The organism is Dactylosporangium salmoneum (genome assembly GCF_039532525.1).
Taxonomy (GTDB): Bacteria; Actinomycetota; Actinomycetes; order Mycobacteriales; family Micromonosporaceae; genus Dactylosporangium; species Dactylosporangium salmoneum.
In genome coordinates this window covers 1-57,671 of the sequence record NZ_BAAARV010000075.1, presented here as the reverse complement: position 1 = coordinate 57,671, position 57,671 = coordinate 1, and the positions used below count along the sequence as shown (strand labels likewise).

Here is a 57,671-nt window from a genome sequence, read left to right as displayed (position 1 = left end):
CGGGGGTTCAGGTTTGCCACGTGGGCGGGCGGGTAGCCGACAGGGTCTGGACGGCACGTGCACGAGAGGCAACGGTGGGGTGGCGGACGATCAGGCGAGTCCGGACGCAGCGTCACCAGGCCGCCAGCCGGCTAGGCCGCCGGGACCGTTGCGTCGCGAATTCTGGCGTAGCCCGATCCGCGGTCCCTGGCTGACGTCGGTGTTCGGCGTGGTACTGCTGGCCGGGGTCACAATACTGTTCGTGACCGGCCTGTTGTCCTACGCCGCCTACAACCCGGACCTGGGCAACGACACCACCCCCGACAAGGGGCTGCTGGGCTTCTACCTGTTCGACTGGCCGACGCACCCGGCCTGGCTGTACCGGCTCACCCAAGGCCTGCACGTCACGCTCGGTGTCGTGCTCATTCCGGTACTGCTGGCCAAGCTGTGGTCGGTCATCCCGAAGCTGTTCGACTGGCCGCCCGTTCGCAGCCCCGCACAGGCCCTGGAACGGCTGTCGCTGCTGCTGCTGGTCGGCGGGGCGATCTTCGAGTTTGTCACGGGCCTGCTCAACATCCAGCTGTTCTACGTCTTCCCCGGCTCCTTCTACAGCCTGCACTTCTACGGCGCCTGGGTCTTCGTCGCCGCGTTCGCCGCCCACGTCGCCCTGAAACTCGGCAAGATGACGCGGGCCCTGCGTTCGCGCCGGCTCCGCGACGAGCTACGCACCGACCTGGCGCACACCCGGCCCGAGCCCGCCGACCCGGACGGCCTCGTGTCGCCCGCACCGGCCGCGCCGACGATCTCGCGGCGCGGCGCGGTAGGGCTGGTCGGTGCCGGCTCCCTGCTGCTGCTCGCGGTGACGGTCGGGCAGAGCCTCGGCGGCTGGGCGCGGTACACAGCGCTGTTGGCCCCCCGTAACCGCAACCCCGGCGACGGACCCAACGGCTTCCAGATCAACAAGACGGCCTCGTCCGTCGGCATCACCGCGACCGAGGTCGGTGATGCGTGGCGACTCGTCGTGCGGGGTGGCGACCGTGAGCTCACCCTGACCCGGGAGCAACTCCTCAAGCTGCCGCAGCACGCCGCCGCACTGCCGATCGCCTGCGTCGAAGGGTGGTCCACTGAGGATCAACACTGGAGCGGGGTGCGCCTCGCCGACCTCGCCGACCTCGTCGGCCTGTCCGCCGCGGCGAACGTCCTGGTGGAATCCGTGCAGCGGACCGGGTCCTTCCGGTCCGTCGTCCTGCGCGACAACCAGATCCGCGACCCGCGGTCGCTGCTCGCCCTGCGGGTCAACGGCGCGGACCTCTCGCTCGACCACGGCTATCCCGCTCGTGTGATCGTGCCGGCCAACCCGGGTGTGAACAACACCAAGTGGGTGGGCGCACTGACCTTCCGGATGTGATCGTGGCCCGCTTCATCCGCTGGTACGGCGCGAACCCGTTGCACCTGCTCGCCCTCATCTGCGCGTTCGCGGTGGCCGGCTATGCCGCCGTGCGACTGTTCGCGGTCCAGCCTATCGGCGTGGCCGTGTGGCTGGTCGGCGCGGCGATCGCGCACGACCTGATCCTGTTCCCGTTGTACGCGGTCGCCGACCGATCGGCCCGGTCGGTGCTGCACCGCCGCGCCGCCGATCTGCACACGATCCCGTGGATCAACTACCTGCGCGTACCGGCAGTCCTCTCCGGCCTACTGCTGCTGGTGTGGTTCCCGCTGGTCTTCAGGATGGTGCCCGGCTTCGAAGCCGCCACCGCGCTGTCGCAAGACGTCTACCTCGGCCGCTGGTTAGCGATCACCGCGGTGCTGTACGGCGGGGCAGCCCTCGCCTTCGCCCTGTCAGCACGCCGGACCCGCGCGGCCGGCGGCGGATAGTCCAGTAGCGCAAGCGACATGGCGCCGACAACGCCAAGCCGGGGGTGCAAGGGCGACCCGACCCGGCCGCGCCTGCTCGAGTTTCCTGCTGTACGCCGAGCTCACCGTTGTCGAATGCGTCGACCACATCGGCCTGGCCCAGAGCCGGGTCTCGACCCACCTGGGTTGTCTGGCCGACTGCGGCCACGTCCGGGTCCGCCGCGCCGGCCGATACGCCTGCTACCGGGTCGCTGACCCCCGCGTCGCCGAACTTGTGGCGCTCGCCCCCGCCATCGCCGCCGACAACCACACGGCGCTATGCCGGTGCCACCGCATCACCGAACCCGACTTCCCGCCACCCCCGGCCGTCCGTGCGATCGTCATTGCCTTGCCGAGCCACGTGGAGATCGTCGACAACAGCCGGCATGGGCGTGTGCGGCGAATGAGGTCGCTGGGCGATTCGGAGTTCGGCTGGATGACGGGATCGCGGCAGGGTAGCCCGTAGTGGTCGGGCAAACAGCTACTCCGAGTCGGTGCGGCGAATCCTGGTCAACTGCTGCCTTACCGGGAGCCGACGCTGGGAGCGTCAGGTTAGGAGACTGAAGTGACCAAGGTACTCATCACGGGATGCGGCACTGGCTTTGGACATGAGGTGGCGATGCGGCTGGCGAAGAAAGGCTTCGATGTCATCGCCGCCGTGGAAATCTGGGCTCAGGTGCAGACCTTGAAGCAGCAAGCCGCGCAGCGCGGAGTGAAGTTGCAGGTGGAGAAGCTCGATGTCACTGACGACGGGGATCGCCGGAAGGCTTTGACCTGGGACGTCGAAGTACTGGTGAACAACGCCGGCGTCGGCGAGGGCGGCTCGACGCTCGACATCCCGGCCGTCAACATCCGCCGGGAATTCGAGGTGAACGTCATCGGGCCGCTGCTGTTGACCCAGGGCATCGCCAAGCAGATGGTCAAGCGCGGAAAGGGACGTATCGTGTGGGTCTCCTCGCGAGAGGGGCTCAACGTCAATCCCTTCACCGGCATCTACTCGGCGTCCAAGCACGCGGTGGAAGCCATCGCCGAGACCATGGCCCTGGAGTTGCAGGAGTTCGGCGTCGAGGTCGCGACCGTCAACCCCGGACCGTTCCTGACCGGCTTCAACGACCGAATGTTCCAGACCTGGCAAGGTTGGGAGGACGACCCGTCCGAGCGGCTCTTCGACTACTCGAAACTCGCTTTTCCTCGTGCTCAATTCGATCCCGAGCCGGTGTACGCCACGATGACGGCCGTCGCCGCCGGCGAAGTAGACACCTATCGCAACCTGGAACCCAAGTCGATGATCGACGAGACCAAGAGCCTTCAGCAGGTGCCGTGGGATCGGAAGACGAAGGACGGCCTGGGAACCCGACCCGGGCAACTGCAAGCCTCCTACGACATGGAGCCCGAAACCCCGATCACTGTGTAGTGAACACGCACCCAAGGCGCATCCGGCCACCCCTGATGCGTGGCAGGACCGCGCTCGGGATGCGGTTCGAAGTGCGCTGAGCCCACCGGGCCCAAGATCCCGCAGGCTCGCCGGAGCTCTTCCCGGTTCAGGGTGCATCCGGGGGTAAATCAGCTCCGGGTTGACTCGAACGCGAGACACTCTCGTACGGACTTTCTCCTGACCTGATGGCCTCGCCCGCAGAGTCGTCGATCCGGCCGGCGTCGTCGGCTTGGGGAAGATAGGAGTCCCGGCAAATCCATGAACTGGTATCTGGCTATCCGCCGCATGACCGAGCGGTCAGCTTCGTGGCGTGATCTGCTGCCCGCTCACCTGGCCTGGCTGAAAGACAGGCACGACACGGGCACCATCATCATGTCCGGGCCGGGCACCGAACCTAACCTAGGGATCTACATCATGCGGGCGCCCGGCATCGCGGAAGCCACCCGCATCGCGCAAGCGGATCCGCTTTTGCAGAGTCCAGGAAGCACCGTTGAAGTGATCGAGTGGCAGCTGCACCAGATCATGGGCATCGGGGCGTTCGACCCCGGAGTCCTTTAGCTGCTGCTTCGGCCTGAGACAGGCAGGTGGCCGAGACTGACTGCAGCCGGTCGCCGATGCCGAAGCCGCCGCCAGATCGTCGCGGGTCGGCTGGCCAGGGCGGCGACCTTCTCAGCGCACGTAGTGATGCTCGGTGCTCAAGCCCAGATCAGGCCGAGAGGGCCGACGGCGGCAAGGACGACACCATTGCGGAGTCCCGGGCCGGGTTCACAGCAGCCCTCCGTCGACAGTCAGGGTAGACCCGGTGATGTAAGAAGCATCCGGCGAAATGAGGAAGGCAACCGCGGCGGCGATCTCCTCTGGTTCGGCCAGGCGCCCGAGCGCGCTGATCAGCCGCGGCAGCATTTCCGGCTGCAGGCCCGGCAGATCGTGCAGTGCAGGGTTGGCGTACTTCATCCCGTACTCGGCGGACATGCGCGTTCGTGTGCCGCCCGGCGCGATGGCGTTGATCGCGATACCGCGCTGGGCCAGCTCGGGAGCCAGGTTGAGCACCAGCGCGGAGACTGCCGCCTTGCTGGCGGCGTACAAGCTGTGCTCGAACACGGCGATCCGGGCGCTGACTGATGAGGTGAGAACGATTCGCCCGCCCTCGCCCATCACCGCGGCGGCGGCCTGGGTAATGAACAGCTGGGCGGCCACGTTGGTGGCGAACACTCGCTCAAAGTCCGCCGGTGTGATTGACGCCAGCGCGCCGAAGTGCTCCACCCCGGCGTTGCTGACCAGCACGTCCAACCCGCCGAGCGCGTCCACGGCGCGCTCGACCAACGATGGGCAGGTAGCCGGGTCGCTGACATCGGCCTGCAGCGCGACCGCTCGGCGGCCCTCGTCGGTCAGCTCGGCAACCAGGTCCTCGGCGTCGGAGGCACTGGAGCGGTAGTTGACAGCTACCGCCGCGCCGTCAGTGGCCAGGCGCCGCGCCACCGCGGCTCCGATACCCCGCCCCGCCCCGGTCACCAGCGCCCGCTTGCCGGTCAAAATGTCCATGCCTGGCCCTATCCGCCCTGGCCCAACGTGAGCAGCACGCCTCCGTCTTCCCGGCATGCCCTCCCGCAAACCTGGGGCACTGCCAGCCACCGCCATCTCATTCAGCCTCAAGCATCAGGGGCAATGGTGTTGCGACGACCATGTGAAATCGGTCAATACACGTCCCGGGCCTTCGCCACCGCCTGCCGGGCCGCCGGCGTGCGCCAATCGATGAGCCCGATCGGCAGCTCCGCCGCCGCCGCCGAGTCGTTCGACGCCGCCTGAAACGCGAGACCCCGCAAGGCCTTCGCACGTTCACCGACGAACGCGAGAGGGAGTTGCCCCTGATCCAAGATCAGGGGGCAGGCCCCGGCTTCGTCGGCGCGGCCGAGCAGGCCCAGCATGTCGCCGATGCAGCCAACCACGTTCGGCAGGCTCAGCTCTCGGCGATCGCCGGATTCATGCCGGACGCTGGATCCTCGACCGGTACCCGTCGATAGTTGGCCGGCGCCTCGACCGGATCGCCGAGCCGCCGAGCGATGTGGCCGCGCACGGTCCACGTCTGGCATCCGGCATCGATGTCGCCGGCCTGCTCAAACATGTCCGCCGCTGTGTCTGCGGCGACCATAGCGGCCGCCGGATCGTCCAGGTGCGAGTGGGCGATGGCGGCGTACTGCAGCGCCCACGCCTCCTGCATCCGGTCGCCGACCGTACGCGCAAAGGACAGCGCCCGCTGGGCGTATCCTGCGGCAGCTGCCGGTCGCGCACGCCCAGCGCGCGGCACGCGCGCCAGCATCTCGCCGCTGGCGACCGGACGCCCGTTCATGCCCAGCGCGTCCACGAAATGCACCCCGCGAGGGGAACCGGTCACGCAGTCCCTGCACCACGCGTACAACGAGGGTGGTCTTGCCGAGGCCGGCGCCGCCGGAGATGACCGCGGCGCGTGCCGGCGTCGTCGAGAATGCCGACGGTGCGGAAGATCCAGGCGAGCTCGGCGGGCCGGCCGGTGAAGTCGCCGCCGACGGGAGTATTCGGCACCCACATGCTCGCGATGATGACCGGCTTGATCGTTCTGTAACCCGCTCGCCATTGCAGACCCTTGACACAGGACTGTGCCCGAAGAGATATTGGGCACAACCAAGCGCTTGTTAGGTTCCGAGAACTCCTCGTCAGGCGCCGCATGCAGGAACGACGTGGCGGTAGCGACGTAACAGTTGAGCCCATTTTCACTTTGTCCCAGTAAGGCAGGGGGTAGACGTGGCCATATCCAGGAGATCGGCGGCGCTTGCCGGCGCGCTGATCGCCGCGTTGGTGGCGCTCGCGGGCTGTAGCAAGAGTGGCTCTGACGCACCGAGCACCGGCACGGCGACCGGTGATCCCATCATCATCGGCCTGGACCAGGACAGCACCGGTCCTGGCGCTTCGTACAGCAACATCTCCGGCAAGACGATCCGACTGGCCATTCAGGACATCAACGACAAGGGCGGCGTGTTGGGCCGTCCGCTCCAGCTTGTGGTGGGCAACGACGAGAGTGACCCGACCAAGTCGCCGGCCGTGGTGCAGAAGTTGGTCAGCCAGGGCGCCAAGCTGGTGCTGATGCAGACGGGTGGCGCGGCATCGGCGCAGGCCAAGCCGACCCTCACCCAGCTCGGTGTCCCGGCCATCGCCCCCACCAGTGTGACCCAGACGCTGGTCGACGCGCCGAACAACGAGTTCATCTACATGCTCGCCAACTCGACCGGCGACTGGGCCGAGGTGTACTGCGGAGCGTTCCAGAAGGCCAACATCAAGAAGATCGGCGTGCTGACCGATGACTCGTCGACCATCGCGGCGGTGAACAAGTCGCTGCTCGGCGCGATGCCCTGTGTGCAGGTCGCGGCGACAGAGAAGGGCGCCACCGCGGCGTCCGACCTGTCCGCACAGGTGGCCCGACTCAAGGACGCGAACGTCGACGCGGTGATGGTGACCAGCCTCGGTGGCGCGTTCGAGGTGCTCGCGCAGAACACGCTCGCCAGCCAGATGGCCGCGAAGCCGCGGTTCTCGCTCGCGTCGATCGGGAATCAGCCGGAGTCCTGGAAGCTGGCCAACGCGGGTGCCCTCAACGGTTTGGTGTTCATGGGTTCCATCAACAACCAGAACCCTCGTACCCAGGAGCTGACCAAGTTCCTGAAGGACAAGAACGGCGCCGACTACGAGGTCACGGCCTATGACGCCCAAGCCTGGGACACCGTGCACATCGTCAAGCTCGCGATCGAGAAGGCCGGCGGCGCGGACGACGCGAAGAAGCTGAACGAAGCGATCCAGAGCGTCTCGAAATATCCGGCCTCGTTCGGCCAGGCGAGCTTCACTCTGTCCTACTCCGCCACCAAGCACCTCGGTGCGGATGGCCTCTGTGGCCTGTCCCTGATCGAGTTCGGCGCGGACAACAAGCCGAAGGGGCCGTGGGCGACCTACCAGCCGCCCTGCTAGACCGAAAGTCGGCCGTGGGGCGGACATCCTCCGCCCCACGGTTCGATGATCGTGTCCTGCCTGACTGCTTGACAGCCCCGACGGCCCGAAACAGATTGGCACAACCAAGCGCTTGTTAGGCGGGCGGGATGTGTCGCGGCTCTTCGGCTCCAACGAAACCGGTGCGCCGTCCCCGGACCCGTACCACCGACTCGGCCGATCTGCGTCTGCGTACCGCCGGGGCCGTCATCGGATCCACTGTGGACCTCGACGAACTGCGCGAGCGCCTCAGGGTGCGCGGCGTCGCGACCGAGACCTGGCCGGAGCGGCTGGAACTCGCGGACGAGCTGCCTCGCGGCTCGGGCGGCAAGGTCGCCACGGCGGAGCTTCGCGCCGACCTTCGTCGCAGGATGTCCCTGACCCGTAGCCAGCTTCATCGAGGGAGCCCGCGCCATGCCGATTCGGATCGCCGTCCTTGACGATTATCAGTGCGTCGCCCGGTCGAGTGCCGACTGGACGCCCCTCGACGGCCGGGCCGACGTCACATTCTTCCACGACCATGTTGCCGACCCGGCTGACCTGGTGCGCCGGCTGGAGCCGTTCGAAGTGGTCGTGGCGATGCGCGAGCGGACGGCGTTCCCGTCGGCGATCCTCGACAGGCTGCCCAATCTGGCCCTCCTGGTCACCACCGGTCCGTTCAACGCGGCGATCGACGTCGCGGCCGGACATGCCCGCGGGATCGTGGTCTGCGGAACTGACGGCGTGCCGCACACCACGGCCGAGCTGACCTGGGCCCTCATCATGGCAGTCACCCGCAGAGTGCCGGCGGAGGATGCCGCGCTGCGGGCAGGGCATTGGCAAACCACGATCGGTCCTGAACTGGCAGGATCGACCCTCGGCATCATCGGGCTGGGCAAGATCGGCTCGAGGATCGCCCGCTACGCACGGGCCTTCGATATGGACGTCGTCGCCTGGAGCCAGAATCTCACCAACGAGCGGGCGGAGTCGGTGGGCGTGAAACTCGTCGGCAAGCGCGAGTTGTTCGAGCGTGCCGACGTAGCTACCGTCCACCTCAAGCTGAGTGAACGTACGAGGAACCTGATCGGTCGACCCGAGCTGGAACTGCTCGGCCCGCGCGGTTACCTCGTCAACACCTCGCGCGGGCCGATCGTGGACGAGAATGCCCTCGCCGAGGCCCTGTCGGACGCCGTCATCGCCGGCGCGGCGCTGGACGTGTTCTCCGTCGAGCCGTTGCCAGCAGACCACCCGCTGCGCGACGCGCCGAACACTGTTCTGACGCCACATATCGGCTATGTCTCGGTACCGATGTATGAGCGGTTCTTCTCGCACGTGGTGGAAGACGTCGTGTCATGGCTGCAGGGCACCCCGGTTCGGGTAATCCCGGCCGATTCGTAAGCGCCGAAAAGGTCAGGGACGAGTACCACAGAACAGCCTTGACTCGATCCACGAAATAGCAGCGCACGGGCCCTGAAGCTAGATTTGGCGCAGTACAGGGTCAGGCGAGAGCAATGAGGGGGTCAGGGCGCGTCGACATTGACACGAGCGTCCGATCATCGAACACGGCCGCCTTGACGCAGCACAGCATCGACAGACTCGAGGAAGTGGGTGACCAATGCCGCGGGAAGACCAGGTCGAGCAATCACGGGTCGATGTGACCATGGCCGTTACTGATTGCCTGTACCGGTATGCGAGGGCGGTCGATCGATGTGACTGGGACTCGGTGCGTGCGTGCTACCACGACAATGCCTTCGATCACCACGGTGCGTACCAAGGCGGGGTCGACGGGCTGATTGAGGACATGAAAATTCGCCACGCACAACTGGACTCTTCAGTCCATCTCATCACCAACGTCCTCGTTGACCTGCCCGATCCGTATGTTGCATTGGTCGAGTCCTACTGCCTGTGCTATCTAAGGCGCCGCAGGCAAGAAGTCTCTGGCGCACAGCAAGTGACGACCGTGAAATGTCGATACCTGGACAAGTTCACGCCGGATGCTCGTGGTCGGTGGCGTATCGCATCCCGCATGGTTGTGTTTGATGAGCTGTGTGTCGGGGAGGTTCACGACAGTCGGCCACAGGCAGGCGCTCGATCAGAGAGGGATCAAAAGGACCCATTGTGGACCTTTCTTGATCGCGGAGCGGACTGGAACTCAGAAGATTATGCCTCTGGGGTCGGGGCATGAACGGGAGCGCGGCAGCGCTGTAGGGCACCCCGCTCCAGGGCGAGCGAGGATCGCAACGCTGCGCCCGGGCTCCGGTTCGTTGAGGATCGCAATGTGAAGGCGGCCTTCGATGCGGTGCTGGAACTCGGGGTGGGGTTGTGCGGCGGCGACTACGCCGGCTTGCCCGATGCTGGTAGGAGTAGCGCAATTCAGGAGACGGGGGAATGAACGGGTCGGGAGGCCGCCGCCGGCGACTTCGCGAGCATGGACAGCGGCATGAGCGTCGACGCTCACGTAATTAGGTGATCGTCCACACGGCCACCGTGACCGCTTCGGCGCTGGGCGGGCGCAGCCCGTACTGGCAGTCGTGGACGTACGACGCCATGGGCAACCGCAAGACCCAGGTGGACCGCGGCTGTCGCGACATTGCCGCACCGCCGATGCGATGGTGCCAATGCCCGTCACGGCATCCCACGTCCAGATCTGCCCGGTATCCCCGCAGTCGGCTCCCCGACCCGTCGAGCCGCACCGGCTCGGCGACGAGCGGCAGCCGGATCGGCCGGACGGTGCCGTCGATCTCGGCGGTGCCCCACAGTCATGCCCGGCCGCGACGCAGGATGCGCTCCTACCGGTGCAGCGAGTCGAGCGCCGCGAGCCGCTGGCCGGCGTTGCCGGCCGGGACGCGGTCGGGATCGGCGAGCCACAGCGGGGCGGGCGCGCCCTTGGCCACGTCGCGCACGCGGTCCCGCCCTGCCGGCGCGAGGTCGGCGAGGGCGGCGCGGACGCGGCCGGGCTCCATAGGCGCCCAGTGCTGTCACCGCCATGCTTCGCCGGCTCGCCACACGGACGATTGACTATTTCGGGTACTGGCGAAATAGTGAGGTCATGGATGTCGACGAGCTGCTGCGGGCCGTCGCGCATCCGGCGCGGCGCGAGATCCTGCGGCTGTGCGGCCCCGGCCGCCAAGCGGCGGGGACGCTCGCCGACGCCCTGGGCCTGGCGCCCGCGAGCACGTCCGAGCACCTCAAGGTGCTGCGCAAGGCCGGCCTCGTCGAGCTGGAGAAGCAGGGAACGTTCCGGTGGTACCGCACAAACCCGGCCCTGCTGCGCCGGCTCGCCCGCTACTTGACCGATTTTTCGGATATTGGAGGAATATCGCAATGAGCAGCCCGATTGTGCACATCGACATCCACGGCGGCGACGAGGCCGCCCAGCACCGCTTCTACGCCGAGCTGTTCGGCTGGCAGGTCGACGCGAAGGGCCCCGGCTACGCCCTGGTCCGCACGCCACCGGGCGGCCCCGACGGCGCCCTGGTCGAGTCCGAGGACGCGCCCGGCGTGGTGTTCGGCGTCGCGGTCGACGACCTCGACGCGGCGGTCGAGCGGGCCGCCGCCCTCGGCGGCACCGTGGTCATGCCGCCGACCGACAACGGCTGGGTGGTCAAGGCCCAGGTCACCGACCCGGCCGGCAACCGCGTGACACTCGTCCGATCGACACCGACGAATGTTGGATACACTGCGGCTGGGTAAACGGGACGGGAGCAGGCGGCCGGACGTGCCGGCGCGTGGCTGGTTGCCCCAGTCCCGCCCGGCCGGCGTAAGCACTGTGCTGGCCGTGATCGCGGCGACGAGCGCGATGCCGAGCGGCAGCGCCAGGTGCAAATCCGTCCGGAGCGAGCGGGGTGGCGGCCGAGGAGACGACCCGCCGTCGGTGTGGGAGCCCCGGTCCTCTACCAGCTGTTCGGTGACAAGAAGGGGCTGCTCAGCGCGGTGGTCGACTACGGGTTCGACCGCTATCTCGCGTCGAAACGTGCCGCACCGGCCTCCGACGACCCGGTGCAGGATCTCCGCACCGACTGGGATACCTGTGTCGCGTTCGCCTTCGCTCATCCGCCGGTGTACCGGCTGATGTATTCGCCCGGCTTCGACGCCGTGCCCAGCGCCGCCCAGGAGGCGCTCCGGCTGCTGCGCGCGAGGTGCTGGTGCGCTGCGCGGCCGACGGCCGGCGGCGGGTCGACCCCGACCTGGCGTCGCCGACGATCATGTCGGCCAACGTCGGCGTCGCGCTGAGCCTGGTCACCCAGCCGAACACAGCACCTCAGCTCGCGGCGCTGCTGCGCGCCTTCCGAGCGTCCTCGGCGGCCCGAAGACCGCCCTGCTGGTGCACTGGCTCGACACCCTGGCCACACAGGGCGGCAGCCCAGTCGGTACTCCGCCCGGCGGGTGAGTCCGCCGGGCGATCAGCCCGGTCCGTCCGGCCCGGTCTCGCCAAGAGGCCACGGGGATGCCCCGCCGCTTGGAACACTGGGCCGCGACATCGCGCCGCGAGGCCTCCGCCCGGCATTCGCTGCGGTCGAACCGCATTCCTGGACGACACCACATGTGTACACGTGCGGTGTCGACCGCGGTTCGCGCCTCATCGATACCGACGGGAGAGCCGAACGTTGGACACCCGGGCAGACGAATCCGCGTCAGCGTCGAGCGTGTCCGGGCGGCAATGGGTCGGCCTGGCCGTCCTCGCGGTCTGCGTCGCCCTGTTCGTCGCCGCCTCGGCGCGCTGGCAGCACCAGTTTGACCTGCAGATCTACCACGGCGCGGTCCGTTCCTGGGCGCACGGCGGTGACCTGTACGCCTACCGCCAACCGAAGACCGTACGGGTATTCGGCTTCACCTATCCACCGTTCGCCGCGATCGCCATGCTGCCCATGACGATCGTGGCGTGGCCGGTCGCCGCCGTTGCCCTCGCGATCACGTCGGTGTCGGGGACCCTGCTGCTGCTCTGGCGACGGTTTCACCGGTGGGCACCGACGCTCGCCGGCGGGATTCTGCTCGCCGCGGCCGAACCCTGGCGGGACACCCTCAGTCTCGGCCAGATCAACCTGGTGCTGCTCACGCTCGTCGGGGTCGACCTGCTGTACCTGGTCGGACGGCATCCCGGCGCCGGTATTCTCATCGGTGTCGCCGCCGGCATCAAGCTCACCCCGGCGGTGTTCATCGCATACCTGCTGCTCGCCAGGCGTTATCGGGCAGGGTTCATTGCCGCCGGTACGGCGTTGGCGACCGTCGGCCTCGGATGGCTGATCGCCCCCGGGGCATCCCGCGCGTACTGGACGTCGCTGGTCTGGCGGACCGGCCGGGTCGGCGAAATCTTCTCCGTGCCGAACCAGTCCCTCGACGGCGCATTGACCAGGATGCACGCGCCCGCGGCGGTGTGGCCCGCGCTCGTCGTGGTCATCCTGGCGGTCTGGGCCTACCGGGTGCGGCGGGCCGCCGCCGCCGACGACGCCTGGGCCGGCTTGGCGCTGACCGGTGTCGCGGTGTGCCTGATCAGCCCGATCAGCTGGGTGCACCACCTGGTCTGGCAGATTCCGGCGCTGCTCGTCCTCGTCGACCGGCGGGCCGATCGGCGCCACCGGTACTGGTACCTGCTGCTCGGCGCCGGCATCTACGGGTTGATGGCCACCAGGGTCCTCTGGCTGTTCAAGGACCCCGCCAACCCGCTCTACCTGCCGGGCGCGAACATGCACGTCATCACCGGCCTGGTGCTGCTGCTCACGGTACCGGTCAAATCGGCGCCGCGCCCCACCACGGTGCTGCCGGCCCCGGCCACGCGGCCGTCGCTTGCCGAGACCGCGTAGCCCGCCACCCTCGCAACAGCCACCCGTCGAGGGTGGCGTCGCGGCACACTGATCGCCGGGCAAAGGGTACAGGCTTGGCGATATCCCGCACCGGGCAAGGAAGGAACCCCGACCCTGCGGGTACTGCGCCGGGCGGCCGACGAGGGCCTGCCCGTGTACCTCTACGGCTCGACCGCGCAGACCGTGGAACGGCTGGCGGCGTCGCTGACCGCAACCGTGCCCGCGCTGCGGATCGCCGGCGCGGAGTCGCGATCGATCAACTGGACCGGGCCATGGCGACCGGCGCAATCGACAAGACCATCGCCAATCAGCTGGCCACCAGCGCACCGTCAGTACCCCGCTGGTGGGTGTCCTTCTCGTCCTCGGTACCCAGCTCCTGGTAGACCGGCGCCACGTAGTGCCGACCGCGGCGTCGCAGCGCAGTCCGGCACGCAGGAGCGCGCCGACGAAACGGTGGCTGCCAACAACGTGAACCCCTGCGGTGTGCGGCACGCGAGGGCGGGTAGGGCAGGAGAGATGAGTCGGGAGCACCGCCCGACGCGGCGCGAGCATGACGGGGGACACACGATGGGTGACGAGATCGGCCGGCCGGTGCGGTACGGGGACCAGGCGGTCCGGCAGGGACACGGCGGCGAGACGCACCAGGTGGCGGGCGACGGCCGGCCGAGCCTCACCACCCAGCAAGGCACGATCGTCGGCGACGACCAGAACAGCCTGCGGATCGGCGAACGGGGACCGACAGCGCTGGAGGACTTTCACTTCCGGGAGAAGATCTTCCACTTCGACCATGAGCGCATCCCCGAGCGCGTCGTGCACGCCCGCGGCTATGGCGCGCACGGGTTCTTCGAGACGTACGCACCGCTCACGGAGCTGACCAAGGCGGACCTGTTCCAGCGGGAGGGCGAGCGGACCCCGGCGTTCGTGCGGTTCTCCACCGTGGCGGGGAGCAAAGGTTCCACCGACCTGGCGAGGGACGTGCGCGGGTTCGCCGTCAAGCTCTACACGCGGGAGGGCAACTGGGACCTGGTCGGCAACAACATTCCGGTGTTCTTCATCCAGGACGCGATCAAGTTCCCGGACGTCATCCATGCGGTGAAGGAGGAGCCGGACCGCGGTTTCCCGCAGGCGCAGTCCGCGCACGACAACTTCTGGGACTTTGCCTCGCTGATGCCGGAATCCACCCACATGCTCATGTGGATCATGTCGGATCGGGCGATCCCGCGGTCGTTCCGGTTCATGGAGGGCTTCGGCGTGCACACCTTCCGCATGGTCAACGCGCAGGGCCGCTCGACGTTCGTGAAGTTCCACTGGAAGCCGAAGCTGGGCCTGCAGTCGGTGGTCTGGAACGAGGCGGTGAAGATCAGCGGCGCGGATCCGGACTTTCATCGGCGTGACCTGTGGGACGCCATCCAGCAGGGCAACTACCCCGAGTGGGAGCTCTGCCTTCAGGTCTTCGACGACGAGTTCGCCGACCGGTTCCGCTTCGACGTCCTCGACCCGACGAAGATCATCCCGGAGGAGGAGCTGCCGGTCCGGCGGGTGGGCCGGCTGGTGCTGGACCGGATGGTAGACAACTTCTTTGCCGAGACGGAGCAGGTCGCGTTCTGCACGCAGAACATTGTGCCGGGCATCGACTTCACCAACGACCCGCTGCTGCAGGGGCGCAACTTCTCGTACCTGGACACCCAGCTCAAGCGGCTGGGCAGCCCGAACTTCACGCACCTGCCGATCAACGCGCCGAAATGCCCCGTCGCGTCCTTCCAGCAGGACGCGCACATGACGACGGTCAACCCGACCACCCGCGCGAACTACGAGCCCAATTCATGGGAACCGGAGATCGGCGGCCCGCGCGAGGATCCCGAGCGCGGGTTCCACAGCTACCCGGCCGAGGAGGCCGGCGCGAAGCGCCGGCTGCGGCCGGAGAGCTTCGCCGACCACTACAGTCAGGCGCGACAGTTCTACGTGAGCCAGACCCCGGTCGAACGCCAGCACATCGCCGACGCATTCGTGTTCGAGCTGAGCAAGTGCGACCGCGTCGACATCCGCAGCCGCATGGTCGCCGGACTACGCAACGTCGACGACGAGCTGGCGGTGGCGGTCGCCGCCGGGCTCGGGCTGCCGGAGCTGCCCGACCCACTGCCGGCCGCCCGCGAGCCGATCCGGGACCTCCCGCCGTCACGCGCGTTGTCCATCCTGGCCAACGGCCCGGACACCTTCGCCGGCCGCAAGCTCGGCGTCCTGATCACCGACGGTGCGGACGCCGCGCTCCTGGCCGGGCTACGTGAGGCCGCCACGCGGGAGAAGACGAACGTGGAACTCGTTGCGCCGATCGTCGGCGGCATCCAGGCCAGCGACGGCACGCACATCGCCGCCGACCAGAAGCTCGACGGCGGACCTTCCGTACTCTACGACGCCGTCGCCATCCTCACCACGAAGGACGGCGCCGCCGAACTCGCCGCTCAGCCGGCCGCCCGCGACTTCATCACCGACGCCTACGCGCACGCCAAGTTCGTCGGCTACACCGACGACGCCACCCCGCTGTTCGCCGCCACCGGCATGCACAACATGATCGACGACGGGTTCGTGCGGCTCGGTGCCAACGCCGACAACGCCGGCGACTTCCTGGCCCGCTGCCGGCAGCTGCGGTTCTGGCAGCGGCAGTATCCGGCCTTTGCCGCTCGGTGACCCGGGTAGCGCTCGGCGACCGGGGTAGCCGCTGCGCATGGACGTCGCGGTGATGCGGTCCGGGCCGGGGCGCACCACCGACCTGTCACCTTGCACACAGCACGCGCGCGGTGGAGATCCTCTCCGCGTCGGGGATCGATGTCGTGGCATCTGCCGTACGGTCGGGCGGCCGCGGCGCGAGCCGGACGCCTCGAGACATGCCAACCAAACGGGCATCCGCCACGATGGACCGATCGGGTAAGGAGTTCGATCCGCCGGCTCACCGGCGCTGGGCTCTCGGGGGCACGTCAACCCATCAGCTGTTGCCTCTCCTCACGACCAGCGGACGCACGGTCTGCCGCAAGACCTCACGAGGGCAGATCCGAAGAGTGCTGACCCAGCGGCCGCTCCAGAGTCATCCTGCATCCGCAGACTGACAAGGGTCTATGAGATTCGGATGCCGCAGCACATCATGGTTGAGCGCCCCGCAGCGCCCGCCCTGACGGCTGGTGAGCGGGGCCTCTACCCGTGACCCGTACGAGCCAGCACGTCGCATGTCAAACTCCGGCATGACGATTCGCCGTGCCGTACCCGATATCACAACCGCCGATCCGGCCGCGAGCAGCGGGTTCTACCAGCTTTTGGGCTTCCGCGAGGAGATGAACCTGGGCTGGGTGGTCAACCTGGTTTCACCGTCCAACCCCACCGCCCAGGTCATCCTCATGACTAGAGATGCTGCAGCCTCCGTAAACCCGGACCTCAGCGTGGAGGTCGATGACGTCGATGCCGCCTACGAGGCGGTACGCGCGACGGGCGCAGAGATCGTGCACCCGATTACCGACGAGCAGTGGGGCGTCCGGCGCTTCTTCGTCCGCGATCCGAACGGCAAGGTGGTCAACGTCGTCAGTCACCGCTGACCGGCAGAGGGGTCGCGGGTCGCGGCCTTGGGCGGCATGTACGGCGGAGGTCCACCACTGTGCGACAGCGATCGGTGGCGGGCGGTGCTGGAGCGCGGCATGCGCGCCCCGGCGCCGCGTTTGCGGGTTGCGCCTACCGCCACCCGGCTGTGGCCCATGCGTCGCTGGACCAGGTCCGGCCGGACCACGCGCCGCTCGACCATGTCCGGCCGGACCAGGTACGGCCGGACCATGCCGGGTCGGACCAGGTCGTACTCGAGGACCAGGACGGGGCGGCCCAGTTCGCGGCAGCCCACGTTCTGGACGCCCAGGAACTGCCGGACCAATCGTCGCCGGCGACGCGGAATCCCATCCAGGTGCCGCCCGACCACGAGGTCTGTGCCGCCGACTTCGGTGCCCATTGCGCGGTGGCCATCGCCCCCCACACGGTTCGTTCGCCGGTGAGGGCGGTGTTGTCGAGCATGACGTGGCTGGTGCCGCGAGCGGCTTCGAGGCTTCCGGTGCCGTTGGAGGGATTCCAGGTCGGCTTCTGCACGACGCTGCCGGTCCGGGCGAGTGCCCCGTTGACGTTGAGTTCGAGCAGGCCCATCGTGGCGGCCTTGCCGTTGGGCAGGAAGGTGCCGCCCTTGATCAGCCAGTCCTTGACCTGGTCGGGAGTGGCTGACGGCTTGGCCTGGAACAGGAGGGCGGCCGCGGCTGAGGCCACCGCGGTGGCCTGCGAGGTGCCACTGCCCTTGAACAGCGTGTTGCCCACGCGAGCCGTCGGGTAGGCGACGTCGATGTTGGAGCCCGGATCGCGCAGCGACGCGATCGAAGTGCCGGGTGCGAGCAAGTCGACCTGGTTGCCGCCGTTGGACAGGTTCGTGAACGTGGCCAGTGAGTCGTCGGCGGTGCTGACGGTGCCATTGGTGGCAGCCGCACCGACCGCGAGGATCCATTCGTCGGCTGCCGGATTGGTGAGCTTGCCGGCCGCGTTGCCGTTGTTCCCGGCCGCGGCGATCACCATGACGCCGGCCTGCCAGGCCCTCTCGACGGCGTACTGCAGCGGGTCGGTCCAGTTCGGGGGATTGCCGCCCGATCCGTACGAGAGGTTGATCACCCTGATCGGGCTGCCCGGATCATCGTTGCGGTGCTTCACGACCCAGTCGATCGCGGCGATCATCTGGGATACGTCGACGGCACCGTTCGAAGTTCCGATCTTGACAGAGGTCAGTTTGGCACCCGGGGCGACGCCCTTCGCACCCGACTCCTTGTCGTCACCGACGATGATGCCGGCCAGATGCGTGCCGTGGCCGTACGTGTCGAGGTATCGCAGGCCGGCTGCCTGCGACTCGAAGGACAGGTCAGGACCGTTGACCACACTGGTCACCGGCAGACCCGGAACCGGTGCGACGCCGGTATCGATGAGCGCGACGCCGACGCCTTTGCCGGTCAACGCCGCCGCCGGACCTGTGTCAGCGCCGATGATGCTGCGCACCGCGGCGAGTGAGGTCTGTGGCGATGCGCTGTCCGTCGTGCCGGCCCAGGCTGGGCTGGACGCAGGGGGATCCGCCGCCCAAGACACCGATGTGACGGCGACACACAGCACGGTCGGCAGCGTCATCATTGCCGCTGCGACCGCCGTGCGGCGCCGCCGGCCCGAGTCCATCCGTGTACGGCCCACTCTGCTCTCCTTCGCTGCAACGGCGACGTGCCGCGGCCTCAACGATCGCCGGATGCACCAGCGAAGTCACCGACACACCATGGAGAAAGACCGGCTGTACGACACATGCTGACCGCTCGCTGTACGCCGAGTCGACGAATCCGCACCGAACCGCTCAGACTCGGCCGGCAACTGCCGATGCAGTCACGTGGTCAACTGGCTACGTCCCCTACCCGCAACGCATGGAACCCGACGACCAGGCGAGCGTGGTGGTCTGCCGCCTCATCTGCTACCGCAAACTGGCAAAACACCCCAGATGAGACACGGTCTAAGGTCGCCACCGCCGAGCCGCCCGCGGACCTGGGCGAGGGCATGTGGACGTCCTGGCTCACCGACCCCGACGGCTACCGCATCGAACTCGTCCAGTGGCCCCCGGCCACCCCGCCGGCATGACGGCGGCCGACTTCGCCTGAGCGGGAGCAGGCCGTCATCGTGGTGCTCACGGGAGTCGAGCATTCCCGCCGCTCACGCCCCCTGTCCACCGCCCGCGGCGGGGAAGTTCGGCAGCGTGGGCAGCCGGTTGCGGCGGGAGTGGGTGTCCTCGCGGTACACCCGCAGGAGCAGCTCCGGCGGGGCCTGCGGGTGGTAGTGGGCGAGCAGCGCCCGCACCTCCGGGTCGGGGTCGGCGGCGAGGGCGGCGACCAGGTCGACCGGCAGGCGCGGGTCGTGCGCGGCGAGGCGGCGCAGCAGCGGGTTGACCGAGGTCGCCTGGCGTATCGAGTCGGCGAGGTCCGGCAGTGGCGGTGGCGGCGGCGTGTACGGGTGGATCTCGTCCCAGACGTGCGGATAGTGGCCGTCCCACGGGGCGTGCGCGACGTCGATGTCGATGGCCGCGCGCTGCTCCTCGGTGAGCGCGGGGTGCACAGAGACGGTGGTGCGCACCGCGACGTCGGGGTCGGCGGCCAGGTCGGCGAGCTGCTCGGCGCTAAGGTCGGCCCGTGTGGCGAGGGCGCGCCGGACCTCCGGGGACGGGTGCCCGAACAGTCGGGCGACCACGTCCGGCGGCAGGTGCGGGTTCGGCGCGATGAGGTCGAGGTCGCGGTGCGCGGCGAGCAGGTGGTCGATGGTCGCGCGGGACAGCCGGCGGGTGGCCAGGTCCGCGCGGTAGATGTACCCGTTCCGCGGCAGATCTTCGGGCTCCAGCTCCCGGGCGAGCTCGGCATGGTGGCGCGCGACGGCGGCGCGGACCTCAGGGGCCTCGTCGTCGCGCACGAGCTCGAGGACCTCCCCGGCGGGGCCGGAGCCGAGCAGGATCAGCGCGTCGACCAGGCCGGCGCGGATCAGCGGGTCGGGGTGCCGGGCCGCCACCGGGATGCGGCGCCGGTGCCGGGCGACCTGCTCGACGATCTCGCCGGTGAACTCCACGTCGTTCATCAGCCCGCGCCGGTAATGCCGCAGGATCATGTCCAGCTCCTGCCGCAGCGGATCCTCGCGCACGCGGCCGAGCCTACGCGGAAACCCGATGGCCCCGCCGCCCCGCGGCGTTTGATGAGCTTAAACCGCCGGTCGTGGCGGGGGTGTCGGGTGAGTTGGTCATCGAGGCTCCCGGATGGTGCGGACTGTTGGGGTGAGCCGGCGCCGGCTGTTCCTCCACGGTCGGGCACCCGGTCAGGTCGGACCTGTGTTCCGATGAGCGACGATGACGGCAGCAGGCTGGCCTGGTAGGCGATGCTGGGGGTCGATGAGTGCCGCTGCGGGCCGACCGGGGTCGTCCGGGCGGAAGCTGATCACCAGGGTGGAGTTGCCGCCGGGGCCGGCGGCAGCGTTCCGTGACGTGGATGAGCCGTACCTGCGGTCGGGGCCACTGAACCTGGACGAGATCGTGCGCCGTATCGATACCGCCGACGCCGAGGACTCTGATGTACTCGGCGTGCCGCGCCGGGACGTGCCCCAGGCGCACGACATGCGGCTGGCCGCGGCCGTCGCAGCCGGGAAAAGCCGGTTGGTCGTACAGGTCGGTGGATCTTCGACCGGGAAGACCCGGGCATGCTGGGAGGCGGTGCAGGCGCTGCCGGAGCGGTGGCGTTGTGGCACCCGATCGCCCCGACCCGGCCCAAGGCCGCTGCGGCGGCGCTGACGCAGGTCGGCGCGGAGACGGTGGTGTGGCTCAACGAGGCCCAGCACTACCTGTTCCTGCCCCACGATCACCGGCTGGGCGAACAGATCGCCGCCGGACTGCGCGTCCTGCTGCACGACCTGCACCCGCCGCCCGGGGCTCGTGCTGGCCACCATGTGGCCGCCGTATTGGGATACCCTCACCAGCGCTCCGGCGCTCGGTCGGCCTGACCCGTACGAGCAGGCCCGACATCTGGTGGCCGGCACCGGCGTGCGCGTCCCGGAGGAGTTCACCAACGCCGACCTGCAGACCCTCCGCGATACCGCCGGCGACGACCCCCGGCTGAACTTCGCCGTGGCGCACGCCCAGCGCGGGCAGGTGACCCAGCCGACTGGCCGGGGTGCCGGCCCTGCTTGAGCGATACGAACAGGCCGGAGCAGCAGCTCGGGCGGTAATCAACGTAGCCATCGACGCCCGCCGCCTCGGCCACCCCCCATCGATCCCGCTCACCCTGCTCGAGCAGGCCGCCCCCGGCTATCTCGACGACCACACCTGGCAACAAGCCGGCGATGACTGCCCGGACATGGATTTCGGCACCCGCGGGGTGCTTCGACCTGGCGTACGGCAACGCGGGTCCTGGTCCGCGGCAACGTCCAGGTCACGAGGGTGGCGTGCCCGAACCCTCGCCCGGCACGAGGCCACCGAGCCTCACGCCAGCCTTTCCACTCTTCACGTGCAGGTTTGCGGCGGATCCTCAAGATCTTGCAGTCACGAATTCAAGTATTGCAGGAATGTGTCGATGACTGGAAGTATGACGGCCACGTTAACGAGAGGGGAGTGACCACATGGCGATCTCACGCCGGAAGTTCGTCGCCTCGGTCGTGTCCGGTACCGCCCTCGCCGCGGTCTCCACCGGCGAGCTGGTGTCCGCGTGGACCACGACCGCGTTCGCGGCGAGCCCGCCCGGCGATGTCGTCGGCAAGATCACGGTCGGCTATCAGGGCTGGTTCGCCTGTATCGGCGACGGCGCACCCATCAACGCCTGGTGGCACTGGAGCAACAACTGGAGCCAGCCTCCGTCGCCCAGTAACAACGGCACATTGCGCGCGTGGCCCGATATGCGCGAGTACACGCACGGGTATCAGACGGCGTACGCCAACCTCGGCAGCGGTCAGCCCGCGACGCTGTTCTCCTCCTACGACCAGCAGACGGTCGACACCCACTTCCTGTGGATGCAGCAGAACAACATCGACACCGCCGCGCTGCAGCGGTTCAACCCGAACGGCGGCGAGGGTGCGACCCGCGACGCCATGGCCGCCAAGGTACGCAGCGCAGCCGAGTCCAACGGCCGCAAGTTCTACATCATGTACGACGTCACCAACTGGACGAACATGCAGCCGGAGATCAAGGCTGACTGGACGAACAAGATGTCGGCGCACACGACCTCCAGCGCGTACGCGCGGCAGAACGGCAAACCGGTGGTCTGCATCTGGGGCTTCGGCTTCAACGACAACAATCACCCGTGGGATGCGGCCACCTGCCTCGATGTGATCAACTGGTTCAAGAGTCAGGGCTGCTATGTCATCGGCGGCGTACCGCGGGAATGGCGAATCGGCATCAACGGCTCCCGGCCCGGCTTCCTCGGCACCTACCACGCATTCAACATGATCTCGCCGTGGATGGTGGGCGCGATCAGCAGCGCCGCCGACTCCGACAACATCTACAACCAGCTCAACGTCGGCGACCAGGCCGACTGCAACGCCAACGGCATCGACTATCAGCCCTGCGTCCTGCCCGGCGACGTTTCGGCACGCCAGCGTGCGCACGGCGATTTCATGTGGCGGCAGTTCTACAACATGGTGCGCGTCGGCGCCCAGGGCATCTACATCTCCATGTACGACGAGTTCAACGAGGGCAACCAGATCTGCAAGACCGCGGCGACCCTGGCGGATGTGCCCACCAACTCGGGGCTGCTCGCGCTCGACGAGGACGGGACCGCCTGCTCGTCCGACTATTACCTGCGCCTGACCGGCGACGGCGGCCGGATGCTCAAGGGCCAGATCGCCCTTACCCCCGTCCGGCCCACCCAGCCCAACGGCGGCACGCCGCCGCCACCCCCGACCGGGAACCTCGCGCTGTCCAAGCCCACGCAGGAAAGCAGCCACAACCAGTCGTACGCGTCGGCCAACACCACCGACGGCGTTCAGGACAGCTACTGGGAGTCGACGAACAACGCCTTCCCCCAGTGGGTGCAGGTCGATCTCGGGTCGGCGCTCGCGGTGAACAAGGTGGTGCTGAAGCTGCCGGCATCGTGGGGCTCGCGCACGCAGACGCTGTCGGTGCAGACCAGCCTCGACGGCAGCGGGTTCACCACCGTGGTGAACTCCGGAGGCGTCGCCTTCAACTCCGGCAGCGCCAACACGGCCACCCTCACCTTCGCGCAGGCCAACGCCCGCTACGTCCGGATCAACGTCACCGCCAACACCGGCTGGCCCGCCGCGCAACTTTCGGAGCTCGAGGTCTATGGCCCGGCGGCCGGCGGCGACACCCAGCCGCCGACCACGCCCGCCAACCTCGCCTCGACCGGGAAGACCTCCAGCAGCGTCTCGCTGTCCTGGACGGCCTCCACCGACAACGTCGGCGTCACCGGGTACCAGATTCGCCAGGGCAACGCCGTCATCGGGACGACCGCCGCCACGTCGTTCACCGTCACCGGGCTGAACCCGTCAACGTCGTACACCTTCACCGTCACCGCTCAGGACGCCGCAGGCAACACCTCGGCCGCCTCGAACGGCGTCACCGTCACGACCGACCCGGCACCCAACACCAACCTGGCGCGCGGGAAGTCCACGTCGGAGAGCAGCCACACGCAGGGCTACGGCTCCGGCAACGCCGTCGACGGCAACCAGGACACCTACTGGGAGTCGGCGAACAACGCCTTCCCGCAGTGGCTGCAGGTCGACCTCGGCTCGGCGACCTCGGTCGGACGCATCGTGCTGAAGTTGCCGGCGTCGTGGGGTGCGCGTACCCAGACCCTCTCGGTGGCAGGCAGCACAGACGGCACGAACTTCACCACCCTCAAGGCGTCCGCGGACTACACGTTCAGCCCGAGCGCCAACACCACCAGCATCACATTCACTGCTACCGCCACCCGCTACGTCCGGCTCACCTTCACCGCCAACACCGGCTGGCCCGCCGGCCAGGTCTCCGAGTTCGAGGTGTACGCCTCCTGACACCAGCGATCAGCCACCGCATCAACGCACCGATGCCCACCGGCAGGCACCCGGGCTGTCGTCCTGGACCTGCCGGTATGGCGGGGCGCATGTGGACGCCCGCGAACGTTGATCCGAGCTACCGCGCCGGTGTGAGCACCGCACCGACCACGTTTGCCGGGTGAGCGGTCAGATCGCGGTCATCACGGGAGCCGGAAGCGAGACCAGGATCGGCTTCGCCTCGGCCCGGCCGCTCGGCAGCCTCGGTGCGCACGTCATTGTCGGCCGCGACAACCGAGCGCATTGAGCAACGCATAGCCGGGTTGCGCGCCGCCGGGCTGGATCGCGACCGGCTCGGGAACCGAGCGGGAGCCTGCGATGGGAAGAGCTACGCCGGTCGGCAGACTCCGCACCCTGGACGACGTGGCGGCGGTCGTGGCGTTCGTCGCCGTGCCCGAGGCATCGTACGTCAGCGGACAGACGCTGATCGTGGACGGTGCCAACCCCTGCAGGAGGAGAAGGGTCGCTGACGTCTTTGTTCTCAGCGTCCTCAAGGGCGTTGAGGCAGTGGTGCCGACGGGATCCGCACAAATGGCAAGGTCTCTTTACAGTTAGGCAAGTTTGCGATATGAAAAAAGTCCGCCAATTCGATCAGGGTCCATCTCCCACACCCCAGGAGTACCTCATGGACAGACGGCGTTCGGCGTATTTGCGCCGGATCTTCGTCGCGGCCGCCACCGCCGTGCTCGGCACCGTCCTCCTCGTCCCGGGCGTCGCCGCCGCCGCGGGCACGGGCACGATCACCGGATACGGCGGCAAGTGTGTCGATGTCGCGGGCGCCAACACCGCGAACGGCACCCAGGTTCAGCTGTGGACGTGCAACGGTACCAACGCGCAGAGCTGGACCGTGGGCACCGACGGCACGATCCGGGCCCTCGGCAAGTGCCTTGACGTCTCCGGCGGCTCAACGGCCGACGGGGCCAAGGTGCAGCTCTGGGACTGCAACGGCACCGGCGCCCAGCAGTGGGTCGCCAACGCGGCCCACGACATCGTCAACCCCCAGGCCAACAAGTGCCTCGACGCGACCGGTTGGGGCTCGAGCGACGGCACGCCGCTGCAGCTCTGGACCTGCAGCGGTGGCGCCAACCAGAAGTGGACGGTCCCGGGCGGTGGCGGAGGTGGCGGCGGCTTCGTCGTTAGCGAAGCCCAGTTCAACCAGATGTTCCCGAGCCGGAACTCGTTCTACACCTACGCCGGCCTGACCGACGCCATGAAGAAGTACCCCGCGTTCGCCACGACGGGCAGTGACACGGTCAAGCGGCAGGAGGCCGCGGCGTTCCTGGCCAACGTGAGCCACGAGACCGGCGGGCTGGTGTACATCAACGAGATCAACACCGCGAACTGGCCGACGTACTGCGACTGGAGCCAGCCGTACGGGTGCCCGGCCGGCCAGTCGGCGTACCACGGCCGTGGCCCGCTTCAGCTGAGCTGGAACTTCAACTATAAGGCGGCAGGTGACGCGCTTGGGGTCGACCTGTTGAACAACCCGGACCTGGTGGCGACGAACTCGTCGATCTCGTGGCAGACCGGCCTGTGGTACTGGATGACCGGTACCGGCGGCGCGGGCACGACGTCGCACAACGCGATGGTGAACGGCCAGGGCTTCGGCACCACGATCCGGGCGATCAACAGCATCGAGTGCAACGGCGGGAACCCCGCGCAGGTGCAGAGCCGGGTGAACCTCTACAACCAGTTCGTCGCCACTCTGGGCGTGCCCGCGGGTGGCAACCTGTACTGCTGACGCGGACGAGCACTGTCATCGATGGACCGGTCGCGCCCGCGGTGCGACCGGTCCATCGCAACTGTGACGCAGCGGGCGCGGCGCGCGTCTGGTCGGAGCAGTCCACGCTGGCCGGTGAACCGTTCCGAGTCTGGTCGAGAACCTCATCGCGGGCACGGGCGGCAGCAGCCCTAACTTGACTTATAACGTGTTGGGCTTCGGTATCGACCCTGGCTGATTGCCGCCGTCCGATGCGCGGTTTTCCGGACCGACCGGACCGCGCAGACGATCATCGCCGGACACGCGTTCATCCGACCGGGCGCTCGAACCTCGCTTCTCGGCGGTTTGCCCGCACTGTAGATCTTGGTGGGCCTCACCCGCCCGCCGCACTGCCATCGACGCCTCGTCTCCCGACAAGATCAGATGCACGCTCATCGGCTGAGTGTGCGTAGTCGTTGCCGGCGTCACGAGAGTCATGCCCGCCAGCCATGAGGGCGTCCCGATCGGTGCGCACCGCTGACACCCTGCCGCACCATGATCAGCAGACGTCGATCGCCCCGCTACCGCCGTCTCTGCGCGAGAGCCGAGACCCCACCGGGGCGCGCTCGGCATCGTGACCGTTGGCGCGCTGCTTCATGTGAGACCAGGCAGACGCGGCTCATCTGTTGTCCGATCTCGGCCGGTGCTCCCGCTTCGTGCTAGTTGTACCGGTGGGCTCGGCGTCGACAACATCGTGATCTTGTGAGGCGTTTTGCGGAACGGTCACACGTCGTGGCCATCCCTGGTGTGCGGTGTGGCGGAGCACCAACACTCGTCTGACACGGTGCGCACGCGATCGGGGAGGCCAATGGCTATCAGCAACGTGTTGGACCGGAACACCGGCCCGTCGGTCGTGGGCGAACCACCGACCAACCTCGTACCGGCGATGCTTGTCGAGCATCTCGGTACCGCGGTCCTCGCCCTGGGCGGGCAACAGGTGCCGATGCCGGGACTATTGAGGCTTCGCCCTTTCCTGCGTCGTTACCTCGGCCGGCCGGTTGTCGTCGGGATCCGGCCTGAACACCTGCAGGATGCGGTGGTCGGGCGTCCCGCCGCAGCGGGACCGGCAGTCCTGGTGTTGCACGGTGTGGTGCGGCGAATCGAGCCGGTCGGCCCGGACCAGTTCGTCCATCTTGAGCTGGCCGATGCTGACGGTGACCGGTCGCCCGCACCGACCGTGGTGGCAAGGGTGAGCGGTCGATCGCGAGCCGGCGTGGACGCGCCGATCATGCTTGCGGTCGACATGCGGCACCTCATGGTGTTCGACGTCGACAGCGGTCGCGGTCTGTGGTGAGGCCGCAGGTGGTGGGATCGCTGCGCTGCGCGGCCGGCGCCTGCTGTGGTGTGCGGTGCTGACGCGCCCGGCTGCGGTGCAACCAGCGCGGTCGTGTCGATGGCGGTACCGCTGCCGGTCTTCGTCGTGTTCCAACGGTTCTTCCTGAACAGCACACCCGCCGGCTCGGTCCGGCAACCCGCCGCCCACCCGCCGCCGCGGCCGCCTGTCGACGACGACCGGCTGGCTGCGAGGCGGCCCCGCCATCGCCTCAGACGGGACGTCTCGATGACCCACTACCCCAATGCGCAACCCCCGGCAACGGCAGCGTTCAGCCGGGCCCGACTGGTCGATCGGGACTGGTACAAGCGCGCAGTGTTCTATGAGGTCCTCACGCAGGCCGGCTTCGACGCCAACAACGACGGCGTCGGCGATCTGCTGGGACTGGTGTCCAAACTGGACTATCTGGCCTGGCTCGGCATCGATTGCATCTGGCTGCCGCCGTTCTACGACTCGCCCCGCCGCGACGGCGGCTACGACATCCGCGACTACTACGCGATCTGTCCGGAGTACGGCACGATCGAGGACTTCGTGACCCTGCTGGACGAGGCGCACGCCCGCGGCATCCGGGTCATCACCGACCTCGTGCTCAACCACACGTCCGACACCCACCACTGGTTCCAGGAGTCGCGGAGCGACCCGAACGGGCCGTACGGCGACTTCTACGTGTGGCGCGACACGGACACCGAATACCCCGACGCCCGGATCATCTTCGCCGACACCGAGCCGTCGAACTGGACGTTCGACCCGGTCCGGCAGCAGTTCTACTGGCACCGGTTCTTCCATCACCAGCCCGATCTCAACTACGACAATCCCGCCGTCGCCGAGGCGATGCTCGACGTGGTGCGGTTCTGGCTCGACCTCGGCATCGACGGGTTCCGGCTCGACGCGGTGCCGTACCTGTTCGAGCGCGAAGGCACCGAATGCGCCGGTCTGCCGGAGACGCACGCCTACCTCAAACGCGTTCGGAAGGTCGTCGACGACGAGTACCCCGGTACTGTGCTGCTTGCCGAGGCGAACATGTGGCCGACCGATCTCGTGGAGTATTTCGGCGATCCCACGCTTGGCGGCGACGAGTGCCACATGGCGTTCCACTTCCCGCTGATGCCCCGCATCTTCATGGCGGTGCGCCGGGAGTCACGCGTGCCGATCTCGGAGATCCTCGCGCAGACGCCGAAGATTCCCGATGGCTGCCAATGGGGCACGTTCCTGCGTAACCACGACGAGCTCACCCTGGAGATGGTCACCGACGAGGAACGTGACTACCTCTACAGCGAGTACGCCCGCGATCCGCGCATGCGGCTCAACCTCGGCATCCGGCGCCGGCTCGCCCCGATGGTCGGCAACGACCGCAACCAGATCGAGCTGTTCACCTCGTTACTGCTGTCCCTACCCGGCTCACCGGTCATCTACTACGGCGACGAGATCGGTATGGGCGACAACGTGTACCTCGGCGACCGTGACGGGGTCCGCACCCCGATGCAGTGGAACGTCGACCGCAACGGCGGCTTCTCGCGCTGCGACCCCAGCCAGCTGTACCTGCCGATGAACAGCGGCTGGGTGTACGGCTACCAATCCGTCAACGTCGAACGGCAGTTGGAGGAGTCGGCGTCGCTGCTGCACTGGACCCGCAAGATGCTCGCCATCCGCAAGCGGCACGTCGCGTTCGCCTTGGGCGATCTGACCGACCTGGGCGGCTCCAACGGCGCGGTGCTGGCGTTCCTGCGCGAGTACCACGACGAGAACATCGATGAGGTGCTGCTGTGCGTGCACAACCTGTCCCGGCATCCGCAACCGGTGCAGCTGCCACTCGGCTCACGGTTCCACGGTCACACGCCGGTCGAGCTGACCGGCGACACCCGGTTCCCCAACATTGGTCTGCGGCCGTATCTGCTGACCCTGCCGGGTCACGGTTCGTACTGGTTCCGCATCCTGCCCCCGAACCGGCGCCGAGGGAGCGTCGATGTTCGATGAGTGGGATGCGGATCGCTTCGAGGCGAGCCTGATGCTGCTGGCTGGCACGCCACGGTTGCACTTCCGACCGGGTGCTGTGCGCGGCCGGGACGGGTGGGCGGCGGTCCATGCCCGCGCGGACGGCTCCTTACGGGTCGAGTTCGAGATGGAGCAGGCGCAGTCCCGGTTCACCGATGTGATGCGGAGCGTGCCCGACGCTACGTGCTGGACGGGCCGGCGGGTGGCCGGCATCCGCCGGCGGTACGAGACGTTCGTGGTCGACGTCGACGGCGCCGACCCGTCGAGCGTGGTCGGCCGGCTGCGCGGCGAGTGGACGCGGACCGTCGGGCTCCTGTTCGGCGACGGCGCGGCAGACGGAATGACGCTGCGGACCGGAGCCGCCGCGGTGTGGCGCTCGGCGCTGCTGACCGGGGCGCCGAGGGTGTCACGGGCCGGTCTTCGGCTGCGCGCGCGGGACCGGTCGTCGGTGGGCCTGCTGCTGCAGGCCGCGCGGGTGCTCGGGGTCGCCTGCCAGGCCCGCACCGGTCAGGGCGTCCACATGGTCCATGCCGAGGGGCCCGGCTTGATCACGCTCCTGGCCACGGTCCGGCCGACATCCGACGAGGCCGGCGCGTGAGGCACGTCGTGCAGGGCGTGCCGGCAGATTCGGTGAAGTAGTCAAGTGTCCGCCGGTCCGGCCGAGGCGGCCGGGCCGGCGGGTCCCAAAGGATCCGTCAGAAGATGCGACCTGAAGTGACCCGCCGTCGTCCATTATCCGTATAGGGTGCGTGACTCTGAAACGGGTGCAGACCACCAGCGTGAACGAGGCCGCGCGGCTGTCGACGCTCCTGGCCGGATTCACCATCGCCGTGATCGGTCACCGTCGCCGGCACCGCCTTGCCGACCTGCTCGAGCGACACGGCGCACGGATCGTCTCGGTACAAGGCGTTCGGGCGGTGCCGCAACCGGAACCGGACGCCATACGCGGGACCGTTGCCGCGTTGCTCGACGGGCCCGTGGACGACATCGTCGCCGCATCCGCGGGTGGTGTGCGGGCCTGGTTGCGGACGGTGCCGGACCCTGAGCGGCTGGTGGAGGTGTTCCGCTCGGCCCGCCTCCTGGCGGCCGACGCCCGCACCGCCGACGCCCTGCGGGTGTACGGCCTTCGCGACATTCTCTCCACTGCGGCCGGGTCGGCCGACGAGCTGTACCGGTATCTGCTGACCCACGAACCGGCCGGGCGGCGGATCGTTGCGCAACTCGACGCGCCGGTGCAGGCCGAGGCATGCGAGTCGCTCCGGATCGGCGGCGCCGACGTGGTCGAGGTGCCCACGTTCGTCACCGAACCACCGAACGACGTCGTCGGGGTGCGCCGGGTTGTCGAGCTGATGAGCCGCCGCCAACTCGACGCGGTCGCCTGGCTCGACCCGATCGCGACCGGTCATGTGCTGCGTTTCGCCGCCGACCATGGGCGGCTACCGGCCGTGAGCTCGCAGCTCGGCTCGCGGCACCGGCTGCAGGTCCCGGCCGTGTGCCGCGGCCCGCTGGCCGCCGCCGTGCTGCGCCGGCACGGCGTGGACCCACTCGTGCCGCCCCTGCCGTTCGACGAAGAGGTCGCGGCGCAGCTGGCGCGCGCGGTGCTCGACCGAGCCCTGCACGCAGCGGTCGCAGGCCGAGCGCTCGAGGTGCGGGGGCACGCCGTACTGCTCGACGGCCAGGTCTATCCGATCCAGCAAGGCCCCATCGACGTCCTGCGGGCGCTCACCCTGGAACCGGGAAGGGTCTTGTCCAGCGCGGACCTCCGGCGTCTGGTGCCCGGTCTGACGGACGTCGACGACCATGCGATCGAGATGGCAGTGTCCAGGCTGCGTCGTTCCTTACCGGACGCCGACATGGTGCAGACGGTGATCAGGCACGGGTATCGTCTCGCCCGCTGAGTCGGCTCAACGCTGCACCGCAGCCGCAGGTGGTGATGACCGGCACACTGAGTATGGTCATCCCGGCCGGACCGGCGGCTTTCGTCGCCGGAGAGCTGAGGCGCTCGTCGGTCTGGGCAGCGCCGCCCGGCTCGATGCACCGGATCAGGAAGCGAGCCGGTAGCCGCGGCGTATGACCGTGTGGATCAGCTGCGTGCCGTTGAGGGCCCGGCGCAGCCGGGATATTGCCATCTCGATGGCGTGGTCGTCGACGGCGGCGCCGGCCGGCATGTTGCGGCGGATGTCGGCGCACGACATCACGCGGCCCGGACTGCGGGCCAGCGATCGCAGCACCGCGATCGGGACCGGCTGGACCGGGATCAGCTGGTCGTCGACGACGACCGCCTGTCCGCGGATCTCGACCTGGTGCGGGCCCAGCTCTACCCGCACGGCGTTGGCCGGCAGCATGGCGATCAGCGTCGCGACGAGGTCGTCGGTGTAGCCGGCCGGCCCGATCAGGGGTCGTACGCCTTGGGCGACCAGTGGGGCCGCGGTCAGCGGTCCGAGGCAGACGGCGGTCACGTCGTCGCACAGGGCGTTGAGCAGGTTGGGCAGCCGCCGGTCGTGCTCGGCCTGCTCGAGCAGGTTCTCGGTCGCCTCGGGGCTGGTCAGTGCGATCGCGTCGATCTGCCGGCGGATCAGCTGGTCGGCCAGCCGCCGTAGGTGCTCGGAGTGGTTCGGTGGGTGGGCACGGTAGGTCGGCACCTCCACCACGTCGGCGCCCTGCCGGCGCAGCGCCCGGCACAGCTCACGCAGCGACGGCGTGTCGACCTGCACGACGATGCGCCGGCCCGCGACCGGATGCGCGAGCAGGTACCGCAGCAGCTCCTCGGTCGAGGCGGCGGCGGTCGACCAGATCTCGCGCGGGCCGAGCTCGCGCAGGCTGTCGGCCGCGGCGCCGTCACGGGCCAGTAGCCGGGCGCGGCCGAATGCGGTTGTCAGCCGGTCGGCGAGATGCCACCGCTGCGCCGACGCGAGCCAGGCGCGGAAGCCAAACGGCGAGGTGACGATGAGGTCCTCGATCGGCGCGGCCAGGCACTGCTCGGTGGCCGCGCGCAGCTCGTCCTCGCCGGGCTGGGCGACGGTCCGCAGGGCCTGCACGGCGAGGACCTTCGCACCGGCCTCCTGCAGCGGAACGGCGAGCGCCGGCCGTCGGTGCTCTGTTGCCAGCGCCACCGTGTAGCCCGTCAGCGGTGCGATGACCGGGCTGCCCGATTCGCCGGATCCGCCCGCGGCGTATCCGCCGGCTGCTCGCCGCGGGTTGGTTAGCGGTGGCGCCACGGGCGTACTCCTCTCAACCCCGGTGGACTGGCGGCAGGCACATCCGGCGTCATCGACGGTGGCAGAACGGTGGGCGAAGGTGCGGGACGGCCCGAGGATCGGGGGGCGGTATCCGCGGCCACGGGCGGTCGTGGCCGAGCGGGTCCCGATGATCGGCCCTTCGCGATGGGTTGTCGTCTACCGTGCCAGGAAATGCACGAGAGGATAGTCACGATATGGTAAACCTCTGCTCACTGATTTCTACCGCAGCCCGGGTGCTGCAAAAATGAATGCGTCGCCAGAACGGCGACCGGTTGGTTGCGCCTCAATTCACGACAAAGAGCGGCGACAATCACGGCGAAGCGGACATCTGCGGCGCGTCATCCCCGGATCCAGATTGTGATCTTGTGAGGAAGGCAGCGTTTTCTGTTGCGGATCGTTACGCGGTCTGGTCATCGCCTCATCAACGCGGCAACACTCGCCACACCATTTGATTCGGAGGCCGTCGCGGCCTATCTGTGAACGCGTGGCGGCCATCAGCCGAATCCAGACGAACCCAGCAGATCGGGAGTGGTCCGTGGCGGAGGTCAGGCTCGACGAGGTGAGCAAGGTGTACGCCGACGGGACACGGGCCGTCGACGGGCTGAGCCTGGACATCGCCGACGGCGAGCTGCTCGTGCTCGTCGGTCCATCCGGTTGTGGCAAGACCACGGCGCTGCGCATGGTGGCCGGGCTCGAGGACATCAGCGAGGGTGTCCTCAGCATCGGCGGCCGTGTGGTCAATCGGGTACCGGCCCGCGACCGTGACATCGCGATGGTGTTCCAGAGCTATGCGCTGTACCCGCACCTCGACGTCTACGACAACATCGCCTTCGGCCTGAAGTTGCGCAAGGTGCCCCGCGCCGAGATCGAGCGCCGGGTCGCCGCGACCGGAGCGGCGCTGGGGCTGAAGGATCACCTGCGCCGCCGGCCGCGGGCGCTCTCGGGCGGGCAGCGCCAGCGGGTCGCGATGGGGCGCGCGATCGTCCGCGAGCCGCAGGCGTTCCTCATGGACGAGCCACTGTCCAACCTGGACGCCAAGTTGCGGGTGCAGATGCGTGCCGAGATCGCGCGCATCACCCGGCAGCTCGGCGTCACGACCATCTACGTCACCCACGACCAGACCGAGGCGATGACGCTCGGCGACCGCGTGGCGGTCATGAAGAAGGGTGTGCTGCAGCAGGTGGCCTCCCCGCAGGAGCTCTACGACCAGCCGGTCAACGTGTTCGTCGCCGGCTTCATCGGCTCGCCCGCGATGAACCTGGTCACCGGCGTCTTCACAACGTCGGCGGAACAGGTGGTGCTGCGAATCGGCGACCAGTGCCTGCGGGTCGACCCGGCGCTGTTGCAGGCGCGGCCGGGTGTGCGGGCGTACTTCGACCGGCCGGTCGCCGTGGGTATCCGGCCTGAGGACATGCAGGACATGAGCCTGGTGCCACGCGACAGCGCGATGCTCTACGCCACCGTCGACCTCGTCGAGGCGCTCGGCTCCGACCTGCTCGTGCACCTGCGGATTGCGGCGGACGGTGTCGTCACCGACGACACCCGCGAACTTGCCCGCGACGCCGGCCTGGACCCGGCCGCCCCGGCCGGCTCGGGCGTGCCGCTGACCGAGTTCGTCGCCAGGTTCAGCCCGCGCTCGCGGATCCGCAAAGACGAACTCGTCGAGGTCGCCGTCGACACCGCTCGCCTGCACGTATTCGACTTGGACACCGGCCGGTCGATCCTTTGATCCGCGTGACCCGCGGCGCGGTCGACCGCCAACGCCCCCGCTGGGCCCGGCGTGGGACGACCTGACACCCCTGACACGAAGGAGATCTTTCATGGCACGTATGGCACCGCTGGCCGCGGCGCTGGCCGCGGTCGCGCTCGCTGCCGGCTGCGGGGGCACCACGTCCGACCCGTCCGGCACACCGGGCCTCACCGGCACCGTCGAGGTCGTGGCGAAATGGTCGGGCGTCGAGCAGGCCAACTTCAAGAAGGTCCTGGAGCGCTTCGAGAAGAAGACCGGCGTCAAGACGATCTACACCTCCGCCGGCGACGACGTTGCATCGTTTCTCAACCAGAAGATCTCCGGCGGCACGCCGCCGTCCATCGCGCTGATCCCGCAGCCCGGCACCGTCGCCGAACTGGCGAAGAAGGGCAACCTCAAGACGCTGAGCGGCGAGGCGCTCGACGCGGTCACGGCGAACTACAGCGCCGCGTGGAAGGACCTCGGCACGGTCGACGGCAAGGTGTACGGCTTCTATCTGAAGGCCGCCCAGAAGTCGATCTGCTGGTACCGTACCGACGCGTTCGCCACGGCCGGCGTGAAGGAGCCGAAGACCTGGGAGGAGTTCGTCGCCGCGGCCAAGACGCTCGCCGACGCCGGCATCACGCCGTTCGCGGTGCCGGGCGGGTCGGCCTGGTCACTGACCGACGTCTTCGAGAACGTGTACATCCAGGTCGGCGGGCCGGACAACTACGACAAGCTCGCCAAGCACCAGATTCCGTGGACCGACCCGACCGTGGTGGAGACCCTGAAGATCATCGGGCAGCTGTGGTCGACGCCGCGGATGATCGATGGCGGCAACGCCGGTGCGTTGAAGATCGACTTTTCGCAGTCCGTCGCCGAAGTGTTCGGCGAGAAGCCCAAGGCGGCGATCCTGTGCGAGGGCGACTTCGTCGGCTCGGAGATCACCAAGGCGGGCAAGTACAAGGTGGGCGACACGGCCAAGTACCTGCCGTTCCCGTCGATCAAGGGCGCCAAGCCCTCCGTGGTGGTCGGCGGCGACCAGGCAGTGGCACTCAAGGACGACAAGGCGACCATGGCGCTCATGGCGTACCTCGCCTCGAAGGAGTCGGCCGAGATCTTCGCCGGCGGCGGCGGGTTCATCACCCCGAACAAGACCGTCGATCCGACGGCGTACCCGGATGATACGGTGCGCGGACTGGCCAACCTGGTCGTCAACGCCGACGTGATCAAGTTCGACATGTCGGACCTGGCCCCGGCGTCCTTCGGCGGCGGCACCAACGCCGACGAGTGGAAGCTGCTCCAGGAGTTCCTGGGCAACCCGACGATGGATGTGAACGCCTTGGCCGGCAGGCTCGAAGACGCCGCCAAGAAGGACTTCGGGAGCAATTGATGGTGCGCGCGTCCGAGCCGGCAGGGACATTCAGGGCTGCACCGGCAGCGAGGAACAAGGATTGGGCGTTCGCCCAACCGGTCCGGGGCGACACGCTCGCCCGCCGGCCGGACGCGCCGAACGGCAAGCCCTGGCAACGGGGGCGGGGAGGGCGCCGCTGGGAAGTCCCCGGCCTCATCACGGCGCTCTTCCTCGGCCCGGCGCTGCTCATCCTGGCCGCCGTCGTGGCGTACCCGATCGTCGCGACGGTCTGGTACAGCTTCTTCAACGCCGACGGCACCCGCTTCGTCGGTTGGGCCAACTACGTCGAGATGTTCACCGGGCCGGCGACCCGCCACGCCATCCTCAACAACGTCATCTGGGTCGTCGTGGCCCCGACGATGGTCACCGCGCTCGGGCTGGTCTTCGCCGTGCTCAGCGAGCGGATCCGGCTGGCCACCGCCTTCAAGACCGTCCTGTTCATGCCGATGGCCATCTCGTTCCTCGCGGCCGGCGTCACGTTCACCCTGGTGTACCAGGCCGACAAGGACCGCGGCGCGCTCAACGCCGCCATCGTGTCGATTCACGACGCGTTCAGGCCACCGTCGAAGTATTACGGGACCAGCCCACGCGAGGAGGCCGGCCTGGTGACCGTGGACGGCGCCGTGCAGACCGAGCAGCCGGCCGCCCCGACCGCGCCGGTGCTGCTGCCGATGGTCGGACTCCCGCCCGACCGGCTCCCGGCCGAGGCGGTCGACGCAGCGCCCGACGTCCGCGGGACCGGCCTGCGGGGCGTGGTCTGGCTCGACTTCACCCCCGGCGGCGGTGGCCGGCCCGGCGCCGTCGACGCGGGCGAGAAGGGACTGCCCGGCATGGTCGTCGAGGCGGTACGCGACGGCAAGGTGCTCGCCACGACCCGGACCGGCCCCGCGGGCAGCTTCGTCTTCCCGGAACTGAGCGGTGACGGGTATACGGTCCGGCTGGCCGCGTCGAACTTTGCGGCTCCGTTCGAGGGGGTCACCTGGCTCGGTGGCAGCGTCGTCACGCCCGCGATCATCGCTGCCTACATCTGGATCTGGGCCGGCTTTGCGATGGTGCTGATCTCGGCGGGCCTGTCCGCCATCCCGCGTGACGCGCTGGAGGCCGCCCGGGTCGACGGCGCCACCGAGTGGCAGGTGTTCCGGCGGGTGACCATCCCGCTGGTCCGCCCGGTGCTGGTGGTCGTGCTGGTCACGCTGGTCATCAACGTGCTGAAGATCTTCGACCTGGTGTACATCCTCGCGCCGGACCCGGTGACCCAGGACCACGCCAACGTCGTGGCGCTGCAGATGTACCAGACCGCCTTCGCCCGCCAGAACACCGGCCTGGGCAGCGCGCTGGCCGTGCTGCTCTTCGCGCTCGTGGTGCCCGCCATGCTGTACAACGTCCGCCGGCTGCGAGGAGACAGGGACCGATGAGCTTCGTATCCACAGCCAGAGTGCCGACGCTCGAACCGGCCGGCACTGCCGTGACGGGCCCGCCGAGGCGCAGCATCGTGTCCAGGATCGCCACCCGGGTCGGCGGCGGGCTGATGTACACCGTCGTCGTGCTCATCGCACTGATCTGGCTGCTGCCCACGACCGGCCTGCTGGTCGCCAGCCTGCGCCCGGCTTCCGCCAGCGCCGCCACCGGCTGGTGGCACGTCTTCAGCAAGCCCAGCGAGCTGACCCTGGCCAACTACACCAACCTCCTGCACAACCGCGACATGGTCGGCGGCCTGTGGAACAGCGTGCTCATCACCGTGCCGTCCACCATCCTGGTCGTGGCGATCGCAGCGCTGGCCGCCTACGCCCTCGCGTGGCAGGACTTCCGCGGCCGTGATGCACTGTTCGCCGTAGTCGTCGCGCTCATCGTGGTACCGGTCCAGATGGCGATCATCCCGGACGCGAAGCTGTTCGGCGCGCTCGGCATCTTCGGCACGCTCGGCGGTGTGATCGTCTTCCACGTGGCCTTCGGGCTTCCGTTCGCCATCTTCCTGCTGCGCAACTTCTTCCTCGGCATCCCACGCGACCTGCTCGAGGCGGCCCGGATGGACGGCGGCACCGAGTTCATGATCTTCATGCGGGTGGTGCTGCCGATCGGCTGGCCGGCGATCGCCTCGCTGACCATCTTCCAGTTCCTCTTCGTCTGGAACGACCTGCTGGTCGCGAAGGTCTTCGCCGGGGCGTCGAGCAAGCCCATCACCTACGTCCTGCAGGAGCAGATGGGCACGTTCTCCTCCAACGTCGACGTGATCGCGCCCGGCGCGTTCCTGTCGATGCTCCTGCCGCTGATCGTGTTCTTCGCCTTCCAGCGGTACTTCGTGCAGGGCGTGCTCGCCGGTTCTGTGAAGTAGTCAAGCTCCGCCGGTCCGGCCAACCCAACCAGGCGGCCGGATCGGCGGACCTCAGGTATGGCGTGTATCGACGTCGCCGGTGGCGACGTCTCCGTGGCATGCGGCCGCACGCTCGTCACTCCAGCACCCGGATGATTGATCGGCACCCGCAACGTGAGCGTGGGGGCAGCCTACGCCGGGGTGCAAGTGCGAGCCTCGGCCGTGGCACGGTCGATGTACTGCGCGTTGCGGGGGTTCGACGGTGAGCGGCGTTTGCGTTCCAGCACCGCGCGCAGGGCGCGGCGGGCGTAGTACGTCCGCGACTTGACGGTGCCCTCGTGCAGGCCGAGCGTGGCGGCCGCCTCGGTCGTGGAGCTGCCCCGCAGGTACAGCTCCACGAGGATCTGGCGGTGATCGGGAGACAGCTCGGTCAGGGCTGCGCGGATGTCGCATCGCGCGATGGCGCGCTCGATCGGGTCGTCGTCGGCCAGGTGTGCGGCGAGGTCGACTCCGGTGATCTCAGCGGGCCGGGTGACGCGCGCACGGGCCGCGTCGGTCGCGATCCGGCGGGCGACGGTGAACAGCCACGGACGTACCTCTGCGATGTCCGTGCTGAGGGCGTCGCGGTGCCGCCAGGCGCGCAGGAGGGTCTCCTGCAGGTGGTCCTCGGCCAGTTCGGCCTGGCCGAGGGTCAGTCGCAACAGGAATCGGTACAGCGCGTCGGCGTGTGCCTCGTAGACGCCGGCCATCCATGCTTCGGGACATTCACTGTGCGGGGCGTGAGCGGCGCCGTGGCACATCCCGGCCTCCTTCCTCGTATCGCTGGGCAGGAATCACAAGGGCGCGCGTCAGCGCTCGGCCAGTCCGGCCGCGGCCTGGGCCACCAGCAACGCGACGGCTTCCGGCTGGGAGATGTAGACGCAGTGGCCGGCCGTCACCTCGACGACCGTGCTGCTGGCGCGTTCCGCCATCGCCCGCTGCACGGGCGGGGGGATCATGCGGTCGTCGGTCGCGACGAGGTACCAGCTCGGCTTGATGCGCCACGCCGGCTCGGCGACCGTACCCCGGAGGGCGTCGACGCCCCAGGGTACCTGCGAGTCCGCCATGAACTCGGCGAGCTCGACCGGAAGGTCCGCCGCGAAGGAGCCGTGGAACTTGTCGCGGTCCAACAGCAGGTGACCGGCGCCGGCGGGGACGATCGGTGGCACCGGCGCGCCGGGTGGCGGGCTCGCGATGAGGGTGTTGACCGACTCGCCCTTGTCGGGGGCGAACGCGGCGATGTACACCAGTGCGACGACACTGGGGTGGGTGCCGATCTCGGAGATGACGGCGCCACCGTACGAGTGGCCGACCAGCACGACCGGACCGACGCAGGTGTCCAGTACCCGCCGGGTGGCGGCGACGTCGCCGTCCAGCGACTCCGTCGGATTCTGTACGACGCTGACCCGGAACCCGTCGCCGCGCAGCAGGTCGTAGACCTGCTGCCAACCGGATCCGTCGACGAAGCCACCATGGACGAGGACGACATCCCTCACTGGATCTGGCATGGGGCGCTCTCTTCCTGACCGTAGTAGTCAGAGCACGCTATGCCGCCGTGGCGCCCGCGGAATTCCGTCAGATGACGTAAGTGCGCGGTCTGATCGTCATTCCTCCGGCAACTGCTCCAGCGCGTCGCGCAAAGCCGCGCGCGACGTGATGCCGAGCTTCGGGAAAATCCGGTACAGGTGCGTGGACACGGTGCGCGGCGACAGGAACAGCCGCTCACCGATCTGCTTGTTGGACAGGCCGGCCGCGGCCAGGGACGCGATTTCGCGCTGCTGGGGCGTCAGCGCCTCCGGTGCGATGTCGCGCGTCCTCGTCACGGCGAGACCGGTGGCGCGCAGCTCGGTGCCGGCGCGCGTCGCCCAGGGATGCGCCGAGAGACGCTGGAAGATCTCCAGGGCGGCCGTCAGGTGCATCCGCGCTTCGATGGTCGCCTTGGTCCGGCGCAGCCGCTCGCCGTACGCCAGCTGAATGCGGGCCAGGTCGAAAGGCCAACGATCTGCTTCCGGTACCTCCAGCGCCGCCACGAACGGTTCGTTGGCCCCGGGATCGGGGTCGGCCAGCGCCGTGGCCGCCGACACCAGCATGGCCAGGCGCGGTGAGAGCTGCGCCAGGCCGGCGTCCCGGGCCGCCCGGGCGTGGGCGGCGGCTTCGGCCTGGTGCCCGGACCGGGCGGCGGCCTCGGTGAGGTCGAGCACGAGCCACAGTGCGTGGGGCGTGTACGCGGACAGTTCGCCGGGCGGACTGACCAGACTCGCCTGCCGGTACGCCGTGTCGAAGTCGCCCCGTGCGTGCGCCGCCAGAGCCTGGACGTGCGCGGCGTATCCGCGGACGAGACCCACCCGGCGCGGCACTGCCCACCGCAGCATCGCCTCCGTGTCGGCCCGGACCACCGCCTCGTCGCCCCGGGCCGCCGCCAGCATGGCTCGCAGGTAGATGCCGGGCCAGGCCAGCAGCCGGTAGCTGTACTTGTCGCACAGCGCGAGTCCTTCGTCGCACCACGCCTCGACCTCGTGCCACCGGCCGGCGAGGTACCCCTCGTTGGCGAGCAGAAAGAGCGCCTCGATCACCGAGGTGGTGGCACTGCCGTCACGTCCCTGGCTGACCACCCGGTGCAGCGCGGCGCGGCAGCCGTCGAGGCGGTCGAGGTAGGCCCCGGCGGTGGCGGTGCGCACGATGCGGGCCGGGCTGTTTTCGTCGGAGAGGCGCTCGATGGCCGCGTCCAGATCGGCCAGTGCTGAAGCCGCGCGGCGAGCGGGGTCCGCCAAGGTCCGGCTGGAGATGCGCAACAGCTCGGGCGGCCACGGCACGAGCCGGTCGATCGCCGCGTCGGTGGCCGGCCACATGTCCGGCCGTCCGCTGAAGAACGCCACCATCAACAGGCTGTACAGGGCTTCGATCAGTGCCTTGTGGTGCGCGTCGGTCGGGTCGGCGAGCGAATCGACGGCGCCGATCAGCAGCCGGTGGGCGGAGTCCACGTCGCCGTCGCCGTTGAGCAGGTAGTAGCTTCCGGCGACCGCGCCGGCCAGCGACCCGGCGCGGTCGGGGTCGGCGCGGCGCACCGCGTCGAGCAGCCCGGGCAGGGCGGCCAGGTCTCCGGTCACGGTGGCGCCCAGGTAGGCCGCCTCGGCGATGCGGCTGCCCCGATCGGTGCCGTTCGGGCTGAGATCGGCTGCTCGCAGCAGTTCGCTGATCGCGCCCACGGCGTCACCGCGACGCAGGTTGGCGTGCGCCACCGACTGCATCAGCGCGGCCACCTCCTCGTCCGGGCCTTCGGCCGCTTCGGCGAGGTGCCACGCACGCAGCTCGGGCCGGTCGGGGCGGCGGGTCGCCAGCAGCCGGTGCGCCGCGCGCCGCTCCTCGCTCGTGGAGAGCTCGACGATCGCGGACCGGATCAGCGGGTGGCGGAACTCCAGCCGGCCACCACCGGCGTCCACCCGGACCAGCCGCGCCCGTTCCGCGGGGCCGAACGCCTTGAGGGTGTCGGCGCCGCCCTCGTCCCCGCGGAGGGCGCTGAGGTCGTCGGTGCCGTCCAGCACGGCGAGCAGCAGCAGGTCCCTGGTCGCCGGCGGAAGGGGTTCCACCCGGCCGGCGAACACGGACTGCAGCCGGCGGGTCAGCGGCAGGACCCCCCGCGGCGCGCCGGTCGCGCCGGCCGGCGAATCGGCCACGGCGAGCGGCAGTTCCAGCAGCGCGAGCGGATTGCCCCGCGCCTCGTCCAGCAGACGCTGCCGCATGCGGATGTTGAGCGCCGGGTAGCGCTCGCGCAGCAGCGTGTCGGAGGCGGCAGCATCCAGTGGCAGCAACTCCCGCTCGGGCAGCCCGACGCCGTCGAAGTAGCCGGCCTCGCCCAAGCGGGACGCGCCGAGGAAGCCGACCCGGACGGTGCTGAGGCGGCGGGCGACGAAGGCGAGGACCGCCGTGCTCGCGCGGTCCAGCCACGGCAGGTCATCCACGACGATCAGCACCGGTCCGGTCCGAGCCGCGTGCTCGAGCAGCGCCAGTGCCGCGTTGGCGATCATGAGCTGGGCGGCCGACTGGCCCTCGTAGAGACCTAACCCGATACCCAGCGCTCGGCGGCTCGCGCCGGGCAGCGCAGGCAGGAGGTCGAGGATCGGATGGAGCACCTGATGCAGGCCGGCGAAGCTCACCGTCGCCTCGAACTGCGTGCCGGCCGCGTGCAGGACCCTGGTGCCGACGCTGTCCGCGTAGCTCGCCGCGGCGTCCAGCAGCATCGTCTTGCCGACTCCCGCGTCGCCGTTCAGCAGCAGCGCACCACCGGACCGCGCGGTGCCGTCGACGAACGTCCGAAGCAGCTGGAGATCGTCCGCCCGGCCGACCATCGCACCATTTGACGCGGTTGGCCGGGATTCGCCGCCTCCCATTGGCGGCCCCCTTCGCATCAAGTGAGAAACGACATCGTACGCGCACGGGTGAGGCTGGCGGCAGACCTGCCGGTGAGGCCGACCAGTCATTTGACGAATGCTCACGGACGTCACTATGAGCCAGGCTCGCAGACATCAAGTTCGGGCAATGGAAGGACCGCACGAAACCGGAAGGAGTACGCCATGCGCCGCCACGCCGACCGTGTCACCGACGCACCGCTGCACCACCGTACTGTCCGCCGCCGGCTGTTCACCGGGGCCGGGGCCGCCGGAGCCGCTCTTCTCGCGGGTGGACTCGCCGCACCCGCTGAGCCGGCCGGTGCGGCGCCCTCGTCCCGCACCAACCTCATGTACTACTGGGTGTCGGATCAGCAGTCACTGGGCTACTCGCAGGCCGTCCAGGTGGGCGACACCGTGTGGCTGTCCGGCACGGCGAGTCTCGACCCCCAGTTCAAACCCGTGCACCCGGGCGATCTGGCGGCCCAGATGGCGTTCATCTACCAGCGGATCGGGGAGACGCTGAACCGGTTCGGACTGGGGTTCCGTCACGTCGTGCGCGAGAGCATGTACGTCACCGACATGGCCGCGCTGATCAACGCCCTGCCGTACCGCAAGAGCATCTACGGCTCCGGTCCCTTTCCCACCTCGACGACGGTCCAGGTCAGCCAGTTGCTGTTGCCGGAACTCATGATCGAGATCGAGACGACCGCCTGCCGGGCCTGACCGGCCGGGCGTCGCTGAGCGCGCTATGACTCCGGTGCCCCGTCGCCGGCTGCCGGAGCGTCGATGTCCGGCAGGTCGGCCGGGGCAAGCGCGCTCAGTTGTCGCGCCGTCATCTCCGCGCCCGCGGCGCTGTACTGCTCGGCGATGCGCCGGGCGTGCCGCTCGGTCATCTCCTGGAAGACCTTGCGGGCGAACCGGCCGTTGCCGAATCCTTCGCCGCGTTGCACCGCCCAGAAGTACCGGTGCAGCGCTGCGCGAGTGTCGTCGTCCAAGAGGTACTGGTGGGCGTTGGCCTGGTGCACGACGATCTGGACGAGCTCGTCGGCGGAGTAGTCGTCGAAGGTCAGGGTGCGGGTGAACCGCGAGGCGAGGCCGGGGTTGGCCGAGATGAAGCGCTCCATCTCGTCCGGATACCCGGCCACGATGACGACCACCTCGTCGCGGTGGTCCTCCATCAGTTTGACCAGTGTGGAGATCGCCTCCTGGCCGAAGTCGTTGCCCCGCCCGTCGGGTACCAGTGCATACGCCTCGTCGATGAACAGCACACCACCCAGCGCGCGCCGGAACGCCGCCTGCGTCTTGGGCGCGGTGTGACCGACGTACTCACCGACGAGGGTGCCCCGGTCCACCTCCACCAGATGGCCGTTGTCCAGCATGCCCAGCGCCCGCAGGATCTGGCCGTACAGGCGGGCAACGGTGGTCTTGCCGGTCCCGGGGTTGCCGGCGAACACCAGGTGCCGGCTCAGTGGCGGCGGCAGCAGACCGGCCTCCTCCCGCCGCTTGACCATCTGCATGAGGTTGACCAGCGTGCCCACGTCCTGCTTGGCCCGTTCGAGCCCGACCAGTTCGTCGAGCTCGGCGAGCAGCTCGGCCATCTCCTTCTCCGGGCCGGCCTCGCCGGCGTCGCCGGACGGGACGCGACCCCCGGCCCGGCCCGGCCGGGCCTGGGCGGAACTGGGGATGGTCGTGGTGCGCACCGCCGTGATCTCGCAGTGTTCGAAGACGGCCGCGGCGTCGTCGTCCAGTACCGCGTCCTGGTCGACGTCGTGGATCCGGCAGTCGCGCACGACCGGTCCGGCCTTGGTACCGATGTAGAGCGCCGCGTACTCGGTCTCGGAGAAGTCACAGCCCTCTACCGTGCCGGCGGACTGGGGTGCGAAGTACACGGCGTTCTTGCGGCACTTCGTCACGGTGGTGGACCGGATGGTGGGGTCGGCCCGTGTCCACACCACCAGGCCACTGCCGTGCACATTGCTGATCTCGCAGCTTTCGATGTGGGCCTGGCTCTCGCGGTCCAGGAACACGCCCGCGGCGCCGCTGCCGTCGAAGCGGCAGCCACGGACGGTCGGGCTGCTGGACGGCCCGGCTTCGAGGCCCGACTGCCGTGTACCGGTGACCACGCACTCGTCGATCAGCGGCCGGTGGAGCGTCTGATCGACCCGGACGCCGACCACCGCGTCGGTGATGGAGACCCGCCGGACGGTGGCGTCACTGGCCCCCTCGAGCTGAAGACCGTTCATCTGCGTCTGTTCGATGCGGCCGCCGGTCATCCGCAGGACCGACCGGCCGGTGACCCGCACGCCGTGCTCCGCGGCGCCGGCCACGGTGCAGTCGGCGAGGTCGGCGGTGGCCGCCCCGCTGAGATGGACCGCGGTGAAGCCCGACGGGCCGATGGTGCACGAACTCAGCGAGGAGGTCGACTCGTCGCCGAGGAACAGCCCGTTGGCGGCCGAGCCGGTCATCGCGCAACCCTCGGCGATCAGGTGGGCCGAGTCACGGATGACCAGGGCGGTGCTGGCGCTGTCGGTGATCTGGCAGCCGGTCAGGTCGACGCGGCTCTGCCCGGTCGCGGAGACGCCGGTCTTGCCCGGGCTCACCAGTTGGCAGTGCTGCGCCCGCAGTTGCGCGTCGGCCGCGGCGACCAGGGCCGTGCCGCCGGCCCGGGAGATCGTGCACCCGGTCAGCTCGATGCCTTGCGCCGGCGGCTGCTGCGGTCCGGACGCTTGCGGCACGCCCAGCGGGGCACTGCCGGTGGCGTGCACGCCGTCGCCGGCCAGGTCGCGCAGCCTGCTGTTCAGCATGCGCAGACTGGCGCTGCCCTCGAGGACCACGCCGGCGCCGCCGCTCTCCGCGACGTCGCAGTCCTCGAGCACGGCCCCGGTGGTGTCCCGGAGGTGCAGGCCCGCTCCGGTGACCCGGACGAGGCCGGTAGTGCTCAGTTCGGCCCGGGCCGCCTGCGCGAGGATCACGCCAGAGCCGTCCACGTCCTCCACTGTGCATTTGGTCAGCCACAGGTGGGCATCGCCGGTGGCGTGGACGCCGGCACCCCCGCAGTCACGGATACGGCACCGGTTCAGGGTGGCCCGGGCCCACCCGGCCACGTCGATCCGGCCGCCCCGTACCTGGCAGTCCTCCATGACAACCGTGGCGTCGCGTACCGACACCGCGATGCCTTTCGGGTCGCCGCTGTGTACGACGAGGCCGCGCAGGGTCGCGGCGCCGCTGTGCACGCTGATCGCCGGTCCTTGGGTGGCGACCAGCTCCACCGTGCCCTCGGCGCTCTCGGCGCTGATCACCACGTCCCGGTCGAGCACCAGGTGTTCGTTGTAGGTTCCCGGCGCCACGGTGATGACCGAGTTTTCCGGGGCGGCCCGCACGGCCGCGCCGATGGTGCGGTGTGCGCCCCAGCCGCGCGCGGCGACGCGGTACGACCGTCCGGCGGCGACGGGCTTCGGTGTCTGCATGGCGACTCACGCCGCCGTACTGGCGTGGCGGTCGCTGGTGAGGTGGCCGAGCTGGATGGCCAGCCGGGTCAGCTCCGCCTTGTTGGTGGCGCCGAGCTTCGTGCGGATCCGCTTGGCGTACGTGTTGATCGTGGCCTGCGACAGCCCCATTCGCCGGGCGATCTGTGCCTGGGTGAAGCCCTGGGCGATCCACCGCAGTGTCTCCACCTCGCGTGGGGCCAGCCCGGTGGAGTCGTCCAGGGGCTGGTTGGTCAGCTCGTGGTGGAACTGCTGGCGCAGCCGGTGGCACACGTAGAACCCGCCGTCGGCGACGGCCCGGATCGCCGTGCCCACCGCCGACCGGTCGGCCTGGCGGCTCACACAGGCGCACGCGCCGGCCCGGACCGCGCTCAGCAGTGAGGGCGCCGTGTCCCACGCGGAAATGACGATCGGTCTGCTCTGTGCCGCCACGCGCGCGATGAGCGCCACCGCTTCGTCCCGGGTGCCCGCGGGCAGGTCCAGCACCACCAGATCGGGACGTGCGTGCACGGTGGACAGGTCGTCCACCCGGCTGACCGACGCCACGATCGACAGCGTCGGGTCAGGCGCGAGGAGCCATTCGATGCCGGCGCGCCGGACCGGTTGGTCGTCGACGATTGCCACGGTGAACGTGTGCCCGTTCACCGGTCCGAGCGGGTCCGCCGCGGCCGGCTGACCGGTCTTCTCAGACCGGACCGTCGATAGCTGCCCCACCTGACCATCACCCCTCACGCAGATGTCGTGCTTCTCAGTCGGTACTACGGCGCGCTGTCGGCGCCCGTTCACATTGCTTGTGGTGCGCGGCGTCCGGCGCCACCGTGGACCCGGCGGCGTCAGTGCGCGGTGTTGGCTGCCCAGATCACGACGCCCTGGTACACGACGCAGACGTTGCCGTCGGCCTCCAGGACCAGCGTCGCGCCGTTGTGGCCGGGCGTGTTGGAGGTCCATATGGTCGTGTCGCTCTGGTCGTTCACCACGAGGTTCCCGTCGTCCTGGAAGACCATCTTGTACCCGCGCCCGGTGGTCGGGGAGTTCCACCGCTTCCGGCCGGTCTCGTCGTACACGGTCAGCTCTCCGTTGTTCTCCATGACCACCCGGGTGCGGTTGCTCTGGACCGACTGACCGCGTTGCAGGACATAGGTGGCCTGCACGGTCACCACGGTCCCTTGGGCGGAGGACGTTCCCGGCCGGCCCGGCGCCGGCGGCGCAGTGGTCGGCTGCGTGCTGCCGCCGCCGGGCCCGCTGCTCGGATCGGTCGGGGCGGCCAGCTGGCCGGCACTGAGTGCCGCGTCGGTGGCGTAGGCGTGGGCGTAGTCGAGCGCGGTCTTGACGAAGTCGCCGATGCCCGCGGAGTCGGGTACCTTGCCGGCCTGGCGTACCGGTTGCGGCCCGAGCCAGAACGCGGCCAGGGCGACCTGGTACGGGTCGCCGCCGAGCGGGGTCAGCTGCGCGACCAGATCGCACATGGCGGTGCCCACTGCGGGGATGGCCGCCTTCGGATCCCCCGGCGAGGCGCTGCCCGACGGGGCGTACTGCGCCCAGATGTCGGGCCGGAACTGGGCGATACCCATGGCGGCGGTCGGCCCGATCAGATCGGCCTGGAAGCCCGAGGCGGCCATCAGCTGTCCCGCCACGCGGCTGGGCGTCACCGTTGGGCAGACCTTCCCGGCGGCCTGCACCAGGGGAAGATACGCGGCCGGTATCGGGCGGGCCGGGCCGGCGGCGCTCCCCGCCGTCGTGGGTGTCTGGTGCTTGGTGTACCAGTCGGCGTAGCCCGACACCTGGTCGACGTACGCGGTCGCGGTGGGCGGCACCCCGTGGGCCTGGACAACGGCGTCGACGCCGACCCGGTAGGCGGCCAGAGCGGTGCGCCACGGGTCCCCGGTGACCTTCGCCGCGCGTACCGCGCCGACCAGGTCGCACATCTGGTGGGCGAGCGCCAATACGGCGCTCGCCGCGTCAGCGCGTACCGCGTGTGGGTCGGGTGCCCACTTCGCCCAGGCCGCGTCCGTCAGGCCGGCGACTCCCGTGCCGCCGTCGGCCGAGGTGGCGTTCTGGTCGAACCTGGACGCGGCCATCAGCTGTCCGGCCAGGCGCGCCGGTGTCAGCGTAGGGCAGGACAGCGCGGCGGTCGCGATGGGCTGGCGCAGGGCCGCTGGCACCGGTGTCCCGGCGTACGCCTCCGGGTTCCGCTTGGACGTGACGAGGACCCCGACGCCGGCGATGAGCGCGAAGATCAGCAGCAGCGCCGCAATAGAGACCGTCACGAGCGGCACGCCGGGCCGGAGGTACCGGCCGAGGTTGTGCTCGCCGGCAAACCGTCGAATCCCGCTCATCGCCACGTTCGCCTCCAGTGTCCGTTGCCGCTCGCGAATACACGACGGCGGACTGAGCGTTCCGGTTCGAAATACGTCCGAACGGACCTCTGTCCCGGCGCGTAGTAATGGCCGTGCCCATCTGGTCGCCGGACCGGAATGATCGAGGTGCGTCAAGGAGGATGCCGGTGCCTGCCATGCGGAGAGGGCGGTCACGCGGATGTGCGGCCGTCCTGCTGAGTTTGACGGTCCTGATCATGGTGTGGGTGTCGGCGCCGTCGACGGCGTCGGCCGCGCCTACTGCGAGCGGCCAGGAATACCAGAAGTACTACACCGTCGCGCAGTCCTATCACGGCTCGCCGGAGAACCTGCCGGAGATCGCCGGGCGGTTCCTGGGCTCGTCCGATCGCAGCCGGGAGATCTTCAACTTGAACGTCGGTCGCCCGCAGCCGGCCGGCGGTGCCCTCAGCGATTCGGCGAAACTGCGCGCCGGCTGGTATCTGGTGCTGCCCTGGGACGCGCGTGGCGACGGTGTGCGGTACGGGCAGCTCCCCACCACCGTGCCCGCGCCGGGCGCGTCACCGACCCCGTCGGCATCGTCGGCACCGACGAGCCGGCCGACCGGCCCGCCCGCGGCCGTGCCGGCGCCGGGGAACTGCGCGGCCGGCCGGAGCGCGCCGGGCAACCAGGACCAGTGGGCGGCCCTGCGACTGGCGCCCGAACACGCGTGGAACTACAGCCGGGGCAAGGGTGTCACGGTGGCGGTCGTCGACTCGGGCGTGGATGCCAACCTGCCGGCGCTCAGCGGGCGGGTCGCTGTCGGCACCGACATCGTCTCCGGCTCCGGCCGTGGCGACACCGACTGCCTGGGTAGCGGTACCGCGATGGCGAGCATCATCGCCGCACGCTCCGACTCCGGTTCCGGTGCGGTAACCGGGGTCGCGCCCGACGCGACCGTCCTGCCCGTCCGGCTGGTCACCACTAACCCGCAAGCGACGGTGCCGGACCAGGTCGCTGCGATCGAGTTCGCGGCCAACTCCGGGGCGAAGGTGGTAGTGCTCGGCACCTATGTCGACCGGACCGACCCGACCGTGGCCGCCGCAATCCGCAACGCCGGGGCGCACGACGCCGTGGTGGTCACCGCCGCCCTGGGCAGCGGGGCCGCCCCGTCGGCCGCCCCATCGGGGCCGCCGGCCGCCACTCTGCTCCGCGTTGGGGCGGTCGGCATCGACGGTATGCCGGCGTTGCACTACCCCGCCAGTGCCGTCGACGTGGTCGCTCCCGGGGTGGCTGTCGCCGGACTGGGGATCAGCGGAGTCGGCCCGGTCTCGGTGACCGGTGGCCAGTACGCCGCCGCCTTCGTGGCGGGGGAGGTGGCACTGGTCCGGGCGAGGTTCCCGCACCTTACCGCGGCCCAGACGGTGCACCGGATCGAGGCGACCACCGACCCGGTGGGAGGCCCAGCCGCCTCCGGTCCCGACGCCTCCGGTCAGCCCGTGTCCGGTCGGGCCGGTACCGGGATGATCGATCCGGGGCTGGCCGTGACCCAGGTGCTTCCCGAGGAGAACCGGGCGGCGACGCCGCAGCCGGTCGCGACCCGTCCCGCCGAGCCTCATCCGTACCGGGGGTACGCACTGGTCATCATCGCGTTGCTGGCTCTGGTCACCGTGGTCATGCTCATTCTCCGGGCCCGCCGCGCGATCCGGCCGGATGACCCCGTGCTCGGCGGGCCCACCGCGCCGGTGACGGAACCCGCCGGTGCCGCGACGGTCGGCGAACGGTTGTCCCAACTGTCCACATCGGACGTCGACGAGACCGGCGTGGCCGGGGAACGTCAATCGGCGGCGATGCCGGTGGCCCCGGTCGTGGCGCCGGACGAGGCGCCGGTCGAGGTCTCGGTCGGCGCGAGCCGGTCGGGTGGCGTCCGCCGCCGGGAGACGGCCGCTGCGACCGGCGTGCCGGCCGAAGCCGAGGAAACCCCGACGGGCTGAACGGGCTCCTCGCCCGAGATTCATGATCCACATTGGATGGTCGACGCGTGCCGCTCGATCGTGAGTCCGCGACGGTTGTGTCGCCGGCATTTCCCGGCATTCCGAGAAACAAAGCAGAACCAGTCGCGGTGGCCGCACGTAGTAGACGCATGGTAACCCGGCGCGAAACCCAAGGAGGACACCGTTGCCTGCCATGCCAAGCGCCGACGGGGCGGCCCGGTCCGATCCGGATCCGGTCGCGCTGGGCCGGGTGACGCCGGAGCACCTGCCGGCGCCGACGGAGCCCTCCACGCCATCGCCGAGCGAGCCGGAACCGGCCGTGACGCCGCTGGCCGCGGCCGCGTCCGGACCACCCGCCGCCCGGACCTCCGTGGACCGTCAGGAGTTCGTCCGCGCCTTCGTCGCACAGTCCTGGGCCCGGCCGGATGGAGACCGGCCCGTCGCCCGGGTGCACGTCACGCTCATGGTCACGATGGGCGCGGTGGCGGTCGCGGTGGTGATCGGCGTGGCCCTGCAGATGTTGCACCCGATACCTCTGTCCATGCCGGCCGCGGCCGCCGCGCCGCAGGTCTCGTCGGGACCGCAGTACAGCGCGGTCAGCGGCTGGGACTGCGGTACCGGGGCGGACCGCGGGTTCGACGTCACGGGGCGCACGGCCGACTGGCACACGGCGCCGCGCGGCGGGTGGGCGTACGACGGTTGCCACGGCACCTTCGAGGCGATCCCGATGAGCGGTGACGCGCACAAGTCCTCCGAGAACGTGTCGGCGGTCTGGTGGTTCAAGCCCGCGGCCGACATCCACCGCTGCACCGTCTCGGTGTACCTGCCCGCCGCCGAGCAGCCGGCCGATTCGGCCGCCACCACCGCACAGTTCTTCGTCACGGCCGGACCGGGCGGCGGCCGGCTGGCGTCGTTCACCCTCGATGAGACCGCAGCGCGCGGCGAGTGGCGATCGGCCGGCACGTATCCGGTCAGTCAGGGCGGGATCGCGGTGCAGTTGGTCAACCAGGGGGTCCCGGCCCAGCCGGCGGCCCGGCTCGCGGTGACCCAGATCCGCGTCGTGTGCACCGGCTGAGCCGGGGAGGAGGAGTGGAATGAGTCGGCTCGCGTTTCACCGTCCGGCGCGGTTCCTGCCGCCGCCGTTGTCCGACGAGAAGGTCGTGCTACCCACGCCGCCGGAGGCGCGCTCGGGCACGGGTGCCTCGACCTGGGTCAGCATGGTGCTGCCGCTGATCAGCAGCATGGCCATGGTCGGCTACATGATCAGTTTCGGCCGGCCGCTGCTGGTCGTCATCGGTATCGTCTTCGTGCTGGTCTCCATCGGTACCACCGTCACGATGCAGGTCCAGACGCGCAGCGCCAACCGCAAGGCCGGCAAGCGGCAACGGGCCCGGTACAGCAACCACCTGGCCGCGGTACGGTCGCAGGCCCGGGCCGTGGCGACCGTACAGCGGATGCACGTGGCGCTGGTCCACCCCGAACCGGAGCGGCTGTGGGGCATCGTCACCGGCTACCACCGGGTGTGGGAGCGGCGCCAGAGCGACCCGGACTTCTTGCGCATCCGTCTCGGCGTCGGGCAGGCGCACCTGTCCACGCCGATGCAGATCGGTACCCGGCTCGACCCGATGGCCGAGTACGACTGGGACTCCTTGCAGGCCGCGCAGAAGCTGGTCGACCGGATGGGCCGGGTCGAGGGGCAACCGAGCGTCGTGGACGTCGGGGCCAGCGGCGTCATCAGCGTTCTCGGCCCGAGGCCGGCGGCCGACGGGGTGGTGCGCGCGTTGTTGTGCCAGGTCGCCGTGCTGCACGCGCCCGAGGACGTGGCGATCGCGGTGGAGGCGTCCGTCGGTGACTGGGGGTCGGCCAAGTGGCTGCCGCACACGATCGAGCCGGACGCGCCCAGCGAGGCCGGGGTTGTGCCGCTGGTCGCCGCCGGCCCGGAGGACCTCGCCGACTACCTCGAGCGGGAGCTGGAGCGCCGGCAGGAGCAGGCCGCCGCGCGGCGCGGCCAGATCGGCTTCGACCGCGGCAGCGCGCCCGTCCAGCGGCGCCTGATCGTGCTGTTCACCGGATTCGACCCGGTATCGGAGTGGGGCCGTTCGGCGCTGCTGCGCGCGTTGCTCGAAGCGGCCGGTCCGCAGCTGGGCATCACCCTGATCTTCCTGGCCGAGCGGGAGGTCGACGAGCCGAGCCGGGTCGACCTGCGCATCCAGCTGACCGACACCAACGAACTGGAGGTCACCGGCACGCCGGCGCTGGTCGCCGCCACCGCGCAGTCGGTGGTACCCGATGTGGTGTCACCGGCGACGGCCGAGCTGATCGCGCGCCGGTTGGCCCCGCTGCGCCTGTCGGACGAACGCGACCAGGTGCTGAGCCGGATCGTGTCGCTGACCGAGATGCTGCTGGGCGGCGACCCGGCGACCGCCGACATCACCGGCCGGTGGGCGAACGCCACCGGGGAACGCCTGCTGCGGGTACCGATCGGCAGCGACGGCGACGGCGAGCCGGTTGTCCTGGACATCAAGGAGTCCGCGCAGGGCGGCTCCGGGCCGCACGGGTTGATCGTCGGCGCGACCGGTTCAGGCAAGAGCGAGCTGCTGCGTACGCTCGTCACCGGGCTGGCCGTGACCCACTCACCCGAGACGATCAGCTTCGTCCTCGTGGACTTCAAGGGCGGCGCGGCGTTCGCGCCGCTGACCGACCTGCCGCACGTCGCCGGCCTGATCACCAACCTCTCCGACGATGTTGCGATGATCGACCGGGTCCAGGCCGCGTTGCAGGGCGAGCAGCAGCGCCGCCAGCAACTGCTGCGCCAGGCGGGCAACCTCGACTCCATCCGGGAGTACCAGCAACGGCAGGCGGCCGGACGGCCCGGCCCGGACGGGAGACCGCTGGAACCGCTGCCGTATCTGGTGATCATCGTCGACGAGTTCGGCGAGCTGCTGTCCGGCCGCCCCGAGTTCACCGATCTGTTCGTGCAGATCGGCCGGGTCGGTCGCAGCCTCGGGATGCACCTGCTGCTGGCCACCCAGCGCCTCGAGGAGGGGCGGCTGCGCGGGCTGGACTCACACCTGTCGTACCGGATCTGCCTGCGTACCTTCAGCGCCCAGGAGAGCCGTACCGTCATCGGCACGCCGGACGCCTACCGGCTGCCGCCGGTACCGGGGTCGGCGTACCTGAAGGTCGACGAGTCGGTCTATCAGCGGTTCCGGGTGGCGCACGTGTCCGGTCCGTACCTCTCGGCGCAGCAACGGGCGCAGGAGCGGGCCGTGCGGTCGGCGATCGTACCGTTCGGCATCCGCGAGCGGCCCGCGGCCGAGGCGACACCGGCACCCGACCGGGCCCCCGCCGCGGCCGAGCACCGGCCGGGTCCGACCGAGCTCGGTGTGGTGGTCGACCGGCTGAAGCAGGTCGGCCGCCCCGCCCACCAGGTCTGGCTGCCGCCGCTGCCCGCCGCGATTGCGATGGACAACCTGATCGGCGCGCCCGGTCTGCTGCCCGGCCGCGGCTACGGCGCCCGGATCTGGGCGCAGCCGGGCACGCTGAAGGTACCGATCGGGGTCATCGACCTGCCACTGCAACAGGAACAGCAACCGCTGGTGATGGACTTCGGCGGGCCGCACGGCCATCTCGCGGTGGTCGGCGCGCCGCAGACCGGGCGGAGCACCGCGCTGCGCACCATCATGCTGGCCGGGATGCTCACACTGACGCCGGAAGAGGCGCAGTTCTACGCCATCGACTTCGGCGGCGGCACGCTGCACCAGTACCAGTCCGCGCCGCACGTCGGCTCGGTGGCCGGCCGCGGCGACCAGCAGCTCGTCCGGCGTACCCTGGCCGAGATCCGCGGGCTGATCGTGGCCCGGGAGAAACTGTTCCGCAAGCTGTCGGTGGACTCGATCGCGGACTTCCGGGCCCGGCGTGCGGCCGGTCGCCTGCCGGACGGGCTGCGGACCGCCGACGTGTTCCTGCTCATCGACAACTGGGGCGCGGTGCGAAGCGAGCTCGAGGACGCCGAGCCGCTGGTCGCCGACATTGCCGCCCGAGGGCTGGGTGTCGGGGTCCACCTGGTGCTGTCGGCCAGCCGCTGGCTGGAGATCCGGCCTGCGCTGAGGGACAGCATCGGTACCCGCGTCGAGCTGCGGCTCAACGACCCGGCCGAGTCGGAGGTCAACCGGCGGCTGGCGGCCCGGATCGCCACCGCCGTGCCGGGCCGCGGCATTGCCCAGCCGGGCGTGCACTTCCAGCTCCTGCTGCCCCGGCTCGACGGTCGGGAGACCGCGGAGGGCATCGGGGAGGCGCAGGAGGACGCGCTGGCGAAGATCAGTGCGGGCTGGACCGGGGCGCCGGCCCCAGCGGTACGGATGTTGCCGGCCCGGCTCACCGTGGCGCAGCTGCGGGAGCTCCCCGTGCGCACCACCGGCGTACCGGTAGGGCTGGCCGAGGCCGACCTGGCTCCGGTCACCGTCGACCTGTCGGGCGAGACCCGGCACTTCATGGTGCTGGGCGACTCCCGGTCGGGCAAAACCTCGTTCCTGCGGACCTGGATCGCCGGGCTGGTCGACCGGCATTCCGCCCTGGACATCCGGATCGTGCTCGTCGACTACCGGCGTTCGCTGCTCGACGCCGTTCCGGCCGACCACCTCGGCGCGTACGCCATGGACGGCCGGGCCGCCGAGGCGTACGTCCAGCAGGTCTGCGACAAGCTGCGCGAGCGGCTGCCGCCGTCCACCGTCACCGTGGCCGAACTGCAGGCGCGCAGCTGGTGGGAGGGGCCGGAGATCTACGTGGTGCTGGACGACTACGACCTGGTCGGCACCGGCCACGGCTCGCCCCTCGCACCGCTGGCCGAGTTCGTGCCGCACGCGCGTGAGGTCGGCCTGCACATCGTGCTGGCCCGCCGGGTCACCGGGATGAGCCGCGCGTCGATGGCCGACGTCCTGATGACCCGCATCCGCGAGCTCGGCTGTGACGGCCTGGTGCTCGACGGCGACCCGCGGGAAGGGCCGCTGCTCGGCGACGAGCGCGCGGCCCCGCGGCCACCCGGTCGCGGCGTGCTGGTGCGGCGCAGCGCCCCCAACGCCCTGGTGCAGATCGCGCTGTCCCAGGACGCCGACGAATCGGCCGCGTCGGCACTGGCACCCAGCTGAGGAGGTGTCCACAGGCGCTGTCGTACGCGGTACCAAAGGAATCTGTTGATGTGAAGAAAGGGTGCAGAAGTGGACTTCAAAGTCACTCCGGAGTACGTCGCGAACGCGGCGGCCAACTGTGACGCCACGGCCAACGAGATCCAGGCCCAGCTCGCGGCGCTGAAGTCGTACGTCGTCAATCTCGAGGCGACCTACCACGGCGTTGCCGCCACGACGTTCCAGGCGCTGATGCAGGACTACGACACGTTCGGCCGGATGCTCAACAACGCCTTGACCGACATCGGCTCGGGCCTGCGCGGCAACTACGTCAACTACACCGACACCGAGCAGCAGAACATCTCGAACCTGGTTCCCATCCAGGGCGACCTGCCCGGCGCGCGGCTCTGATCCGCGTTCCCCGTCCGACCGACCACACAAGGAGATCGCCATGCCCGACGTCACGGGATCGATGCTGCAAGTACCCAGCGACCTGCAGGGGGCCGGAAACTACATCAACGGCGTCGCCACCCAGATCGAGGGGGAGCTGTCCGCGCTGAAGAGCCAGCTCGCCCCGCTGATGCAGACCTGGACCGGTGCGGCGCAGGCGTACTACGAGGGCCTGCAGCAGGAGTGGAACGTCGCCGCGGACGGCCTGTTCGGCCCGACCGGGGTCCTCGGCGTCATCGCCCAGACGATGAACCTGAACTGGAACAACTACTCCGACTGCGAGTCCTCCAACGTGCAAACCTGGAAGCGCTGAGCGCGGCCATGCTTGACGCGCGGAGCAGAGTGACGGTGGTCGGCGTGCGCAAGCGCGTCGACGTGGCGCTGCCGACCACCGCACCGATCGGCGAATACGCGCCCGGCCTGGCCGACCTGTGCGGGCAGGAGCGCCGCAACGTGCTCCCCGCCGCCTGGTCGCTGGCCCTGGCCGGGGAGGCGGCGTTGCCGCTGGACACGTCGCTGGGCGCGGCCGGCGTCACCGACGGTCAGATCTTGTACCTGCGGGATGTCGCCCGCGATCCGGACACCGAACCGATCGTCGAGGACGTCGGCGAGATCGTCGCCGAACAGGCCCAGTCGCAGCGCGACAACGCCCCGCCGGCGGGGCTCGTCGTCATCGGGTTCGGCCTGCTGTGGCTGCTCGCCACCGGGCTGCTCGCGTTGTGGTACCAGGGAAGTGCGATCGGCGGTGCGCTCGCCCTCATCGCGGCGGGCCTCGTCATGGTGGCCAGCGGATGGTCGCTCAGCCAGCGCGAGACGCCGGTACCCGCGGGCCTGCGGCTGCTGGTGATGCTGACCGCGGTGCCGTGCCTCGCCGCGGCCGGCGCGCTCGTGGCGACCGCGCTGGCCGGGGGCGGGTACGCCTGGGCCGGCGCCGTCGGCGGGGCGAACGTGGCCGCACTGATGGCGCTCGCCGCGTTGCCCGAGGCCGTCATCATCGCCCTGGCGGTCGAACTCGGCGTGGCCGCGGTCCTGGCGCCGGTATTCATCGCCCTGCACACGAACGCAGTGCAGACCAGCGCCACCGTCGTCATCGCCGCGCTGGCCTTCATCGGCGTCGCGAAACTGCTCGCCGCGGGCATCGCCGCGTGGTCGCGGCGGCCGTCGAAGGGTCCGGCGTCGATGGAACGATCGGTGACCGAGCTGCTGATCCGCTCGCGCCGGCTGCTGACCGTCGTCCTCGCCGGGCCCACCCTGGCGCTCGCCGTGGCCTTCGTGGTCCTGGCCGCGTCGCGCGGCGGATTCGCCATCGCGCTGTCCGCGGTCGTCGGCGTGGCCTTGCTCGTCCGTGCGCGGCAGCGCGGGTTCACCAACGAGCTGATCCTCATCGGCGGCGCGGGCGTGGTGGGCCTGTTCAGCGCGCTGGTCGCGCTGGTGAGTCGTTACCACCTCAACGGGACCGTGATCGTCGCTGGCCTCGCGGCGCTCGGCGCGGCACTGGTCGGCGTCGGCATGGCCGGGTCGATGATGCGCCGGCAGCCGGACACGATGCCGGTCCTCACCGCGGCCGCGGGTGCGATGCCGGGCGCGACGGTGCGGCCCGACCGGTACCGCTTCATCGACATCGTCGGCGTGCTGTGCAACGTCGCGGCGGTCTCGCTGGCGCTCGGGGTTTTCGGTGTGTTCGACGACCTGGTCGGCATGGGCCGCACCATGGTCGGCTGACAGGAGGCCGCCATGACCGGTTCGGACGCACCCGAGATGACCGCCCGCATCGACGCGCTCCCGGCCACGCCGCAGCAACCAGCCGTCCAGACCATGCCGGACGGAACCCGCGTGGAATACGACGCGGACGGCAACCCCACCCGTCAGTGGAACCCGGACGGTTCGGTGCGCACGTACCAGCCGGACGGCACGTCGACCGAGCAGCTGCCCGACGGCTCGAGCCTGTACCTCGACCAGTCCGGCCAGCCCGTTCGAGAGGTGGCGCCGGACGGCACGACGTACACGAGCTTCGACGGCCAGGGACGCCCGACGTCGGGTGTGACACCGGCCGGTGCCAGATTCACGCTGTCGTATGACGCGCAGGGCAACGTGTTCGAGAAGTTCGACGACGGTACGGTGCTGGAGTCCGACCCGGGTGGCAAGCCGATTCGTGAGATCGCGCCGGACGGCACAACGTACACGGGCTTCGATGGCCAGGGACGCCCGACGGGTGGTGTGTCGGCGGACGGCAGTCAGTTCACGTTGTCGTATGACGCGCAGGGCGACGTGTTCGAGAAGTTCGCCAACGGTACGGTGCTGGAGGCCGATCCGAGCGGTAAGCCGATTCGCGAGGTGGCGCCGGACGGGACGACGTACACGAGCTTTGATGATGGTGGTCGGCCGACGTCGGGTGTG

51 protein-coding genes are annotated in these 57,671 nt (G+C 69.7%); 36 read left to right on the top strand and 15 right to left on the bottom strand.

Annotated features, from left to right (window positions below; genetic code table 11):
• Positions 1-241: 241 nt before the first annotated feature.
• The 5 genes from ABD352_RS38725 to ABD352_RS38710 all read left to right on the top strand — a co-directional run bounded on the left by ABD352_RS38725 (position 242) and on the right by ABD352_RS38710 (position 3,865).
• Positions 242-1,387, top strand: coding sequence for a molybdopterin-dependent oxidoreductase (locus ABD352_RS38725; RefSeq protein ID WP_344617548.1), 1,146 nt, complete (start codon positions 242-244; stop codon positions 1,385-1,387).
• A 2-nt stretch (positions 1,388-1,389) separates the two neighbouring features.
• Positions 1,390-1,854 carry a hypothetical protein gene (locus tag ABD352_RS38720; protein WP_344617547.1) on the top strand — a complete coding sequence of 155 codons (465 nt, stop codon included), beginning with the start codon at positions 1,390-1,392 and terminating at the stop codon, positions 1,852-1,854.
• 85 nt (positions 1,855-1,939) lie between these two features.
• On the top strand, positions 1,940-2,338 hold the full coding sequence (locus tag ABD352_RS57845; RefSeq protein ID WP_425553844.1) for an ArsR/SmtB family transcription factor: 399 nt from the start codon (positions 1,940-1,942) through the stop codon (positions 2,336-2,338).
• 99 nt (positions 2,339-2,437) lie between these two features.
• Complete coding sequence (locus tag ABD352_RS38715; protein WP_344617546.1) at positions 2,438-3,286, top strand: SDR family oxidoreductase; 849 nt, start codon at positions 2,438-2,440, stop codon at positions 3,284-3,286.
• A 279-nt stretch (positions 3,287-3,565) separates the two neighbouring features.
• The gene (locus ABD352_RS38710) at positions 3,566-3,865 is read left to right on the top strand and encodes a YciI family protein (protein ID WP_344617545.1); all 300 of its coding nucleotides are present in this window, start codon (positions 3,566-3,568) and stop codon (positions 3,863-3,865) included.
• Positions 3,866-4,072: 207 nt separating this feature from the next.
• Here ABD352_RS38710 and ABD352_RS38705 read toward each other — a convergent pair whose 3' ends face one another.
• From ABD352_RS38705 to ABD352_RS38695, 3 genes are all read right to left on the bottom strand, one after another.
• On the bottom strand, positions 4,073-4,849 hold the full coding sequence (locus ABD352_RS38705; RefSeq protein ID WP_344617544.1) for an SDR family NAD(P)-dependent oxidoreductase: 777 nt from the start codon (positions 4,847-4,849) through the stop codon (positions 4,073-4,075).
• A gap of 152 nt (positions 4,850-5,001) precedes the next feature.
• The gene (locus ABD352_RS38700) at positions 5,002-5,253 is read right to left on the bottom strand and encodes a hypothetical protein (protein ID WP_344617543.1); all 252 of its coding nucleotides are present in this window, start codon (positions 5,251-5,253) and stop codon (positions 5,002-5,004) included.
• Between the two features lie 11 nt (positions 5,254-5,264).
• Positions 5,265-5,669, bottom strand: a complete 405-nt coding sequence (locus ABD352_RS38695) for a hypothetical protein (protein WP_344617542.1) — start codon at positions 5,667-5,669, stop codon at positions 5,265-5,267.
• 416 nt (positions 5,670-6,085) lie between these two features.
• Between ABD352_RS38695 and ABD352_RS38690 the strand changes: the two genes are divergently transcribed.
• The 4 genes from ABD352_RS38690 to ABD352_RS38675 all read left to right on the top strand — a co-directional run bounded on the left by ABD352_RS38690 (position 6,086) and on the right by ABD352_RS38675 (position 9,479).
• A complete protein-coding gene (locus tag ABD352_RS38690) occupies positions 6,086-7,297 on the top strand; it encodes an ABC transporter substrate-binding protein (protein WP_344617541.1) in 1,212 nt (403 codons plus the stop codon).
• 239 nt (positions 7,298-7,536) lie between these two features.
• Complete coding sequence (locus ABD352_RS38685) at positions 7,537-7,755, top strand: hypothetical protein (RefSeq protein ID WP_344617540.1); 219 nt, start codon at positions 7,537-7,539, stop codon at positions 7,753-7,755.
• Complete coding sequence (locus ABD352_RS38680; protein ID WP_344617539.1) at positions 7,730-8,692, top strand: D-2-hydroxyacid dehydrogenase family protein; 963 nt, start codon at positions 7,730-7,732, stop codon at positions 8,690-8,692. Before ABD352_RS38685 ends, ABD352_RS38680 begins: the two co-directional genes overlap by 26 nt.
• 217 nt (positions 8,693-8,909) lie before the next feature.
• The gene (locus ABD352_RS38675) at positions 8,910-9,479 is read left to right on the top strand and encodes a nuclear transport factor 2 family protein (RefSeq protein ID WP_344617538.1); all 570 of its coding nucleotides are present in this window, start codon (positions 8,910-8,912) and stop codon (positions 9,477-9,479) included.
• A gap of 277 nt (positions 9,480-9,756) precedes the next feature.
• Here ABD352_RS38675 and ABD352_RS38670 read toward each other — a convergent pair whose 3' ends face one another.
• Complete coding sequence (locus ABD352_RS38670; RefSeq protein ID WP_344617537.1) at positions 9,757-9,885, bottom strand: hypothetical protein; 129 nt, start codon at positions 9,883-9,885, stop codon at positions 9,757-9,759.
• Positions 9,886-10,083: 198 nt separating this feature from the next.
• On the bottom strand, positions 10,084-10,257 hold the full coding sequence (locus tag ABD352_RS38665) for a hypothetical protein (protein ID WP_344617536.1): 174 nt from the start codon (positions 10,255-10,257) through the stop codon (positions 10,084-10,086).
• A gap of 86 nt (positions 10,258-10,343) precedes the next feature.
• Between ABD352_RS38665 and ABD352_RS38660 the strand changes: the two genes are divergently transcribed.
• The 6 genes from ABD352_RS38660 to ABD352_RS38635 all read left to right on the top strand — a co-directional run bounded on the left by ABD352_RS38660 (position 10,344) and on the right by ABD352_RS38635 (position 16,676).
• Positions 10,344-10,622, top strand: a complete 279-nt coding sequence (locus tag ABD352_RS38660; protein ID WP_344617535.1) for an ArsR/SmtB family transcription factor — start codon at positions 10,344-10,346, stop codon at positions 10,620-10,622.
• Positions 10,619-10,987 carry a VOC family protein gene (locus ABD352_RS38655; protein WP_344617534.1) on the top strand — a complete coding sequence of 123 codons (369 nt, stop codon included), beginning with the start codon at positions 10,619-10,621 and terminating at the stop codon, positions 10,985-10,987. Before ABD352_RS38660 ends, ABD352_RS38655 begins: the two co-directional genes overlap by 4 nt.
• Before the next feature lie 240 nt (positions 10,988-11,227).
• Entirely contained in the window at positions 11,228-11,527 is a 300-nt protein-coding gene (locus ABD352_RS38650) for a hypothetical protein (protein ID WP_344617533.1), read from the top strand.
• Between the two features lie 413 nt (positions 11,528-11,940).
• Positions 11,941-13,095, top strand: coding sequence for a glycosyltransferase 87 family protein (locus ABD352_RS38645; protein WP_344617532.1), 1,155 nt, complete (start codon positions 11,941-11,943; stop codon positions 13,093-13,095).
• A 567-nt stretch (positions 13,096-13,662) separates the two neighbouring features.
• Positions 13,663-15,780 carry a catalase gene (locus tag ABD352_RS38640; protein WP_344617531.1) on the top strand — a complete coding sequence of 706 codons (2,118 nt, stop codon included), beginning with the start codon at positions 13,663-13,665 and terminating at the stop codon, positions 15,778-15,780.
• A gap of 548 nt (positions 15,781-16,328) precedes the next feature.
• Positions 16,329-16,676 (top strand): VOC family protein, encoded by a 348-nt coding sequence (locus tag ABD352_RS38635; RefSeq protein ID WP_344617530.1) that lies wholly within the window; start codon positions 16,329-16,331, stop codon positions 16,674-16,676.
• 133 nt (positions 16,677-16,809) lie between these two features.
• On the opposite strand, the gene ABD352_RS38630 is transcribed toward ABD352_RS38635, so the two are convergent.
• Together ABD352_RS38630 and ABD352_RS38625 are read right to left on the bottom strand one after the other, a co-directional pair.
• Complete coding sequence (locus ABD352_RS38630; protein ID WP_344617529.1) at positions 16,810-18,279, bottom strand: S8 family serine peptidase; 1,470 nt, start codon at positions 18,277-18,279, stop codon at positions 16,810-16,812.
• 564 nt (positions 18,280-18,843) lie between these two features.
• Positions 18,844-19,815 (bottom strand): hypothetical protein, encoded by a 972-nt coding sequence (locus tag ABD352_RS38625; protein ID WP_344617528.1) that lies wholly within the window; start codon positions 19,813-19,815, stop codon positions 18,844-18,846.
• A gap of 582 nt (positions 19,816-20,397) precedes the next feature.
• Between ABD352_RS38625 and ABD352_RS38620 the strand changes: the two genes are divergently transcribed.
• From ABD352_RS38620 to ABD352_RS38600, 5 genes are all read left to right on the top strand, one after another.
• Entirely contained in the window at positions 20,398-20,664 is a 267-nt protein-coding gene (locus tag ABD352_RS38620; protein ID WP_344617527.1) for a hypothetical protein, read from the top strand.
• 25 nt (positions 20,665-20,689) lie between these two features.
• On the top strand, positions 20,690-20,851 hold the full coding sequence (locus ABD352_RS38615) for a hypothetical protein (RefSeq protein ID WP_344617526.1): 162 nt from the start codon (positions 20,690-20,692) through the stop codon (positions 20,849-20,851).
• Positions 20,852-21,279: 428 nt separating this feature from the next.
• Positions 21,280-23,667, top strand: a complete 2,388-nt coding sequence (locus ABD352_RS38610) for a galactose-binding domain-containing protein (RefSeq protein WP_344617525.1) — start codon at positions 21,280-21,282, stop codon at positions 23,665-23,667.
• 321 nt (positions 23,668-23,988) lie between these two features.
• Positions 23,989-24,261 carry an SDR family oxidoreductase gene (locus tag ABD352_RS38605; RefSeq protein WP_344617639.1) on the top strand — a complete coding sequence of 91 codons (273 nt, stop codon included), beginning with the start codon at positions 23,989-23,991 and terminating at the stop codon, positions 24,259-24,261.
• Between the two features lie 70 nt (positions 24,262-24,331).
• A complete protein-coding gene (locus ABD352_RS38600; protein WP_344617524.1) occupies positions 24,332-25,447 on the top strand; it encodes a glycoside hydrolase family 19 protein in 1,116 nt (371 codons plus the stop codon).
• A 180-nt stretch (positions 25,448-25,627) separates the two neighbouring features.
• Here the strand turns inward: ABD352_RS38600 and ABD352_RS38595 are convergent, their stop codons facing one another.
• Positions 25,628-25,861, bottom strand: coding sequence for a hypothetical protein (locus ABD352_RS38595; RefSeq protein ID WP_344617523.1), 234 nt, complete (start codon positions 25,859-25,861; stop codon positions 25,628-25,630).
• 412 nt (positions 25,862-26,273) lie between these two features.
• On the opposite strand from ABD352_RS38595, the gene ABD352_RS38590 reads away from it, so the two are divergent.
• The 4 genes from ABD352_RS38590 (at position 26,274) to ABD352_RS38575 (ending at position 30,688) form a co-directional block, all read left to right on the top strand.
• On the top strand, positions 26,274-26,759 hold the full coding sequence (locus tag ABD352_RS38590) for a TOBE domain-containing protein (RefSeq protein ID WP_344617522.1): 486 nt from the start codon (positions 26,274-26,276) through the stop codon (positions 26,757-26,759).
• 267 nt (positions 26,760-27,026) lie between these two features.
• Positions 27,027-28,772 carry a maltose alpha-D-glucosyltransferase gene (gene treS, locus ABD352_RS38585; RefSeq protein WP_425553840.1) on the top strand — a complete coding sequence of 582 codons (1,746 nt, stop codon included), beginning with the start codon at positions 27,027-27,029 and terminating at the stop codon, positions 28,770-28,772.
• Entirely contained in the window at positions 28,762-29,388 is a 627-nt protein-coding gene (locus tag ABD352_RS38580; RefSeq protein WP_344617520.1) for a hypothetical protein, read from the top strand. The genes treS and ABD352_RS38580 overlap by 11 nt, the downstream gene beginning before the upstream one ends.
• Positions 29,389-29,554: 166 nt before the next feature.
• Positions 29,555-30,688 (top strand): uroporphyrinogen-III synthase, encoded by a 1,134-nt coding sequence (locus ABD352_RS38575; RefSeq protein WP_344617519.1) that lies wholly within the window; start codon positions 29,555-29,557, stop codon positions 30,686-30,688.
• A gap of 144 nt (positions 30,689-30,832) precedes the next feature.
• Here the strand turns inward: ABD352_RS38575 and ABD352_RS38570 are convergent, their stop codons facing one another.
• Positions 30,833-32,008, bottom strand: coding sequence for a uroporphyrinogen-III synthase (locus ABD352_RS38570; protein ID WP_344617518.1), 1,176 nt, complete (start codon positions 32,006-32,008; stop codon positions 30,833-30,835).
• Positions 32,009-32,564: 556 nt separating this feature from the next.
• On the opposite strand from ABD352_RS38570, the gene ABD352_RS38565 reads away from it, so the two are divergent.
• From ABD352_RS38565 to ABD352_RS38550, 4 genes are all read left to right on the top strand, one after another.
• Complete coding sequence (locus tag ABD352_RS38565; RefSeq protein WP_344617517.1) at positions 32,565-33,758, top strand: ABC transporter ATP-binding protein; 1,194 nt, start codon at positions 32,565-32,567, stop codon at positions 33,756-33,758.
• Positions 33,759-33,849: 91 nt separating this feature from the next.
• Positions 33,850-35,151: an ABC transporter substrate-binding protein gene (locus ABD352_RS38560; protein WP_344617516.1), complete on the top strand. Its 1,302-nt coding sequence runs from the start codon at positions 33,850-33,852 to the stop codon at positions 35,149-35,151.
• Positions 35,151-36,587: an ABC transporter permease gene (locus ABD352_RS38555; RefSeq protein WP_344617515.1), complete on the top strand. Its 1,437-nt coding sequence runs from the start codon at positions 35,151-35,153 to the stop codon at positions 36,585-36,587. Before ABD352_RS38560 ends, ABD352_RS38555 begins: the two co-directional genes overlap by 1 nt.
• A 77-nt stretch (positions 36,588-36,664) precedes the next feature.
• Positions 36,665-37,504 carry a carbohydrate ABC transporter permease gene (locus tag ABD352_RS38550; RefSeq protein ID WP_344617514.1) on the top strand — a complete coding sequence of 280 codons (840 nt, stop codon included), beginning with the start codon at positions 36,665-36,667 and terminating at the stop codon, positions 37,502-37,504.
• 170 nt (positions 37,505-37,674) lie between these two features.
• On the opposite strand, the gene ABD352_RS38545 is transcribed toward ABD352_RS38550, so the two are convergent.
• The 3 genes from ABD352_RS38545 to ABD352_RS38535 all read right to left on the bottom strand — a co-directional run bounded on the left by ABD352_RS38545 (position 37,675) and on the right by ABD352_RS38535 (position 41,868).
• Complete coding sequence (locus ABD352_RS38545; protein ID WP_344617513.1) at positions 37,675-38,232, bottom strand: sigma-70 family RNA polymerase sigma factor; 558 nt, start codon at positions 38,230-38,232, stop codon at positions 37,675-37,677.
• Positions 38,233-38,331: 99 nt separating this feature from the next.
• Positions 38,332-39,018 (bottom strand): alpha/beta fold hydrolase, encoded by a 687-nt coding sequence (locus ABD352_RS38540; protein ID WP_344617512.1) that lies wholly within the window; start codon positions 39,016-39,018, stop codon positions 38,332-38,334.
• Positions 39,019-39,126: 108 nt separating this feature from the next.
• Positions 39,127-41,868, bottom strand: a complete 2,742-nt coding sequence (locus ABD352_RS38535; RefSeq protein WP_344617511.1) for a helix-turn-helix transcriptional regulator — start codon at positions 41,866-41,868, stop codon at positions 39,127-39,129.
• A gap of 225 nt (positions 41,869-42,093) precedes the next feature.
• On the opposite strand from ABD352_RS38535, the gene ABD352_RS38530 reads away from it, so the two are divergent.
• On the top strand, positions 42,094-42,633 hold the full coding sequence (locus ABD352_RS38530; RefSeq protein ID WP_344617510.1) for a RidA family protein: 540 nt from the start codon (positions 42,094-42,096) through the stop codon (positions 42,631-42,633).
• Between the two features lie 23 nt (positions 42,634-42,656).
• Here ABD352_RS38530 and ABD352_RS38525 read toward each other — a convergent pair whose 3' ends face one another.
• From ABD352_RS38525 to ABD352_RS38515, 3 genes are all read right to left on the bottom strand, one after another.
• On the bottom strand, positions 42,657-45,377 hold the full coding sequence (locus ABD352_RS38525) for a right-handed parallel beta-helix repeat-containing protein (RefSeq protein WP_344617509.1): 2,721 nt from the start codon (positions 45,375-45,377) through the stop codon (positions 42,657-42,659).
• 6 nt (positions 45,378-45,383) lie between these two features.
• Entirely contained in the window at positions 45,384-46,040 is a 657-nt protein-coding gene (locus ABD352_RS38520) for a response regulator transcription factor (RefSeq protein ID WP_344617508.1), read from the bottom strand.
• A 188-nt stretch (positions 46,041-46,228) separates the two neighbouring features.
• A complete protein-coding gene (locus ABD352_RS38515) occupies positions 46,229-47,731 on the bottom strand; it encodes a hypothetical protein (RefSeq protein ID WP_344617507.1) in 1,503 nt (500 codons plus the stop codon).
• Positions 47,732-47,967: 236 nt separating this feature from the next.
• Here ABD352_RS38515 and ABD352_RS38510 point away from each other — a divergent pair, with 236 nt between their 5' ends.
• From ABD352_RS38510 to ABD352_RS38480, 7 genes are all read left to right on the top strand, one after another.
• A complete protein-coding gene (locus ABD352_RS38510; protein ID WP_344617506.1) occupies positions 47,968-49,701 on the top strand; it encodes a S8 family serine peptidase in 1,734 nt (577 codons plus the stop codon).
• A gap of 184 nt (positions 49,702-49,885) precedes the next feature.
• On the top strand, positions 49,886-50,776 hold the full coding sequence (locus ABD352_RS38505) for a hypothetical protein (protein ID WP_344617505.1): 891 nt from the start codon (positions 49,886-49,888) through the stop codon (positions 50,774-50,776).
• Positions 50,777-50,795: 19 nt separating this feature from the next.
• Positions 50,796-54,848, top strand: a complete 4,053-nt coding sequence (gene eccCb / locus ABD352_RS38500) for a type VII secretion protein EccCb (protein WP_344617504.1) — start codon at positions 50,796-50,798, stop codon at positions 54,846-54,848.
• A 69-nt stretch (positions 54,849-54,917) separates the two neighbouring features.
• Positions 54,918-55,235: a WXG100 family type VII secretion target gene (locus ABD352_RS38495; RefSeq protein WP_344617503.1), complete on the top strand. Its 318-nt coding sequence runs from the start codon at positions 54,918-54,920 to the stop codon at positions 55,233-55,235.
• 40 nt (positions 55,236-55,275) lie between these two features.
• Positions 55,276-55,587: a WXG100 family type VII secretion target gene (locus ABD352_RS38490; RefSeq protein ID WP_344617502.1), complete on the top strand. Its 312-nt coding sequence runs from the start codon at positions 55,276-55,278 to the stop codon at positions 55,585-55,587.
• A gap of 8 nt (positions 55,588-55,595) precedes the next feature.
• Entirely contained in the window at positions 55,596-56,996 is a 1,401-nt protein-coding gene (locus ABD352_RS38485; protein ID WP_344617501.1) for an EsaB/YukD family protein, read from the top strand.
• Positions 56,997-57,008: 12 nt separating this feature from the next.
• Positions 57,009-57,671: hypothetical protein (locus ABD352_RS38480; RefSeq protein ID WP_344617500.1), on the top strand; the 663-nt coding region annotated here is incomplete at its 3' end.

Bases quoted from the DNA above. Each gene is read 5' to 3' on its own strand.
- ABD352_RS38600 (WP_344617524.1), top strand. From the start codon at position 24,332: ATGGACAGACGGCGTTCGGCGTATTTGCGCCGGATCTTCGTCGCGGCC.
- ABD352_RS38590 (WP_344617522.1), top strand. From the start codon at position 26,274: ATGGCTATCAGCAACGTGTTGGACCGGAACACCGGCCCGTCGGTCGTG.
- ABD352_RS38640 (WP_344617531.1), top strand. From the start codon at position 13,663: ATGGGTGACGAGATCGGCCGGCCGGTGCGGTACGGGGACCAGGCGGTC.
- ABD352_RS38530 (WP_344617510.1), top strand. From the start codon at position 42,094: ATGCGCCGCCACGCCGACCGTGTCACCGACGCACCGCTGCACCACCGT.
- ABD352_RS38485 (WP_344617501.1), top strand. From the start codon at position 55,596: ATGCTTGACGCGCGGAGCAGAGTGACGGTGGTCGGCGTGCGCAAGCGC.
- ABD352_RS38490 (WP_344617502.1), top strand. From the start codon at position 55,276: ATGCCCGACGTCACGGGATCGATGCTGCAAGTACCCAGCGACCTGCAG.
- ABD352_RS38655 (WP_344617534.1), top strand. From the start codon at position 10,619: ATGAGCAGCCCGATTGTGCACATCGACATCCACGGCGGCGACGAGGCC.
- ABD352_RS38665 (WP_344617536.1), bottom strand. From the start codon at position 10,257: ATGGAGCCCGGCCGCGTCCGCGCCGCCCTCGCCGACCTCGCGCCGGCA.
- ABD352_RS38595 (WP_344617523.1), bottom strand. From the start codon at position 25,861: ATGAGCGTGCATCTGATCTTGTCGGGAGACGAGGCGTCGATGGCAGTG.
- ABD352_RS38510 (WP_344617506.1), top strand. From the start codon at position 47,968: ATGGTGTGGGTGTCGGCGCCGTCGACGGCGTCGGCCGCGCCTACTGCG.
- ABD352_RS38560 (WP_344617516.1), top strand. From the start codon at position 33,850: ATGGCACGTATGGCACCGCTGGCCGCGGCGCTGGCCGCGGTCGCGCTC.
- ABD352_RS38545 (WP_344617513.1), bottom strand. From the start codon at position 38,232: ATGGCCGGCGTCTACGAGGCACACGCCGACGCGCTGTACCGATTCCTG.
- ABD352_RS38525 (WP_344617509.1), bottom strand. From the start codon at position 45,377: ATGCAGACACCGAAGCCCGTCGCCGCCGGACGGTCGTACCGCGTCGCC.
- ABD352_RS38580 (WP_344617520.1), top strand. From the start codon at position 28,762: ATGTTCGATGAGTGGGATGCGGATCGCTTCGAGGCGAGCCTGATGCTG.
- ABD352_RS38555 (WP_344617515.1), top strand. From the start codon at position 35,151: ATGGTGCGCGCGTCCGAGCCGGCAGGGACATTCAGGGCTGCACCGGCA.
- ABD352_RS38515 (WP_344617507.1), bottom strand. From the start codon at position 47,731: ATGAGCGGGATTCGACGGTTTGCCGGCGAGCACAACCTCGGCCGGTAC.
- ABD352_RS38660 (WP_344617535.1), top strand. From the start codon at position 10,344: ATGGATGTCGACGAGCTGCTGCGGGCCGTCGCGCATCCGGCGCGGCGC.
- ABD352_RS38535 (WP_344617511.1), bottom strand. From the start codon at position 41,868: ATGGTCGGCCGGGCGGACGATCTCCAGCTGCTTCGGACGTTCGTCGAC.
- ABD352_RS38670 (WP_344617537.1), bottom strand. From the start codon at position 9,885: ATGTCGCGACAGCCGCGGTCCACCTGGGTCTTGCGGTTGCCCATGGCG.
- ABD352_RS38635 (WP_344617530.1), top strand. From the start codon at position 16,329: ATGACGATTCGCCGTGCCGTACCCGATATCACAACCGCCGATCCGGCC.
- ABD352_RS38705 (WP_344617544.1), bottom strand. From the start codon at position 4,849: ATGGACATTTTGACCGGCAAGCGGGCGCTGGTGACCGGGGCGGGGCGG.
- treS (WP_425553840.1), top strand. From the start codon at position 27,027: ATGACCCACTACCCCAATGCGCAACCCCCGGCAACGGCAGCGTTCAGC.
- eccCb (WP_344617504.1), top strand. From the start codon at position 50,796: ATGAGTCGGCTCGCGTTTCACCGTCCGGCGCGGTTCCTGCCGCCGCCG.
- ABD352_RS38675 (WP_344617538.1), top strand. From the start codon at position 8,910: ATGCCGCGGGAAGACCAGGTCGAGCAATCACGGGTCGATGTGACCATG.
- ABD352_RS38630 (WP_344617529.1), bottom strand. From the start codon at position 18,279: ATGACGCTGCCGACCGTGCTGTGTGTCGCCGTCACATCGGTGTCTTGG.
- ABD352_RS38610 (WP_344617525.1), top strand. From the start codon at position 21,280: ATGGCGATCTCACGCCGGAAGTTCGTCGCCTCGGTCGTGTCCGGTACC.
- ABD352_RS38680 (WP_344617539.1), top strand. From the start codon at position 7,730: ATGCCGATTCGGATCGCCGTCCTTGACGATTATCAGTGCGTCGCCCGG.
- ABD352_RS38710 (WP_344617545.1), top strand. From the start codon at position 3,566: ATGAACTGGTATCTGGCTATCCGCCGCATGACCGAGCGGTCAGCTTCG.